This is a genomic window from Micromonospora palythoicola (assembly GCF_036689795.1).
GTDB lineage: Bacteria > Actinomycetota > Actinomycetes > Mycobacteriales > Micromonosporaceae > Micromonospora > Micromonospora palythoicola.
Window position 1 is genome coordinate 1 of the sequence record NZ_JBAGKI010000025.1, and the last position, 57,671, is coordinate 57,671.

General features: G+C 71.9%; 51 protein-coding genes. 29 read left to right on the forward strand and 22 right to left on the reverse strand.

Features of this window, described 5'->3' with window-relative positions:
* Positions 1-104: 104 nt before the first annotated feature.
* Positions 105-3,434 carry a S8 family serine peptidase gene (locus V5O40_RS13725; protein ID WP_332905780.1) on the reverse strand — a complete coding sequence of 1,110 codons (3,330 nt, stop codon included), beginning with the start codon at positions 3,432-3,434 and terminating at the stop codon, positions 105-107.
* 140 nt (positions 3,435-3,574) lie between these two features.
* Between V5O40_RS13725 and V5O40_RS13730 the strand changes: the two genes are divergently transcribed.
* On the forward strand, positions 3,575-4,129 hold the full coding sequence (locus tag V5O40_RS13730; protein WP_332905781.1) for a sugar O-acetyltransferase: 555 nt from the start codon (positions 3,575-3,577) through the stop codon (positions 4,127-4,129).
* Positions 4,130-4,232: 103 nt separating this feature from the next.
* Positions 4,233-6,860 carry a hypothetical protein gene (locus V5O40_RS13735; protein ID WP_332905782.1) on the forward strand — a complete coding sequence of 876 codons (2,628 nt, stop codon included), beginning with the start codon at positions 4,233-4,235 and terminating at the stop codon, positions 6,858-6,860.
* Here V5O40_RS13735 and V5O40_RS13740 read toward each other — a convergent pair.
* The 5 genes from V5O40_RS13740 to V5O40_RS13760 all read right to left on the reverse strand — a co-directional run bounded on the left by V5O40_RS13740 (position 6,837) and on the right by V5O40_RS13760 (position 9,848).
* Complete coding sequence (locus V5O40_RS13740) at positions 6,837-7,484, reverse strand: nucleoside/nucleotide kinase family protein (RefSeq protein WP_332905783.1); 648 nt, start codon at positions 7,482-7,484, stop codon at positions 6,837-6,839. The genes V5O40_RS13735 and V5O40_RS13740 overlap by 24 nt on opposite strands.
* Entirely contained in the window at positions 7,484-8,131 is a 648-nt protein-coding gene (locus tag V5O40_RS13745; protein WP_332905784.1) for an SIMPL domain-containing protein, read from the reverse strand. Before V5O40_RS13745 ends, V5O40_RS13740 begins: the two co-directional genes overlap by 1 nt.
* Before the next feature lie 51 nt (positions 8,132-8,182).
* Entirely contained in the window at positions 8,183-9,193 is a 1,011-nt protein-coding gene (locus tag V5O40_RS13750) for a prephenate dehydrogenase (RefSeq protein ID WP_332905785.1), read from the reverse strand.
* 161 nt (positions 9,194-9,354) lie between these two features.
* Positions 9,355-9,609 (reverse strand): hypothetical protein, encoded by a 255-nt coding sequence (locus V5O40_RS13755; protein ID WP_332905786.1) that lies wholly within the window; start codon positions 9,607-9,609, stop codon positions 9,355-9,357.
* Positions 9,606-9,848 (reverse strand): hypothetical protein, encoded by a 243-nt coding sequence (locus V5O40_RS13760; RefSeq protein ID WP_332905787.1) that lies wholly within the window; start codon positions 9,846-9,848, stop codon positions 9,606-9,608. Before V5O40_RS13760 ends, V5O40_RS13755 begins: the two co-directional genes overlap by 4 nt.
* A gap of 113 nt (positions 9,849-9,961) precedes the next feature.
* Between V5O40_RS13760 and V5O40_RS13765 the strand changes: the two genes are divergently transcribed.
* Complete coding sequence (locus tag V5O40_RS13765; protein ID WP_332905788.1) at positions 9,962-11,806, forward strand: M48 family metallopeptidase; 1,845 nt, start codon at positions 9,962-9,964, stop codon at positions 11,804-11,806.
* Positions 11,807-11,875: 69 nt separating this feature from the next.
* On the opposite strand, the gene dapC is transcribed toward V5O40_RS13765, so the two are convergent.
* Together dapC and fdxA are read right to left on the reverse strand one after the other, a co-directional pair.
* The gene (dapC, locus tag V5O40_RS13770; RefSeq protein WP_332905840.1) at positions 11,876-12,979 is read right to left on the reverse strand and encodes a succinyldiaminopimelate transaminase; all 1,104 of its coding nucleotides are present in this window, start codon (positions 12,977-12,979) and stop codon (positions 11,876-11,878) included.
* A complete protein-coding gene (fdxA, locus tag V5O40_RS13775; protein WP_030490464.1) occupies positions 12,976-13,302 on the reverse strand; it encodes a ferredoxin in 327 nt (108 codons plus the stop codon). The genes dapC and fdxA overlap by 4 nt, the downstream gene beginning before the upstream one ends.
* Positions 13,303-13,381: 79 nt before the next feature.
* Between fdxA and V5O40_RS13780 the strand changes: the two genes are divergently transcribed.
* A complete protein-coding gene (locus V5O40_RS13780) occupies positions 13,382-14,446 on the forward strand; it encodes a GNAT family N-acetyltransferase (RefSeq protein WP_332905789.1) in 1,065 nt (354 codons plus the stop codon).
* Between the two features lie 9 nt (positions 14,447-14,455).
* Here V5O40_RS13780 and V5O40_RS13785 read toward each other — a convergent pair whose 3' ends face one another.
* The 3 genes from V5O40_RS13785 to mshB all read right to left on the reverse strand — a co-directional run bounded on the left by V5O40_RS13785 (position 14,456) and on the right by mshB (position 16,410).
* Positions 14,456-14,920 (reverse strand): hypothetical protein, encoded by a 465-nt coding sequence (locus tag V5O40_RS13785; protein ID WP_332905790.1) that lies wholly within the window; start codon positions 14,918-14,920, stop codon positions 14,456-14,458.
* A gap of 78 nt (positions 14,921-14,998) precedes the next feature.
* Positions 14,999-15,436 carry a hypothetical protein gene (locus V5O40_RS13790; RefSeq protein ID WP_332905841.1) on the reverse strand — a complete coding sequence of 146 codons (438 nt, stop codon included), beginning with the start codon at positions 15,434-15,436 and terminating at the stop codon, positions 14,999-15,001.
* Positions 15,437-15,450: 14 nt separating this feature from the next.
* Entirely contained in the window at positions 15,451-16,410 is a 960-nt protein-coding gene (gene mshB, locus V5O40_RS13795) for an N-acetyl-1-D-myo-inositol-2-amino-2-deoxy-alpha-D-glucopyranoside deacetylase (RefSeq protein WP_332905791.1), read from the reverse strand.
* 86 nt (positions 16,411-16,496) lie between these two features.
* Here mshB and V5O40_RS13800 point away from each other — a divergent pair, with 86 nt between their 5' ends.
* From V5O40_RS13800 to V5O40_RS13835, 8 genes are all read left to right on the forward strand, one after another.
* A complete protein-coding gene (locus V5O40_RS13800; protein ID WP_332905792.1) occupies positions 16,497-18,644 on the forward strand; it encodes a S9 family peptidase in 2,148 nt (715 codons plus the stop codon).
* 97 nt (positions 18,645-18,741) lie between these two features.
* A complete protein-coding gene (locus V5O40_RS13805; protein ID WP_332905793.1) occupies positions 18,742-19,290 on the forward strand; it encodes a Uma2 family endonuclease in 549 nt (182 codons plus the stop codon).
* 32 nt (positions 19,291-19,322) lie between these two features.
* Positions 19,323-20,759 carry a TldD/PmbA family protein gene (locus V5O40_RS13810; protein ID WP_332905794.1) on the forward strand — a complete coding sequence of 479 codons (1,437 nt, stop codon included), beginning with the start codon at positions 19,323-19,325 and terminating at the stop codon, positions 20,757-20,759.
* A gap of 73 nt (positions 20,760-20,832) precedes the next feature.
* On the forward strand, positions 20,833-22,317 hold the full coding sequence (locus V5O40_RS13815; protein WP_332905795.1) for a TldD/PmbA family protein: 1,485 nt from the start codon (positions 20,833-20,835) through the stop codon (positions 22,315-22,317).
* 259 nt (positions 22,318-22,576) lie between these two features.
* Positions 22,577-23,383, forward strand: coding sequence for a hypothetical protein (locus V5O40_RS13820; RefSeq protein WP_332905796.1), 807 nt, complete (start codon positions 22,577-22,579; stop codon positions 23,381-23,383).
* An 11-nt stretch (positions 23,384-23,394) separates the two neighbouring features.
* Complete coding sequence (locus tag V5O40_RS13825) at positions 23,395-25,341, forward strand: fumarate reductase/succinate dehydrogenase flavoprotein subunit (protein ID WP_332905797.1); 1,947 nt, start codon at positions 23,395-23,397, stop codon at positions 25,339-25,341.
* Positions 25,341-26,411: a succinate dehydrogenase/fumarate reductase iron-sulfur subunit gene (locus V5O40_RS13830; protein ID WP_332905798.1), complete on the forward strand. Its 1,071-nt coding sequence runs from the start codon at positions 25,341-25,343 to the stop codon at positions 26,409-26,411. Before V5O40_RS13825 ends, V5O40_RS13830 begins: the two co-directional genes overlap by 1 nt.
* A gap of 131 nt (positions 26,412-26,542) precedes the next feature.
* Positions 26,543-27,472, forward strand: a complete 930-nt coding sequence (locus tag V5O40_RS13835) for a hypothetical protein (RefSeq protein WP_332905799.1) — start codon at positions 26,543-26,545, stop codon at positions 27,470-27,472.
* 79 nt (positions 27,473-27,551) lie between these two features.
* Here the strand turns inward: V5O40_RS13835 and V5O40_RS13840 are convergent, their stop codons facing one another.
* Positions 27,552-27,989, reverse strand: a complete 438-nt coding sequence (locus V5O40_RS13840) for a (deoxy)nucleoside triphosphate pyrophosphohydrolase (RefSeq protein WP_332905800.1) — start codon at positions 27,987-27,989, stop codon at positions 27,552-27,554.
* A 183-nt stretch (positions 27,990-28,172) separates the two neighbouring features.
* Between V5O40_RS13840 and V5O40_RS13845 the strand changes: the two genes are divergently transcribed.
* The 6 genes from V5O40_RS13845 to V5O40_RS13870 all read left to right on the forward strand — a co-directional run bounded on the left by V5O40_RS13845 (position 28,173) and on the right by V5O40_RS13870 (position 32,121).
* Positions 28,173-28,478, forward strand: coding sequence for a 4a-hydroxytetrahydrobiopterin dehydratase (locus V5O40_RS13845; RefSeq protein WP_164447772.1), 306 nt, complete (start codon positions 28,173-28,175; stop codon positions 28,476-28,478).
* A gap of 39 nt (positions 28,479-28,517) precedes the next feature.
* Positions 28,518-28,880, forward strand: a complete 363-nt coding sequence (locus tag V5O40_RS13850; protein ID WP_093405480.1) for a PH domain-containing protein — start codon at positions 28,518-28,520, stop codon at positions 28,878-28,880.
* A gap of 280 nt (positions 28,881-29,160) precedes the next feature.
* Positions 29,161-30,195 carry a hypothetical protein gene (locus V5O40_RS13855; RefSeq protein WP_332905801.1) on the forward strand — a complete coding sequence of 345 codons (1,035 nt, stop codon included), beginning with the start codon at positions 29,161-29,163 and terminating at the stop codon, positions 30,193-30,195.
* Complete coding sequence (locus V5O40_RS13860; RefSeq protein WP_332905802.1) at positions 30,155-30,328, forward strand: hypothetical protein; 174 nt, start codon at positions 30,155-30,157, stop codon at positions 30,326-30,328. Before V5O40_RS13855 ends, V5O40_RS13860 begins: the two co-directional genes overlap by 41 nt.
* A gap of 248 nt (positions 30,329-30,576) precedes the next feature.
* Positions 30,577-31,311, forward strand: a complete 735-nt coding sequence (locus tag V5O40_RS13865) for a class I SAM-dependent methyltransferase (protein ID WP_332905803.1) — start codon at positions 30,577-30,579, stop codon at positions 31,309-31,311.
* 87 nt (positions 31,312-31,398) lie between these two features.
* The gene (locus tag V5O40_RS13870) at positions 31,399-32,121 is read left to right on the forward strand and encodes a SanA/YdcF family protein (RefSeq protein ID WP_332905804.1); all 723 of its coding nucleotides are present in this window, start codon (positions 31,399-31,401) and stop codon (positions 32,119-32,121) included.
* Between the two features lie 89 nt (positions 32,122-32,210).
* On the opposite strand, the gene V5O40_RS13875 is transcribed toward V5O40_RS13870, so the two are convergent.
* From V5O40_RS13875 to V5O40_RS13890, 4 genes are all read right to left on the reverse strand, one after another.
* Positions 32,211-33,083, reverse strand: a complete 873-nt coding sequence (locus tag V5O40_RS13875; protein ID WP_332905805.1) for an LPXTG cell wall anchor domain-containing protein — start codon at positions 33,081-33,083, stop codon at positions 32,211-32,213.
* Positions 33,084-33,135: 52 nt separating this feature from the next.
* Entirely contained in the window at positions 33,136-33,258 is a 123-nt protein-coding gene (locus tag V5O40_RS13880; protein WP_332905806.1) for a hypothetical protein, read from the reverse strand.
* Positions 33,259-33,299: 41 nt separating this feature from the next.
* Complete coding sequence (gene ychF, locus V5O40_RS13885) at positions 33,300-34,385, reverse strand: redox-regulated ATPase YchF (RefSeq protein WP_332905807.1); 1,086 nt, start codon at positions 34,383-34,385, stop codon at positions 33,300-33,302.
* Positions 34,386-34,461: 76 nt separating this feature from the next.
* Positions 34,462-35,463, reverse strand: coding sequence for a hypothetical protein (locus V5O40_RS13890; RefSeq protein WP_332905808.1), 1,002 nt, complete (start codon positions 35,461-35,463; stop codon positions 34,462-34,464).
* A gap of 229 nt (positions 35,464-35,692) precedes the next feature.
* Between V5O40_RS13890 and V5O40_RS13895 the strand changes: the two genes are divergently transcribed.
* Positions 35,693-36,472: a hypothetical protein gene (locus V5O40_RS13895; protein WP_332905809.1), complete on the forward strand. Its 780-nt coding sequence runs from the start codon at positions 35,693-35,695 to the stop codon at positions 36,470-36,472.
* Between the two features lie 335 nt (positions 36,473-36,807).
* Here the strand turns inward: V5O40_RS13895 and V5O40_RS13900 are convergent, their stop codons facing one another.
* Entirely contained in the window at positions 36,808-37,293 is a 486-nt protein-coding gene (locus V5O40_RS13900) for a hypothetical protein (RefSeq protein ID WP_332905810.1), read from the reverse strand.
* 149 nt (positions 37,294-37,442) lie between these two features.
* On the opposite strand from V5O40_RS13900, the gene V5O40_RS13905 reads away from it, so the two are divergent.
* The 5 genes from V5O40_RS13905 (at position 37,443) to valS (ending at position 46,334) form a co-directional block, all read left to right on the forward strand.
* Positions 37,443-38,936: a DNA-3-methyladenine glycosylase 2 family protein gene (locus V5O40_RS13905; protein WP_332905811.1), complete on the forward strand. Its 1,494-nt coding sequence runs from the start codon at positions 37,443-37,445 to the stop codon at positions 38,934-38,936.
* A 68-nt stretch (positions 38,937-39,004) separates the two neighbouring features.
* Entirely contained in the window at positions 39,005-39,520 is a 516-nt protein-coding gene (locus V5O40_RS13910) for a methylated-DNA--[protein]-cysteine S-methyltransferase (protein ID WP_332905812.1), read from the forward strand.
* A gap of 466 nt (positions 39,521-39,986) precedes the next feature.
* Positions 39,987-41,837, forward strand: coding sequence for an ABC transporter ATP-binding protein (locus V5O40_RS13915; RefSeq protein ID WP_332905813.1), 1,851 nt, complete (start codon positions 39,987-39,989; stop codon positions 41,835-41,837).
* Complete coding sequence (locus V5O40_RS13920; RefSeq protein ID WP_332905814.1) at positions 41,834-43,711, forward strand: ABC transporter ATP-binding protein; 1,878 nt, start codon at positions 41,834-41,836, stop codon at positions 43,709-43,711. Before V5O40_RS13915 ends, V5O40_RS13920 begins: the two co-directional genes overlap by 4 nt.
* 58 nt (positions 43,712-43,769) lie before the next feature.
* Entirely contained in the window at positions 43,770-46,334 is a 2,565-nt protein-coding gene (gene valS, locus V5O40_RS13925) for a valine--tRNA ligase (protein WP_332905815.1), read from the forward strand.
* Positions 46,335-46,456: 122 nt separating this feature from the next.
* Here the strand turns inward: valS and V5O40_RS13930 are convergent, their stop codons facing one another.
* The 4 genes from V5O40_RS13930 to V5O40_RS13945 are packed head-to-tail and all read right to left on the reverse strand — an operon-like array spanning position 46,457 to position 49,902.
* On the reverse strand, positions 46,457-47,167 hold the full coding sequence (locus V5O40_RS13930; protein WP_332905816.1) for an ABC transporter permease: 711 nt from the start codon (positions 47,165-47,167) through the stop codon (positions 46,457-46,459).
* Positions 47,167-48,111 (reverse strand): ABC transporter ATP-binding protein, encoded by a 945-nt coding sequence (locus V5O40_RS13935; RefSeq protein WP_408631874.1) that lies wholly within the window; start codon positions 48,109-48,111, stop codon positions 47,167-47,169. Before V5O40_RS13935 ends, V5O40_RS13930 begins: the two co-directional genes overlap by 1 nt.
* Positions 48,112-48,113: 2 nt before the next feature.
* Positions 48,114-48,995, reverse strand: coding sequence for an ABC transporter permease (locus tag V5O40_RS13940; protein ID WP_269738209.1), 882 nt, complete (start codon positions 48,993-48,995; stop codon positions 48,114-48,116).
* The gene (locus V5O40_RS13945; RefSeq protein WP_281564658.1) at positions 48,988-49,902 is read right to left on the reverse strand and encodes an ABC transporter ATP-binding protein; all 915 of its coding nucleotides are present in this window, start codon (positions 49,900-49,902) and stop codon (positions 48,988-48,990) included. Before V5O40_RS13945 ends, V5O40_RS13940 begins: the two co-directional genes overlap by 8 nt.
* A gap of 220 nt (positions 49,903-50,122) precedes the next feature.
* Here V5O40_RS13945 and V5O40_RS13950 point away from each other — a divergent pair, with 220 nt between their 5' ends.
* From V5O40_RS13950 to galT, 5 genes are all read left to right on the forward strand, one after another.
* Complete coding sequence (locus tag V5O40_RS13950; protein ID WP_332905818.1) at positions 50,123-51,718, forward strand: glycosyltransferase family 2 protein; 1,596 nt, start codon at positions 50,123-50,125, stop codon at positions 51,716-51,718.
* A 46-nt stretch (positions 51,719-51,764) separates the two neighbouring features.
* Positions 51,765-52,319: a DM13 domain-containing protein gene (locus tag V5O40_RS13955; protein ID WP_332905819.1), complete on the forward strand. Its 555-nt coding sequence runs from the start codon at positions 51,765-51,767 to the stop codon at positions 52,317-52,319.
* 195 nt (positions 52,320-52,514) lie between these two features.
* Positions 52,515-54,044, forward strand: a complete 1,530-nt coding sequence (gene cysC, locus V5O40_RS13960) for an adenylyl-sulfate kinase (RefSeq protein WP_332905820.1) — start codon at positions 52,515-52,517, stop codon at positions 54,042-54,044.
* Between the two features lie 93 nt (positions 54,045-54,137).
* Entirely contained in the window at positions 54,138-54,926 is a 789-nt protein-coding gene (locus tag V5O40_RS13965; RefSeq protein WP_332905821.1) for a DeoR/GlpR family DNA-binding transcription regulator, read from the forward strand.
* Complete coding sequence (gene galT / locus V5O40_RS13970) at positions 54,923-55,999, forward strand: galactose-1-phosphate uridylyltransferase (RefSeq protein ID WP_332905822.1); 1,077 nt, start codon at positions 54,923-54,925, stop codon at positions 55,997-55,999. The genes V5O40_RS13965 and galT overlap by 4 nt, the downstream gene beginning before the upstream one ends.
* Positions 56,000-56,357: 358 nt before the next feature.
* On the opposite strand, the gene V5O40_RS13975 is transcribed toward galT, so the two are convergent.
* Complete coding sequence (locus tag V5O40_RS13975) at positions 56,358-57,575, reverse strand: NADP-dependent isocitrate dehydrogenase (RefSeq protein WP_164447792.1); 1,218 nt, start codon at positions 57,573-57,575, stop codon at positions 56,358-56,360.
* Positions 57,576-57,671: the final 96 nt, after the last annotated feature.

A 57,671-nucleotide genomic window follows, 5' to 3' on the forward strand; every position in this document is an offset into this window, starting at 1 on the left:
CCCCCCCCCCGGGGGGGGCACCGGCCCTCCCCCCCCCCCCCCCCCCAACCCCCCCCGCCCCCGGGTGGGGGGGCCCCGGCGGGCCCCCCCCCCCCCGGCCCGGCTCACCGCAGGCGGTACGCCTGGATGATCCGCTGGGTGACGGTGTTGCCGTCGGTGTCGCGGGCGGCGGCCCGCAGCGACACGTGGCCGGCACCACGCGGGTGCTGCACGGTGGCCTGCCAGCCGCTACCGACCTTGCGCAGTTTGGCGCGCTGCCAGCGCTTGCCGCCGTCGTAGGAGACCTCGACGGTCAACGACGCCGTCTTCGCCGCCGGTGCGCCCGGTTGGCGCTGCACCGCCACCGGGATCACGAAGGCCCGTCCGGCCGGGGCCGCGTTCCGCTCGTCCAGTCGCGGCGCGAACCGGATCGCGGAGGCGGGCAGCCGGACCGGGTCGTCGCCCCGCACGTGCCGGGACCGGAAGGTCCAGGCGGTGGCGACCTCCGTGCTCAGGTCGGAGACGCTGCGCTTCGCCGACATCTCCAACCGGTACCTGGCGGGCCCGGCTGGCACCTCGAACTGGCCCCAGCCGGGATCCTCGGACTCACCCACCAGTTTGCCGTTGCGGTACAGGGCGGTACGTCCGGCGTCCGTGAGCGAACTGCCCGGGTGTCCGGCCGCGTCGCTGTACAACGGCACGGACAGAATGATCAGGTCACCCTGCCGGGTCAGGCCGTCCTCCGGCCAGCGCGGCACCGGGAACGACGGTCCGTGGGGCGCACCGTTCCAGACCTCCCGGTAGGTCCGCCCGGCCCGGTACGCCGTCGGTTCCGAGAAGAGCACGGCCACCGGTTCGAGCCAGGGCACGTCATCGCTGCGCGTGCCGAACCACAGCTCGGTGCTCCAGCGCACCGCCCCGGTGTTGTAGTACTCGACCCGCTGGCCCGGCACCGCCGTCGGCAGCCCGACCGCCCAGCCGCCCAGGTCGGGCTCGAACAGGGCGAAGGACATCCGCTCGGCGAGCGTGCCCGGATAGCCGTCCCGGAACGTCTGCTTGACGGTGGCCAGGTCACTGCCGCGGTAGTTCCGGGTCAACCCGGCAGGCATCCGGCCCGGGACCATCTCGGCGAGGGCGTACAGATAGGGGCTGCTGGCCGCCTCCAGGTCGGCGAACTGGCTGCTGAACACGGCGAAGAAGTGGTCTGCCGCAGCCCGCCTGCCGACCTGTCCGGTGAACAGCCCGCCGAAGTCGTCGGCGACCGCACCGAACCCGGCCGACCCGTAGTCGAGCAGGAAGTTCGCGTCGACGGCGGCAAGTGCCGACGTCGCCGACCGGTCCGGCACGGTCATCCGCACCGGCTTCGCCGTGCGCGCGTCCACCACGACCTCGGCGTCCGACTCCACCACCAGTTCCGGCTGGGCCATCAGCACCAGCTCCTCGCTGGCCTCGTCGAACAGGAAGCTGGCCAGCCCGTACCGTCCCTTGGGCACCCGTACCTCGGCCGTGCCGTCCGGGTCGGACACGAAGATGTCGGTGAAGTCGTCCAGCCCGAGCAGGAAGGTCGCGTAGTCGTCCGGCACGGCACCCTCGCGGCTCAGGTGGCGCACGGTCAGCGGGTAGCTCTCCACCTCCTTGTTGACGGCCAACGGGGTGACCGCCACCTGGTCGCCGGAGCGGGCGAGCACCCGGCCGGTGTAGTGGCCGTCCGGGCTGTCGACGCTGGTGTCGACCGTGACCGTGGCGGACGCGGTGCCACCGGCCGGCACCTGGACCTGCCGGGTACCGAGCGTAAACACCCCGGCCGGCGCCGGTTCCCCGTCCGGGCCGGTGGCCTCGATGCCGAGGTCCAGGGTGAGCGGTGCCGCTCCCGTGTTGCGCCAGGTCACCTGGCGCTGGATCGGCTCGTCGTCGTCGTGCGGCCACAGCGTCCGGCCGAACGAGACGCTGGCCGGCTCGCTGACCACCGACTGGGTGACGGCTCGCGCCAGATCCACCCGGCCGGCGCCCTGCTGGTACGCGGTCAGCTCGGGATGCGGCCGGGCCGAGGCCATCAGGGTGGCCTTGAGCCGCTGGGCCGTCGCGTCGGTGTGCTGCTGGGCCAGCAGCGCCGCCGCACCGGCGACGTGCGGTGCGGACATCGAGGTGCCGGAGAGCGAGACGTACTGCTCGCCGACCGGTTCACCGAGCTGCGTGCCCTGCCCCCGGGCGGCCACGATGTCCACTCCCGGCGCGGTGATGTCCGGCTTGAGAGCGTCGTCACCGACCCGGGGGCCCCGGCTGGAGAAGTCGGCGAGCTGGTCGTCGCGGTCGACCGCGCCGACGGCGAGCGCGGCGTCGGCGCTGGCCGGCGAGCCGACCGTGCCGGTCCCTCCGGCGTTGCCTGCGGAGATCACGAAGAGGGCGCCCGTCTGCTCGGTGAGCGTGTTCACCGCCTCTTCCAACGGGTCCACCTCGGGGGTGTCCGTCCCGCCCAGGCTGATGTTGACCACGTCGGCCCCGGCCTCGGTGGTGGCCCACTGCATGCCGGCCAGGATCGCCGACTCGGTGCACCCGTACTCCTCGCAGACCTTGCCGGAGAGCAGGGTCGCATCGGGTGCCACACCCCGGTTCCGGCCCTCCGAGGCGGCACCGCTGCCCGCAATGATCGAGGCGACGTGGGTGCCGTGCCCGACGATGTCGCCCGGGTTCGCCTCCTCGGTGAAGTTCCTCGACTCGGCGACCCGGCCGGTGAGGTCGGGATGCGCGGCGTCGACCCCACTGTCGAGCACCGCGACGCGTACCCCCTGACCGGTGAAGCCGGCCTGGTGGGCGGCGGGCGCCCCGATCTGCGGCACGCTGTGTTCCAGCGTCAGCTGCCGTCGGCCGTCGAGCCAGATCCGCTCGACACCCCCCGCCGCGTCGACTCGGGCGCCACCGGCACCGGCGACCGTGGCCCAGAGCTGGCCCACCCGCTGCTTGTCCGCGGTGGCCGCGACGCCACCGATGGCCGTCAGGTCGCGGGTGACGGTCACCCCGTCGGGTGCGCCGGCCCGCCGGGCGGTCGCCCCGTAGGTCATGAGCAGGGGCAGTGAGTCACGGTGCGCGTCGTCGTACCCGGCGGCGATCAACCCGGCCACGTCGAACAGCCGGCGGTCGACCCGTCCGTCGCGGATCAGCGGCAACGCGTCCTGCGGCAGCACCCAGAGGTGGTCCCGCTGCCGCTGGGTGAGGAAACGGATGCCGTCGCGGCCCTCGGCCGGGCGTACGCTCGCCCCGGTCGCGGTGACGGTGACCTGGTCACCGGTGACCAGGGTGACGGTGGCTGGGGTGCGGCCGTTGTCCGGCCGGTCGGTCGGGACGGGGGTCGGTGGGGCCGCTGTCGGCGCCGCCGGTGCGGCCGTTGCCGCCGCCGGTACGCCGAGCACCAGACCCAGCACGAGTCCGGTGGCGGACAGTTTGCTCCTTCGTCGCAACTGAATCCTCCTCTGGAGCGTCTACATCGATGTAGGACACATCGACCTCCATCAGGGTTGCATACTGAGTATGCAAAAGGGAGTCAGGAATTCGACGAAGTTGAGTCCTCGTCGCGACGACGCCAGGCATGATCGGACGGATGACGTCCATGAAGGAGCGGATGCTCGCCGGCGAGCCGTACCTCGCCGACGACCCGGAACTGATCGCCGACCACCTCCGCGCCCTGCGCCTGATGGAACGGGTCAACGGCGGGGGCGTCGACCACGAGACACGTCGGGCGGCCCTGCACGAACTGCTCGGCGAGATCGGCGAGGAGACCGGCATCCGCCCACCGTTCTACTGCGACTACGGCTACCACATCCGGATCGGGCCGCGCAGCTTCGTCAACTACCACGCGGTCTTCCTCGACGTCGCACCGATCACCATCGGCGCCGACGTGCAGATCGGCCCGAACGTGCAACTGCTCACCCCCACCCATCCGGTGGAGCCGGCGCCGCGCCGGGCGAAGTGGGAGGCGGCCCAACCCATCACCATCGGTGACAACGCCTGGCTCGGCGGTGGCGCGATAGTCCTCGCCGGAGTCACCGTCGGTGAGAACACCGTCGTCGGCGCGGGCGCCGTGGTGACCCGGGACCTGCCCGCCAACGTCGTCGCGGTCGGTAATCCGGCTCGACCCGTGCGCCAGCTCGACTGACCCACAATCAGCCTTCTAGCTGCACAAACGTCTGCATGACGAGTGGCACCCGCCGCACCACATCGGGCACTGTAGGTGACAGGTGCGTCACCGGGAGGCCCGCATGGGAGGTCGGATCCTCGAACTACGCGTACACGGAGTGTCCAACACCCCGCCCGCCGATACCCTGGGCCTGACGGGCGGACCCGAGGGCGAGCCGCCCCAGCCACGGCTCGTCGCCGGCGGCCCGGTCACCGGCTTCTACCGCCTGCCGACCGCCGCGCCGCTCGACCCGATCGTCGTCGAGGCGTACAGCTGGGGGCAGCTGACCTCCGGCGCGCGGACCGCCCGCGACGTGGAGCGCGCCCTGTGGACGCTACTGCTGCCCTTCACCCTGGCCAACGTGGCGCTGCACGCCCGGCCGGGGATACCGGCGGACCCCACCACCGAACGGCTGGCCAGCCGATCCGGCGTGACGGCCTGGCTGATCAGGCTCTTCTGCCTGAGCCTGACCGCCACCCCGGTGCTCGCGATGACCGGTGTCGGCGTCGATCTCATCGGCTGGCAGTGCGTGGACGAGATCTGCCTGAGCCGGATTCCCGGCCCGTGGGAGTTCCTCGCCGGCGCCTGGTGGCAGCAGGGTGGCCGGGCCCTGGCCGTCGGCCTGACCGTGCCACTCGCCATGATCGGAATCCTCGGCCTGGTCACCTGGCGCACCTACCAGTACGAGGCGGTGATGCCGGCCGACCCCACCACGAATCCGCCGGGACGTCGTACCCCGGCGCCGGTCGACGTCGAGGTGCCGGTCGGTCAGCCGGTGCAGGAGCCGCCGCCCGTGCCCGAACCACCACCCGGCCCGCTGTCCAATCCGCTTCAGGACCCGACGTTCTGGTTGGGCGAGGGGCAGCTGCGCCGGGCGGCCGCACTGCATCTGTGCACCGGCACGGTGGTGGCGGCGGCGGTCCCGCTCGGCACGGTCTCGGTGCTCGACCCGCCACACGGCGCGCGGGCGGCGCTCACCTGGTCCGCCGTGCTCGCGTTCACCGCCGTCCTGGCGATCACGCTGGTCGCCATCGGCCGGCCCTTCCTGACCCGACGCGAGGGCGCCACCCCGCTCGGCGGGTGGAGCATCGCGGTCATCGTCCTCACCGGAATCGGCCTGGTCGGCACCCTCGCGGTGCTGCTCCTGCCGGACGGTGCCGCGAGCAGCCCGCTGGCCGGGCTGCGTCCGCCCGTCGACTGCGACCAGGACCCCACTCAACCCGGCTGCCTGGCGGACCGGTCGCTACCGGGCTTCGACCGGGTCTTCGCCTGGCTGGGCACGGGTCAACTGCTGCTGCTCATCGCGATCGGCGCGACCGCCCGCTCCGGCCGGCGTGGCGGTGCCACGCCGGCCGCCGCCGCCCTGCTGATCGCCCTCGGCGCCGCGTGGTGTCACGGGTGGCTGCCGGCCGCACCGCCGACCCGGGTGGCGCTGTGGCAGTTCGTCCTGCCGCTGCTCGCCCTCGCCGCGGTCGGCCTGTTACTGCCCAGAACCCGTCCCACAAGCGTCAAACAGCCGCTCGAACCGCACTCCGACCTGGCCTGGCGCGGTCGAGCACCCGCCGTCATCGCCGGCTTCGGCTGGCTGCTCTGCCTCGCGTACAGCGCCGGCGTGCTCTACTGGGTCACCAACCGGCTCAACGGCGGGGACGTGCCCGTCGGTCGACCCCTGCTGGTTCCGCCGGCCCCGGTGACCTGGGCCGGCCTGACCTTCGCCGCCGCGCTGCTGATGCTCGCCCTGGTCGCCGTCCGCGCGGTGGTGCTGTTCCACCGACTGCGACGCCAGGAGTACGCTCAGCTACGTGCCCGGGGCGGCCGCCTGTCCGCCCACGACCTGCGTCGCGCTCGGGACGTCAGTGCCCACCAGGCGCTGCACCGACTGGTCGGCGAACACGCGCTGCGGCTGATCGGCTGGTACGCGGGAGCGATGACCGTCCTCGCCGTGGTGGGCTGCGCGGCCGTCCTCGCGTGTCCGCTCCCGCACCACGAGGCGGGCGGAGCGGCCCCCGTGGTCAAGGCGGTGGCGGACGTCGGCGACGCGCTGCTCGGCTGGCTGCCGGTGGCGGTGGCCGCCGTCGGCCTGCTCGTCTACCGCAAGAACACCATCCGCCGCTCCGTCGGCGTGATCTGGGACGTGGGGACCTTCTGGCCGCGCGCCGCACACCCCCTGGCGCCACCGAGCTACGCCGAACGGGCGGTGCCCGAACTGCTCACCCGCACGGCCGGTCTGATCGCGCTGACCGAGCCCGACCCGCGCCGGGTGGACGGCATCATCCTCTCGGGGCACAGCCAGGGCACGGTGATCTGCACCGCGGTCATCCTCCAGATGCCGAGCCGGTGGCGGCACCGGATCTGGTTCTTCTCCTACGGCTGCCAGCTGACCCGCCTCTACGGCCGGATCTTCCCCGCCTACTTCGGCCCGGACCGGCTACCGGTGCTGGCCGAGGCGCTGACCCGCACCGGCGGCGGCACCCGGTGGACGAACTTCTGGCGGGACACCGACCCCCTCGGTTGGCCGGTCACCGCCGGGGAACGGGACATCGCGGTGACCGACCCGGAGGCCCTGCATCCGAGCGACGGCGAGGTCGCCGACCCGCCGATTCGCAGCCACAGTGGCTATCCGGAGGCCGCCGAGTTCCAACGGGAGAGATCCCGGGTGGCGTGGCTGCTGCGGCGGGCGGTCCCGTCACCCCGGCGGGGGCTCGGCTAGGCGTACCACCAGGTCGGCTCGGCCGGCGGTGCCGGCCACCAGCGCCGCGTTGGCCTCGTCGCTGCCCAGCGCCCAGGCCCGGGCGTCCTGCTCCGACCGGCCGTAGGCCATGTGCCGGGCGACCAGCCGCCGACGCCGCAGGTCGGCGTCGAGGTCCAGGAACCACGCCTCGTGCAGCAGGGCGCGTATCTCGTCCCAGGGCCAGTTCGGAATCAACAGGTAGTTGCCCTCGGTGACCACCAGCCGCACCTCCGGCGGCACCTCGACCGCACCGGCGATCGGCTCCTCCAGCTCCCGGCGGAACTGCGGCGCCCAGACCGACGTCGGCTCCTTGCGCCGCAGCCGACGCAGCAGCGAGACGTAACCGTTGGCGTCGAAGGTGTCGATCGAACCCTTCCGCAGTTCCCGGCCGAGCCGACGCAACTCGTCCTGAGCGAGGTGGAAGCCGTCCATCGGCACCAGCCGGGCGGCCGGACCGACCGCCTCGACCACCTGTGCGGCCAGTGTGGACTTGCCGGCACCGGGTGCGCCGGTGATGCCTAGCAGCTGCCGCGGCCCGGCATCGGCCAGCCTCCGGGCCCGCTCCAGCAGCGCCTCGACCGACTGCACCTCCGCGACGGTCATCAGGACAGGACCGGCCGGCTGATCGTGAACCTGGCCCGAACGGCCGCGTGCACGCCCTGCGGCTGCGGGTCGAGCTCCAGCTCCGGTGGGCCACCGGACTCCACCGCGCCGGCGTCGAACGCCATCCGGGCCATCATCGGCTGGGCGGCACCGCCCTCGTCGGACAGCTCGACCAGGTCGGTGACCTGGGCACCGAGCGCCTCGGCGTACTCGCGGGCCCGTTGCAACGCATCGCTGATCGCGGTGTGCCGGGCCTGCCGGTAGGCCGGACTGTCCGGGCGCAGCGACCACCACGGACCGGCCACCTCGACCTGGTCCTGGTCGGCCAGGCGCAGCATCAACTCACCGAGGCTGGTGAAGTCGCTCACCGTCACCGTGGTCAGCACCGAACCGTGCCAGGCCACCACCCGCTCCCCGGAGCGGCGGGTCTCGGGGCGCACCCGCAGTTCGCCGGTCTCGCGTCGGTCGATGGTCGGACCGTACGAGTCGAGCAGCACCCGGATCGCCGCCGCCCGCTCGGCCAGCCGGGTCAACGTCGGCTCCCGCTCCCGATCCCGGGCCAGTGCGGTGACGGTGAACCGGGCGAGTTCCGGCGCGACCTCACGGTACGCCTCGCCGCGCACCGTCACGACTGGTCCGTCCACCATGCCCTCACCCTACTGGCGGGCCCGTCGCCGCGCCCACCGATGAGCCGGGCTTCAGACCTGCGGAAGTCGAGCGACATAGGCGACGGTGTCGGCCCCGGCCCGGCATCCGCTCAGGTGGCCACCCGCCGCCCCCACCTGGTACAGCCAGGCCACCTCGGCCGCCGCCGCGCCCACCGGGAACGACTTGACCTGTTCGTCGTACGGGCGACCGGCCAACTCGACGCGGGCGGCGGCGGCCTCGGCGTACCGGGCGGTGAGGGCGTCCACGTCGTCGGCGCGCAGGGCGGCGGCCAACTCGTCGAGGAACCCGGTGACCTGGGTCAACGCGGCCAGCACCTGGTCGCGGTTGCCGAGCAGCATGTTGCCGGTGCGGTGCGCCGGGGTGCCGGCGACCCGGGTGCCGTCCCGGAAGCTCCCGGCGGCCAGCGCCAGGACCGCATCCCGCGACGGCGACCGGTGCGCCGCACCGGCCAACGCCCCGGCGAGCAGATGTGGCACGTGGGAGGCGAGCGCCACCACGGCGTCGTGCCGGTCCGCGGCCATCGGCACCACCCGGGCGGCGAAGACGTCGGTGACCAGGGTGACGAGGCGGCGGAACGCGACCAGCCCGTCCGGTGCGGGGCAGAGCACCCAGGCGGCACCGGTGAACAGCTCCGGCAGCGCCGCCGTGAGACCTGCCCGGTCGGTGCCCGCCATCGGGTGCCCGGGTACGAACCGGCTGGTCAACCCCTGTTCCGCGGCGAACGCCGCCAACTCGGCCTTGGTGCTGCCCACGTCGGTGACCAGGCAGTCGTCGGCGGTGGCGGCGGCAACCTCGACCAGGGTCGCGGGCAGCGTGGGCAGCGGTCCGCCGAGAAACACCACGTCCCGGTCGGCCACCGCGTCGACCAGCCGCTCCGCGGTCGGTACGCCGGCCAGCCGGGCCTGCCGGCGGGTCTGCTCGTCCGGATCCCAGCCGGTCACGTCGACGCCGGCGGCGTGCAGCCGGAGGAGCACCGAACCACCGATCAGGCCGGTGCCGACCACCGCCGCCCGCAGCCGTGCGTCAGTCCTGAGCACCATCCGCGTACCTCGGCGTTCCGTGTCGTCACGGAGCCGGCCGGCCCCGCGGCGTGCCTGCCGGCTCGGCGCGGAACCGCCACGACGCCCGCAGACACGCTCTACGTCCGCGCCGAGGATATCGCCGGCCGGATCGGCGGTCGGACCGGTACGCCGACCGACGGTCAGGTACGTGCGGCGTACGTGTTGTCCCGGAAGCGGCTGAACGCGCCGGCCGGATCCGCGCCGTCGAAGTACTGCCACGCCCAGGCGGTGACCTGGTCTCCGATCACGTCGAACCGCCCGGCGGCCGAGATCAGGTCCCCGGAGCAGGCGAACCCCATGGCGAACAGGTTGTGCACCGTCGGCCAGCCGGGCCGCCGCACGTACGACGGGTGGCGCACGGACTGGTCGGCGGCCGCGTTCAGCTCGTCGATCACCTCGTCGGCGCCTTGGCGAACGCTTCCCGGGCGAACTCGAACATCTGCTCGTGGCTGCCGGACCACTTGCGGCACAGGTACTGGAGCATGTGCTCGTGGGCGAGCCGGTGCCCGGGGTGCCGGGTCACCACCTCGTCGAACCGCCGCCGCGCCTCGGCCGGGTGAACCTCACGTCCGCGCGCCGAGACGACCAGGAAGGTCCGCGCCGTGGTGTCGTCCGGTTCCCGCTGGACCGGCAAGATCGTAAAGCCGACCGAACCGGACCGGAAGGGGGTTGTCCGGCAAAGATCCACGTCGTACGGTCCCCTGCGCCGCCCGCAGCCAGGCGGGCACGGAACGGGGAGGAACGGCCATGGCCGCGACGTACCGGGCACTCGCCTCGGTGGTCATGTTGATCGGGTTCTACGTGGTCGCGCTGCTTCAGTTGGCGGCCGTCGCCGCTCTCGGCGTCTGGCTGTACGGCCACACGAACGGACTGGTCACCGGGAAGCTGCTGCTGCCGCTGGTCGTCGCGCTGGGTGCGGTGGCGGTCGGGCTCTGGCGGGCGATCCGGACGAAGAACGAACCGGCACCCGGCCTGGTGCTCGACGAGCGGGAGGCGCCGCAGCTGTGGGCCACCGTCCGGGAGCTCGCCGACGCGGTCGGTACCCGGGCGCCGGACGAGATCCGGCTGGTGCCCGAGGTGAACGCGGCGGTCGGCGAGCAGAGCCGGCTGCTCGGGCTGATCGGCGGGCGACGCACCCTCTACGTGGGTCTGCCGCTGCTGCAGGCGATGCGGGTCGACCAGCTCCGCTCGGTGCTGGCACACGAGCTGGGTCACTACTCCGGCAAGCACACGCGGCTCGGCGGCGTCGCCTACCGGGGACGACTGGCGATCGAGGGCACCATCGAGCGGATCAAGCCCCGCAACCCCATCGGCCTGGTCTTCAAGGGGTACGCGAAGCTGTACCTGATGGTCGACAACGCCGCGTCGCGGCGGCAGGAGTTGGAGGCCGACCGGGCCTCCGTCCAACTCGCCGGTCACGAGGCGGCCACGTCCGCGCTGCGCAGCCTGCCGGCGCTCGACGCGGCCTGGAACTTCTTCACCGACCGCTACGTGGACTCGGGCTGGCAGGCCGGCCTCGCCCCGGACGACCTGTTCGGCGGCTTCGGGCAACTGCTGAACGCCCGCCGGGAGCAGATCGACAAGCTCCAGCAGGACGTACCGGACCGCGAGCCGTCCCGGTGGGACACCCACCCGCCGATCGGCATCCGGATCGAGGCGATGGCCCAGCTGCCGGCCGGTGCCGCCTTCGCCGACGACCGTCCCGCACACGTGCTGGTCAGCGACGTCCTGGACGCCGGCCGCCGGCTGCAGAGCCTGGTCCTGGACCTCGGCAACCGTCAGGTGCTGCCCTGGCCGGAGTTCACCCACGCGGCGATCGCCGCCGGGATGCAACGTCAGGCGGACGGCATCTACCGGGCGGCCGGCCGGTTCACCGGCAGTGCGGAACCGGGCCTGACGACCGTGCTCGACCTGGTCCGGGCGGGCCGTCTCGGCGAGTTCGCCGAGCAGTTCTTCAGCGACGCCACCCGGCGGGAGGCAGCGGCCCGCTTCGCCGGACCGATGGAGCTGCTGCTCGACAACGCGGCCGTCCGCGCCCAGCGGGCCCGCTGGCAGCTGTCCTGGAGCGGCCCGGCCCAGTTCGTCGGCACCGACGGTGAGCCGTTGGACCTCGCCGAGATCGCCAAGCTGGCGGTGTCGGCGGAGACCCTCGACGAGGCCCTGGTCCGGCTGGCCGAGCTGGGCGTCGACCCCGCCACCGCCACCGTCGTGCAGGGCCGGGCCACCGCCGACAACGCCGGCGTCATCGGCGCCATCGGCAACGTGAAGGTCGACGGCGTACAGCACGACCTGTTGATCCTCGACCGTGGTCTGATCCTGGTCGGCGGACCGGGCAAGGCCGGCGACGGCGAGAAGCGGCTCAAGAACCTGCTCGAGTCGACGCCGGTGGCCACGCTGGCCACCCGACACCAGTTCCTGCCGTACGAGGAACTGGTGTCGGTGAACGTGACCAGGCAGATCCCGCTGAAGGCCGAGCTGACGCTGCACGGTGGCCGGACGGTGGCCCTGCAGGAGTTGTACGGCAGCGAGCTGCTGGAGCGGCACAGCCGGGACAACCTGCTGCGGGTGTTCGAGCGGATCAACGAGGACTGAGCCGACGCGGCGAGGCGAGGTCGTGCCCGGCAGGTGTCCGGGCGCGGCCTCGGCAGCCCTCGGCGATGGTCAGGCCAGGCGGGCGGCGACCGCCGCGATCCGCTCGTCGGACTCGGTGAGCGCCGCCCGGACGTACTGCCGCGCGCCGGGGCCGTAGAAGACACCGGCGGCGACCAGGATCCCCCGCCGGGCCAGCCAGTCGACGGTGGCCCAGCAGTCCTCGCCACGGGTGAGCCACAGGTAGAGCCCCGCCTCGGAGTGCTCCACGGTGAAGCCCGCGCCGACGAACGCCGCCCGCAGCGTCTCGCGCCGCGCACGGTACCGCTCCCGCTGCTCGTCGGCGTGCCGCTCGTCGCGCAGGGCCGCCACCATGGCCGCCTGCACCGGCGCCGGCACGATCATCCCCGCATGCTTGCGGATCTTGAGCAGCTCGGCCACCAGCGCCGGGTCGCCGGCCACGAACCCGGCCCGGTAGCCGGCCAGGTTGGAACGCTTGGACAGCGAATGCACCGCCAGCACGGAGTCGTACGAGCCGCCGCACACCTCGGGTGCCAGCACCGACACCGGCTCGGCGTCCCAGCCCAGCGGCAGGTAGCACTCGTCGCTGGCCACCACCGCACCGCGCTCACGCGCCCAGTCCACCACCTTGCGCAGGTGCGTGGCGGGCAGCACCCGTCCGGTCGGATTGCCCGGTGAGTTGACCCAGACCAGACGCACCCGGGACGTCGGACCGACGGCGGTCAGCGAGTCGGCGCGTACGGTGGTGGCGCCGGCCAACCGGGCACCGTCCTCATAGGTCGGGTAGGCGATCGACGGGACGACCACGACGTCTCCCGGCCCCACCCCGAGCAGGGTGGGCAACCAGGCCACCAGCTCCTTCGAGCCGATCGTCGGCAGGACTCCGAACCCGTCCGCGCCCGCGCCACAAACCCGCGACACCCAACCCGTGATCGCGTCCCGCAGCACCCGGGTGCCGGCGGTCAACGGGTAGCCGGGCGCGTCCGAGGCGTCCGCGAGGGCCTGCCGGATCACCTGCGGCACCGGATCGACCGGCGTACCCATGGAGAGGTTGATCGGGCCGTCCGGATGCGCCGCGGCCAGCGCGGCCGCGGCGTCCAGGGTGTCCCAGGTGAACTCGGGCAGCCGCGACGAGACGGGGCCGGGCCGGTTCAGTGGCCCTCGCCGCGCGGCGGCTGGGCGGCGACGAAGGTGGCGTCCTTCTCCACCTTGCCGACCTTGGAGGCTCCACCGGGCGAACCGAGATCCTCGAAGAACTCGTAGTTGGCGCCGGTGTAGTCCTTCCACTGCTCCGGGACGTCGTCCTCGTAGAAGATCGCCTCCACCGGGCAGACAGGCTCACAGGCACCACAGTCGACGCACTCGTCGGGGTGGATGTAGAGCATCCGGTTGCCCTCGTAAATGCAGTCGACCGGGCATTCCTCGATGCATGCCTTGTCGAGCACATCCACGCACGGCTCGGCGATGATGTAGGTCACCGGTCTTCTCCTCCGCAAGACACGCCGCGATCACCCGCGACGGTAAGAGCCTAGTATCTCGCCGGGGAGGAGGTCGATCGTGCTCCGAGAGCAAGACGTGGGACACCGGATCGTGGTGCGGCGTCGCGTGGGCGTACGCGGTGGTCGTCCGGTCTACTCCGACGCGCTCGGTGAGCTGGTCGAGCTGAGCGAGACACATCTCACGCTCACCACCCGGCAGGGGCGGCTGCGGGTGCCGATCGCCGAGGTGCACCGGGCCAAGCGGGTTCCGCCCGCCCGGCGGCCGACCGCCGCCGCCATGATCGAGCTGGAACTCGCCGCCGACGAGGCGTGGCCGGCGCCCGTCCGGGCCCGGCTGGGCGACTGGCTGCTGCGGGCCGCCGACGGCTGGACCGGCCGGGCCAACTCGGCCCTGCCGGTGGGTGATCCGGACCGTCCGCTGCCGGCCGCGCTGGACGCGGTGCAGCGCTGGTACGCCGGACACGGCCGCCCGGCCATGGTCAACACCCCGCTGCCGCTGGCCGCACCGGTCGGCAGCGAACTCGACCGGCGCGGCTGGGGCAGCCGCCCACCGGTGCTGGTCCAGACCGCTCCACTCGCCGCCCTCGTCGCGGCCGCGTCCAAAGACGCGATCATCGCAGCGTCCGGCGTCCCCGAGCCGACCGGCGAGCCGGGTGACACCGCCGGCACGGGCCGCCGGGCCGGCGCGGAAGGCGCGGCCGGTGCGGGAGGCGCGGCCAGCGCGGTGGTGGAGTTGGCCGGCGCGCCGTCAGCGGACTGGCTCGCCGTCGCGGCCGGCCGCAAGGGCGGGCTACCCGACGCCGCCCGGCACGTGCTCACCGCCGTGGACCACATCCGCTTCGCCCACGTGTATCTCGACGGCGTGCTCGTCGCCGTCGGCCGTGGCACCGTGACCGGCCAGGGGCGCTGGCTCGGGCTGTGCCTGGTCGAGGTGCTGCCCGCCGCGCGCCGGCAGGGACTCGCCGTCCGGCTGATCCGGGCACTCGCCGACTGGGCCGCCGGGACCGGTGCGACGGACGCGTTCCTCCAGGTCGAGCAGAGCAACGCCGCAGCGGTCGCGCTCTACCGCAAGCTGGGCTTCACCACCCACCACACCTATCTGACCCGGATCGCGCCGCACTGACCCCGACGGTCAGCGGCGGACCACCCGGCGGGGCTTCGCCGCGGTGGTCTCGGCGTACCGTTGCAGGCTGCGCGAACGGTAATCGCGTCCGAGGGTGACCAGCAGCAGGTAGCCCAGCATCGCCCCGACGGTGGTCGCCACCAGGTAGAGCCCGATCTGCGCGAAGAACGTACCGCCGCCACCGGCGAACGGGTTGTCGCCCACCAGCAGCGGCCCGACCAGCACGGTCAACCCGACCGCGATGCCGATCGCGGCGGCCACCTCACCGGCCCAGCGGGCCAATGGACGCCGCGCACCCCAGACGAAGGCCACGCCGGCCAGCAGCAGACCGATCACCACGAACATGCCGAGCGACACCCGGTCGGCGACGCTGTCGTCGCTGTCGAAGCCGAACCGGATGACCAGCCGGGCGACCACGTTGACCGCGAACAGTGCGATCGCGAGCACCCCGACCGCACGCCACCGCTGTCCCATCACACGCCTCCCGCCGTACCGCCCGCCCGGATGGCGGGTCTCCTGGCAGGAATATCTACCACCCGTCGCTGAGCGACGTCAGTACCGTCCGGGAGCCGGAGCCGGCGCGAGGATCGACCGGAACGCCATCACCGTGAAGGTCATCGCACCGCCCACCACCAGCGTGAGCCCGACCCAGTTGCCGACGAGCAGGACGTCGCCCTCACTGGTCCGGTCGGCGGCGATCACCATGATCGCCACCCAGGGCAGCGCCGGCAGCGCCACCGCCCAGCGGCGGCCCACGGTCTCGACGGCCAACCAGCTCAACGCGATGTTCGCGGCCACGGCCACGAGTACCGTGACGCCGATCAGGTGCCCGCCGATCCGAAGCGGGGCGAGCAGCAACTCCAGCACCGCGCTCACCATCGCCGCCACGACGGCGAATCCGCCGCCGGCCACCCGCAGGCCGAGGTCCAGCGGACGTCGCCACCTCCGGGCCGGGCGGGGCGGCTGCTGTTCCTGCGGTGCGACCGACATCGCGGCGGGCAGCGTCACCGGTGACCGGCCGGGGTGACCGGTCTACGGCCGGGATCGCCGACGACACCCGGGCCGCCGCCGGCGTCCGACGCTGCGACGTCCACCCCGGCGAACAGATCCGACTCCCAGCCGTACGGGCCGCTGCCCGCCCCCTTCTCCCCAACCGCCAGGGTGAAGTACTCCACCCCCATGAACTCGGCACCGAAATTGCCGGCGATCGAGTACAGCCAGGAGGTGGCCGGGATCTGGGTGGCGTGGGCGCGCATCGCCGCCTCCTTCGCGGCATGCTGCTCGGTGGCGTCGATGCGGGCCGCGATCTGCGCGTCCGGCGTGCAGAACGGCAGCTCGGTGGCGTCGGCGATGCCGGCGAACGGGTTGTCCGACGCCTCCGCGAAGTGCGTCATGCCGGCCTCCAGCACGCTCTGCGGCATCGCCGTCCAGTAGACCTTCGCCGGCGCGAGCCCCTCGGCGGCGGCCAGTTCCACGGCCCGCATGGTCACCCGGTGCGCCTGGATGTGGTCGGGGTGGCCGTAGAAGCCGTTGTCGTCGTACGTGACCACCACCTGCGGGCGGATCTCCCGGATGATCTCCAACAACTGGCCGGCGGCCTCGTCCAGGTCAGCCCCCCAGAAGGCCCGGGGGTGCTCGTTGGTCGACAGGCCCATCATGCCGGAGTCGCGGTAGCGGCCGGCCCCGCCGAGGAAGCGGTGGTCGGTGACGCCGAGCTCGGCGCACGCGGCCGCCAGCTCGGCGATCCGGTACCCGCCGAGCTGGTCGGCCTCGGCGGCGGCGAGCCCGGCCAGCTCCGGTACGTGGATCTCACCCTCCTCGCCGAGCGTGCAGGTCACCAGGGTGACGTGGGCACCCGTGGCCGCGTAGTGGGCCATCGTCGAGCCGGTGCCGATGGACTCGTCGTCGGGATGCGCGTGGACCAGCAGCAGGCGGCGGTCAGGCAGCGTCGTCACGACGGTCACTCTAACCGGCGGTTCTCGCCCACCGGCCCAGACGCGTCCGCGCAGGTCGCTCACATCCGGCCCGGTACCGGCCTACGATCTGGCCTGTGGACTTTCCCGAGCTGGCCGCCCGCACCCGCAGGTTCAGCCACGGGGCGCCGCGTGCCGTCTCCGTGGCCGAAGACGGTGCCCGGGTGGTCTTCCTACGCTCGGCCGGGCCGGAGGATCCGGCCGACGCGCTGTGGCTGCTGGACGTGGCGACCGGCACCGAACGGCTGGTCGCCGATCCGGGCGCGCTGCTCGGCACCGACGCCGACCCCGACGCGCTGAGCCCGGGGGAACGGGCCCGGCGGGAGCGGCTGCGGTTGAGTGCCTCCGGCATCGGCTCGTACGCCCTCGACGCCACCGGTCGGGTGGCGGTGTTCTCGCTGGCCGGCCGGCTCTTCCGGGCCGACCTTGTGCACGGCGACGTGATCGAGGTGCCCACCGTCGGGCCGGTGCTCGACCCCCGGCCGGACCCGAGCGGACAGCGGCTGGCCTACGTGACCGACGCGGCCGAGGGCGTCCGCCGCGGCGAGCTACGGGTGATCGACAGCGACGGCGCCGACACCATCCTGGCCGGCGAGGACTCCGGCGTGCTCTGGGGGCTGGCCGAGCACATCGCGGCCGAGGAGTTCGGGCGGCACCGCGGCTACTGGTGGGCTCCCGACGGTCGCTCGGTGCTCGCCGCCCGGGTCGACGAGACTCGGCTGCCCCGCTGGCACCTGCACGATCCGGCGCAGCCTGGCAGCCCGCCGACAAGCGTCGCGTACCCGGTGGCGGGCGGCCCGAACGCCGAGGTCAGCCTGCACCTGCTCGACCTCGACGGCGGGTGGGTCGACGTGCACTGGGACCGGGAGACCTACCCGTACCTGACCGCGGTGCACTGGGGCGAGGGCGCCCCGCTGATCACCGTGCTGCGCCGCGCCCAGCAGCACGGTCTGGTGCTCGCCGTCGATCCGCGTACCGGAGAGACCCAGGTGCACGCCGAGCTGGCCGACCCACGCTGGGTCGAACCGATCCCGGGCACCCCCGCGCACCTGCCCGACGGGCGGGTGCTGGTCGGTGGCGAGCTGGCCCACGACGGGTACGACGCCCGCTGCCTGTTCGCCGACGGCACCCTGCTCACCCCGCCCTCGCTGTACGTGCGCCGGGTGGTCGGCCGGCTGGCCGGCGGCGGCGGTCCGGCGGACCTGCTGGTCGAGGCGAGCGACGGCGAACCGAGCGAACAGCACCTGTTCCGGGTCCGGACCAGCATCGGCGGCGGGGTGGACGCCCGCCGGCTGACCAGCGACGCCGGCTGGCACGTCGGCGCGGTCGGTGGTGGCGTGCTGGTCATCGGCAGCGCCTCGCTGGATCACGCGGGCGTGCGGTGGACGGTGCTCCAGGGAGATCGGGAGGTGGGCACGCTGCGGTCGCTGGCCGCCACGCCCAGCTACTCCCCGCTGCCGCTGCTGGAGCGGGTGACCGACCGGCGGCTCCCCGCCGCGGTGCTCTACCCGGACAACCACGTCACCGGCCGCCGGCTGCCGGTCCTGCTGGACGTCTACGGCGGGCCGGGCCACCAGGAGGTGGTGGCCGCCCGCTCGGCCTGGCTGGAGCGGCAGTGGTGGGCCGACGCCGGTTTCGCGGTGGTGGTCACCGACAACCGGGGCACGCCGGGCATCGCCCCGTCGTACGAGAAGGCCATCCACCGACGGGTCGCCGACGTGGTCCTGCTCGACCAGGTGGAGGCGCTCACCGCGCTCGCCGACAAGCACCCGGACCTGGACCTGGACCGGGTCGCGGTGCGTGGCTGGTCGTTCGGCGGCTGGCTGGCCGGCCTGGCGGTGCTGCGGCATCCGGAGCTGTTCCGGTGCGGCATCGCCGGCGCGCCGGTCACCGACTGGGCCCTGTACGACACCGCGTACACCGAGCGGTACCTGGGTCTGCCCGCCGACGGGGAGGACGTCTACGCGCACCACTCACTCGTGGAACTGGCCGCCGAGCCGGTCACCGACCCGGCACACGCCCGCCCGCTGCTGCTGGTGCACGGCATGGTCGACGACAACGTGGTGGCGGCGCACACGCTGCGGCTGTCGGCGGCGTTGCTGGCCACCGGCCGGCCGCACTCGGTGCTGCCGCTGACCGGCGCCACCCACATGGCCACCGGCGGCCTCGCCGAACGCCTCCTCCGCCTCGAACTCGACTTCCTCCGCACCCACCTCGGCACGTGAGCCGCGGCTACGTTCGACGCCGTGCCACTCGCACGAAGGGTGCGACGATGGAGACGACCTGGCAGGCAGGATCCCGGCGAGACGAGCGGAGGTGACCATGACCGTGGCGGTGTTCGACCACGAGGGCCCGTGGACCGAGGAGGAGTACCTCGCCCTCGGCGAGACCTCCCAGCGCGTCGAACTCTTCGACGGGAGCCTGCACGTGACCCCCGCCCCCACCCCACGCCACCAGCGGATATCACGAAAGCTGGGCAACATCCTGGAAGCGGCGGCCGAAGCCGTCGGTTTGGAACTGCTGGAAGCGGTGAACGTTCGGCTGCGACCAGGGCGCATTCCGATCCCGGATCTGGTGCTCATCAGACCGGTCAACCTGGACGACCCGTACATCGAGGCAGCCGACGTTCGACTTGTCTGCGAGATCATCTCGCCCGGCAATGCGGCAACGGACAACGTCCTCGAGATGCACTACTACGCCTCCGCCGGCATCGAGTGGTATCTGCTGGTCGAGCAGTCGACCGGCGGGCTCCGCCTCTATCAGCGGCATGGTTGTCACTACGTCGAGCATCAGGCGGCCGGGCGGGGCGCAGTGCTCGAGCTGAACGCACCCGTCAAGGCGAAGGTCCGCCCCGAGGATCTCGTACCCTGACGGTTGTCAGTCGGCTGGCCTAGGGTCGGGCCATGAGTGAGTTCGGGGTGGCCGAGGTGGCCGTGCAGGCGGCGCTGGACGCGGGCGCCCGCTACGCCGACGTCCGGGTGATGCATCGGCGCTACGAATCGATGTCCGCCCGCAACGGCGAGATCGAGTCACTGACCCAGGACGAGAGCGTCGGCCTGGGTGTCCGCGCGCTCGTCGGTTCGAGTTGGGGCTTCCACGCCGTACCGGAGCTGTCGGACCGGGCCGCGCGCGACGCCGGCCACCGGGCCGCGCGGACCGCGGCGGCCAGCGCGCTGGTTCCGGGCCCGCCCGTCGACCTGGTCGCGGTCGACCCGGTCACGGCGAGCTGGTCCGCACCCTGCGAGGTGGATCCGCTCCGCGTCTCCCTCGCCGTCAAGGGTGACCTGCTGGTGGCGGCCACCCGCACCATGGCCGAGCACGGTGCCGACCTCGCCGAGGGGCTCTACCAGGTCTGGGACACCGCGAAGTGGTTCGTCTCCAGCGAGGGGCACCGCATCGACCAGCGCATCCGCGAGTGCGGCGGTGGCATCTCGGCCACCTCCGTCGGCGCCGGTGAGACCCAACGCCGGTCCTGGCCGAGCTACCGCGGCCAGTACGGCACCACCGGCTGGGAGCTCGTCGACTCGCTGGAGTTGGGCGCGCACGCGGCGCGGATCGCCGAGGAGTCCCGGGCGCTGCTGACCGCGCCGCTCTGCCCCACCGGCGAGACCGACCTGATCCTCGGGGGCGAGCAGCTGGCCCTGCAGATCCACGAGTCGGTCGGGCACGCCATCGAGCTGGACCGGATCCTCGGCTGGGAGGCGGCCTTCGCCGGCACCTCGTGGTTGGATCTCGCGCAGCTCGGCTCGCTGCGTTACGGCTCCGAGCTGATGACCGTCACCATCGACCCGACCATTCCCGGCGCGCTGGGCAGCTTCGGCTACGACGACGAGGGCTCACCGGCGGTCAAGCGCGACGCGGTGCGGGACGGTCGTTGGGTGGGCGTGCTGGCGGGCCGGGACTCGGCGGCCGTCGCGGGCCTGGACCACGGCGGCAGCGTACGCGCCGACGGCTGGGCGCGGCTGCCGATGGTGCGGATGACGAACGTGGGCCTGGAGCCCGGTCCGCACACCCTGGAGGAGATCGTCGCCGCGACCGACAACGGGGTGCTGATGGACGTCAACCGGTCCTGGTCCATCGACGACAAACGGCTGAACTTCCAGTTCGGCTGCGAGATCGGCTGGGAGATCCGCAACGGCCGGCGGGGGCGGATGGTGCGTAACCCGACCTACACCGGCATCGGCCCGCTGTTCTGGCGCTCGATGGACATGCTCTCCTCGGAGACGATCCCGTGGGGCACCCCGAACTGTGGCAAGGGTCAGCCCGGCCAGATCGGGCACACCGGGCACCCGTCGGCCCCGGCGCGTTTCCGCAACGTCCGGGTGGGGGTACGCGCATGACCGGCCGCCGACGGACGACCCGTCGATGCGCGGTGGTGCCGCCGGGCGGTGTCGCCAACCGCGAGGAGACAGCGTGAGTGGCACGCCGGTGCGGGCCGGTGACGCCGTGTTGGACCTCGCCGGCCGGGTGGTGGATCTGGTCAGCCGGCTCGCCGGGACGGCCGCCCAGGCGGAGGTGACGGTGGTCCGGGCCGAGTCTGCGTTGACCCGGTTCGCCAACTCGGCGATCCACCAGAACGTGGCCGCGTCCTCCGTGAACGTCCGGCTGCGGGTCCACCTGGCCGGGCGTACCGCCGCCGGCAGCGGGAACGCGGTCACCGCCGACGGCTTGCGCGCGTTGGTGGAGCGGGTGCTGACGGCGGCCCGGTTCACCCCGCCGGATCCGGCCTGGCCGGGACTCACCCCCGCGGCACCGGTGGCGTCCGCGCCGGAATGGGATCCGGCGACCGCCCACGCGGGGCCGGACCAGCGGGCCGCCCTGGTCCGGGCGTTCGTGGACGCGGCGGGCGGGTTGGTGACCGCCGGTTACTGCCGCACGGGTCACCGGGTCACGGCCTTCGCCAACTCGGCTGGTCACTCGGCGCAGGGGCAGGCGGCCGAGGCGGCGATGGACGGGATCGCCCGGGCCGGCGGTGCGGACGGCACCGCCCGACAGCACGCCGACCGGGTCGCCGACCTCGACGGGGCCGGCCTGGGCCGGCGGGCCGCGGCGAAGGCCCGGGCGGCGGCCCACCCGGTCGAGCTGCCACCCGGACGCTATCCGGTGGTGCTGGAGCCGGCTGCCGTCGCGGACCTGCTGCAGAATCTGGCCTGGTACGGCTTCAACGGCCGGCGGTACGCCGAACGTCAGTCCTTCGCCGTCCCCGGTACGGCCCAGTTCGATCGCGCGGTGACCCTGGTCGACGATCCGTTGGCGGTCTCGGGGCTGCCGTTCGACCTGGAGGGCACTCCGACCCGGGCACTGACCCTGGTGGACGCGGGCACCACCAGGGCCGTCGCCCACGATCGGCGCAGCGCCGCCGAGCTGGGGGTCGCCTCGACCGGGCACGCCTGGGCCGGCGGCGCCACCTTCGGCCCGATTCCGCGCAACCTACGCCTCACCCCGGCCGGCACGGCGGGCGCAACCGACTCGTCGGGTGCCCCGCTGGCCGGGGGGCATGGGGTCGTCGATCCGGAACCGCCGGCCGCCGCCCTGGTCACCGGCGGCCCGGCGACGGACGGCGCGATCGGGGATCCGGACACCGCCGCCCTGGTCTCCCGGATGGAGCGCGGCCTGCTGGTCAGCGACCTCTGGTACACCCGGGTCCTGGATCCGTTGAGTCTGGTCGTCACCGGCCTGACCCGCAACGGGTTGTGGCTGGTCGAGGACGGCCGGGTGACCCGGGCGGTCCGCGATCTGCGCTTCACCGAGTCGTACCCGCGGGCGCTCGCCCCCGGGTCGGTGCTGGAGTTGGGCCGGCGCTCGGTACGCCTGCCGGACCGGACGGACGGCGTCTGGTGGGAGGGGCCGTCGTTGCGGCTGGCCTCGTGGAACTTCACCGGCGGGGCGTCCGGCTGACCGTTTGTCGATCTTTTCCGCACGCTCGTATATCGATCTTGACGAGAGGCTTTCCAAAGTGCGGGACACACGGGACACTGCCTTGCGCGGACGGCCCGCCTAGATCGGCGTAACGTGTGTCACTTAGCTGCTCCGGTACGCCGGCGCGGTCGTTGGTGTGCGCATGACGCGACAGGCGGGTGCGGGTTCGCCCGGGTCCGCGTGCCGCCCGTAAGTGTTCCGCCGCCCGTGACAGGGCCCCGTCAGGGAGACGACGCGAATGACATCATCGGCAACGAAACCGCGGGGTGTGCGCGCACGCGCCGCCATCGCGGCGAAGACGTTGCGGACGGACCGTTGGTGGTTTGCCCCGCTGATCACGGTCATCGGGCTCAGCGCGTGGGTAGCGTACGCGACGGTCCGGGTCTTCATGCACGACTTCTACTGGGTCGAGGATTACCACTACCTGACCCCGTTCTACTCGCCGTGCGTGACGGACCGGTGCCTGCCGGAGGCCGCCCACTTCGGGCGGTACCTGCCCGGCTGGTGGATCATCCCGGACGCCGCGTTCACCCTGCCGTTCCTGCTGCTGTTCCGGCTCACCTGCTACTACTACCGCAAGGCGTACTACCGGTCGTTCTGGCTGTCGCCGCCGGCCTGCGCGGTGCCCGACGGCCACGCCTCCTACGGGGGTGAGACCCGGTTCCCGCTGATCGTGCAGAACTCGCACCGGTACTTCTTCTACTTCGCCGCGATCATCTCGCTGATCAACACCTGGGACGCGATCCTGGCCTTCCACAGCCCCGAGGGCTTCGGCTTCGGGCTGGGCAACCTGATCCTGCTCGGCAACGTGGTCATGCTCTGGGCGTACACGATCTCCTGCCACTCCTGCCGGCACATCATCGGCGGGCGACTGAAGAACTTCTCCAAGCATCCCGTCCGCTACCGGGCCTGGGGATACGTCTCCTGGCTGAACGTCCGGCACATGCAGCTCGCCTGGATCACGCTCGGCACGCTGGCCCTGACCGACTTCTACGTCATGGCCGTCTCCGCCGAGTGGATCTCCGACCTGCGGTTCATCAACTGAGGGCCCCTGACATGACGACCACTACCACTCGCATCGAACGACACCACTACGACGTCGTCGTGATCGGGGCCGGCGGCGCCGGCCTGCGCGCGGCGATCGAGGCGCGGCTGGCCGGCAAGAAGACCGCCATCATCTCCAAGTCGCTGTTCGGCAAGGCGCACACGGTGATGGCCGAGGGCGGCGCCGCCGCGGCCATGGGCAACGTGAACAGCCGGGACAGCTGGCAGGTGCACTTCCGGGACACCATGCGTGGGGGCAAGTTCCTCAACAACTTCCGGATGGCGGAACTGCACGCCAAGGAGTCGCCGCAGCGGATCTGGGAGCTGGAGACCTACGGTGCGCTGTTCGACCGCACCAAGGACGGCAGGATCTCGCAGCGCAACTTCGGTGGCCACGAGTACCCCCGACTGGCCCATGTCGGCGACCGGACCGGTCTGGAGCTGATCCGCACCCTCCAGCAGAAGATCGTCTCGCTGCAGCAGGAGGACAAGCGCGAGCACGGTTCGTACGACGCTCGGATCAAGGTCTTCTCCGAGACCACCATCACCGAGCTGCTGCTCGACGGCGACCGCGTCGCCGGCGCCTTCGGCTACTACCGCGAGTCCGGCGAGTTCGTCCTCTTCGAGGCCCCCGCCGTGGTGCTCGCCACCGGCGGCGTCGGCCGGTCCTACAAGGTCACCTCCAACTCCTGGGAGTACACCGGGGACGGTCACGCGTTGGCGCTGCGGGCCGGGGCGACCCTGATCAACATGGAGTTCCTCCAGTTCCATCCGACCGGCATGGTCTGGCCGCCGTCGGTGAAGGGCATCCTGGTCACCGAGTCGGTACGCGGTGACGGTGGCGTCCTGAAGAACTCCGAGGGCAAGCGGTTCATGTTCGACTATGTCCCCGACGTCTTCCGCAAGCAGTACGCGGAGACCGAGGAGGAGGCGGACCGCTGGTACGACGACCCGGACAACAACCGGCGCCCGCCGGAGCTGCTGCCCCGCGACGAGGTCGCCCGGGCGATCAACAGCGAGGTCAAGGCCGGTCGGGGTACGCCGGCCGGCGGCGTCTACCTGGACATCGCCTCCCGGTTGCCGGCCGAGGAGATCCGTCGTCGCCTGCCGTCGATGCACCACCAGTTCAAGGGGCTGGCCGACGTCGACATCACCAAGGAGCCGATGGAGGTCGGCCCGACCTGCCACTACGTGATGGGCGGAGTGGAGGTCGACCCGGACAGCGGTGCCGCGTACGGCGCGGTGCGGGGGCTGTTCGCCGCCGGTGAGGTCTCCGGCGGCATGCACGGCTCCAACCGGCTCGGCGGCAACTCCCTGTCCGACCTGCTGGTCTTCGGCAAGCGGGCGGGGGGCCACGCGGCCACCTACGTCGACCAGCTCACCGGTCGGCCCCGGGTGACGGTGGCGGCGGTGGAGACCGCGGTGGAGACGGCCCTGGCGCCGTTGCAGCGGGACACCGGCGAGAACCCGTACACCCTCCAGCAGGACCTCCAGGCGGTGATGGGGGATCTGGTCGGCATCATCCGACGGGAGGCCGAGTTGGCCGACGCGCTGTCCCGCCTGGCGGAGCTGCGCGAGCGGGTGGCGAAGGTCAGCGCCTCCGGCGGTCGGCGGTACAACCCGGGCTGGCATCTGGCGCTGGACCTGCGCAACATGCTCGTCGTCTCGGAGTGCACCGCGAAGGCGGCGCTGGAGCGTCGCGAGTCGCGCGGCGGGCACACCCGCGAGGACTTCCCCACCATGGATCCGCAGTGGCGGCGGGTCAACCTGGTCTGCTCGCTGGTGGGCGACACCGTCCGGCTGGAGCGCAAGCCGCTGCCGAAGATGCGCTCCGAGCTGATCGGCCTGTTCGACCGCGCCGAGCTGGCCAAGTACCTCACCGACGAGGAGCTCACCGAGTTCGACGCCCTCGTCGCCGCCGATGCCGCCGCCGCTGACGTCGAGAAGGAGAACCGCTGATGGGGACGAAGCGCCAGTTCCGGATCTGGCGGGGTGACGCCGAGGGTGGCGACCTGCGGGACTACACGGTCGAGGTCAACGAGGGCGAGGTGGTCCTCGACGTGATCCACCGGTTGCAGGCCACCGACGCGCCCGACCTGGCCTGCCGGTGGAACTGCAAGGCCGGCAAGTGCGGCTCCTGCTCCATGGAGATCAACGGGATGCCCAAGCTCGGCTGCATGACCCGGATGTCGACGTTCGAGGAGAACGAGACGATCACGGTGACCCCGCTGCGGACGTTTCCGATCATCCGGGACCTGGTCACCGACGTGTCGTTCAACTACGAGAAGGCGCGGGAGACGCCCGCCTTCGCTCCCCCGGCCGATCTGGCTCCCGGCGACTACCGGATGCAGCAGGTCGACGTGGAGCGCTCGCAGGAGTTCCGCAAGTGCATCGAGTGCTTCCTGTGCCAGAACGTCTGCCACGTGATCCGTGACCACGACGAGAACAAGCAGGCGTTCTCCGGACCCCGGTACTTCATCCGGGCCGCGGAACTGGACATGCACCCGCTGGACACCAGGACCGACCGCAAGGACTACGCGCAGACCGAGCAGGGTCTGGGTTTCTGCAACATCACCAAGTGCTGCACCGAGGTCTGCCCCGAGCACATCAAGATCACCGACAACGGGATCATCCCCATGAAGGAACGGGTCGTCGACCGCAGGTACGATCCACTTGTGTGGCTCGGTAGCAAGATCTTCCGGAGGGGTCAGGTGCCTCAGACCAGCGTGACCAGCGGACACTCCCCGGGCGCGGTGCGCTCCAGCGCCGCGGGCGGCGGTGTGCACTCACACGCCGGCGGCTCCCACGACGCCCAGGCCGAGGTGCAGGCCCAGCAGGGCGTCAACTGGCACCGCGAGGTGCCCCACCCGACCGCCCCCGCGGTCGACGCCAGCGGCAAGCTCCCCCTCACGGAGCTGACCTTCGACCGCGCCGCGGCTCCGTCGCCCTTCGGCGACGACGTCACCTTCCCCCTCCCGCCCGAGCACCTGAACTTCGCCCACCCCGACCAGGACAAACCCCACCACTAACCCCTGCACCCTTCCGCGTTGATCATGAGGTTAGCGGCAGTAGTCGATCTCCACGATGCCGCTAACCTCATGATCAACAGGGTTGTCCACAGGGGCTGCGGTAGGGCGGGGAGGTTCGCCAGCCTGGGGGGATGGTTCGTGAGGGGTGGATTCGGCAGGTTGCGGCGGGGCAGGACGGGCTCGTGTGCCGGGAGCAGGCACTGGGGTACGGGTACACCCGGCATGAGGTCGACAATCTGGTCACCTCGGGGCGGTGGCAGTCGCCGGCTCGGGCGATCTATCTCCCGCAGCCGGTCTGGGCGGTCAAGCCGTCCCGGCGCCAACAGGTCCGGGCCGCCCTCATGTCGCTGGGACCGGCCGCCTACGCGGTCCACGGCACCGCTGCCGAACTCCACGGAATAGCCGGCCTGCCGAGGTCCGACGAGATCCACGTCGGTCTGCCGGGGACGGCCGCCAAGCGGGCGCGGGTCGGGCAGCCCGACGTCGTACTGCACCAACTGGGGCACCCGGCGGGTTCCCTGGTCAGCCTGGACGGGCTGCCCGCCACAGACGCCATCGCCACGGTCGGCGACGTGATCCTGCGGGTGGGGCGGTATCCGGCCGTATCGGTGCTGGACTCGGCTCTGAACCGGGGACTGCTGGTCGAAGACGACCTGGCGTCGATCGCCCACCAGATCAGGCGTCGACGGGGTGCGATCGCGGCCCGCGGATACCTCGCGGAGGCCGACGGGCGAGCCCAGTCCCCGCTGGAGACCCGCACCAGGCTGCGCTGTGTCGACGGCCGGGTGCCACCCGACGCGCTGCAACTGGAGATACGCGACGATGACGGATACCTGCTCGGCATCGGCGACCTCGGCTGGCGCGCGCCTCAGGTGATCGCGGAGGCCGACGGCCAGGCCCCGCACACCCTCCCGGACGCAATCTTCACCGATCGCCGCCGCCAGAACCGCCTGGCCAACGCCGGCTGGACAATCCTCCGCTTCACCTGGCAGGACACCCTCGACCCCGCCTACATCCCCTGGATCGTGCGCCAGGCCTTGGCCACGTCCCGCCACCGTTGATCATGAGGTTAGCGGCATCGTGGAGATCGACAACTGCCGCTAACCTCATGATCAACGCGGAACGGTCAACGCGGAGTGGTCAGGGGGTCAGGAGGGGGCGGAGGGCGGCGACTATGGGGGCGTCGGCGGGGAGCCAGGTGACGGTGTCCAGGTCGGTGGCGGAGAGCCAGCGCAGGGCGGAGTGTTCGAGGGCCTGAGGCTCGTCGTCGTGCAAGAGGCGGGCGGCGTACACCTTCAGCACCGACCGGCCGTGTGCCATCCGGACGTCACGGCCGATGCGCGCACCGATCTCCACGCGTACGGCCAGTTCCTCGACGCACTCGCGGGCCAGCGCCGCCGTCTCGGTCTCACCCGGCTCCACCTTGCCGCCGGGAAACTCCCACATGCCCGCCACCTCGGGCGGGGCGGATCTGGCACAGGCCAGCACCCGTCCGTCCCTGATGATGGCCGCGCCGACGATCACCTTCGGATCGCGCCGTACGGCGTTTCCGCCGCCGTTCGCCCGTTCGGTCCGCACGGCCGTCCAGGGTGCCAGATCAATCGGCGGTTTGGGTAGCGTGGTCGTCCGTCAGGCCAGGAATACCCGGAAGTGTGGGCGTGGACACACCCTCCGTGCGACGTAAGACTAGGAGCACCGACAAAGACACGGGGCGGCGACGATTTGGCCACAAGCCGGCAACGAAGCCTGGGAGGAGCGGTGATGCGTGCGCTGTTCGGCGGTCGGACGAAGCACGACTACCTCAGCGACGCCCTCACCCTACTGTCCGGTTGGACGCGTGAGGGCGAGCAGATCCGACGGACTCTCGTCATCGACGACACGCAACACGCGGCGCTCACCGAGCGGGTGAAGGTGGTCGCCGACGCACTGCATCTGCGACCGGAGATCAGCCGGCGCGCCGATCACACCCAGATCCGGGTCGGGCACGGCAACGAGCCCCTCTCCGAGGGCGAGGTCCTCCTGGCCGCCCGCATCGAGGACGCCTACCGCGCGGTCACCGAGAGCTGACGGTGCGTCCGCTGGCGGACGCTGCCTACCGTGGGCTTCATGGCCAACGCGACCTATGACCGCAAGGAACAGTTCCAGCAGATCCAGAGCGGCCTGCTCGACGGTGAACAGATCATCGCCGTCTACGACGCCGTCGGCACCGGCACCGGGTTCATCGGGCTGACCGACCGGCGCGTCATCATCCAGGACCGCTCGTTCGTCGGCAAGAAGTACGCGATCACCAGCATCCCGTACTCGAAGATCACCAGCGTGAGCGTGGTCAGCAACAAGTCCTGGGGTGGCTCGTTCTTCTCCACCGGCGCGATCGCCATCCACGTCGGCACGCACACCTACGAGGTGGAGTTCCGGGGCGACCAGAAGAGCCACCACGTCCACAACGTCATCCTGCACTACATCAGCTGACCGACCCCGCAGGCGCAGCGCCTCCTGCAGCGTCGCGGCCCGAGCGGTCAGCCGCCATCCACGTCGGCCCTCGCGGGTGCGGACGGCAGCCACCTTCCCGCCGGGGCAGCCACTGAATCACCACTGCCAGGGAGGACGCCCCCTCCTCCGGGGGAGGTGGCCCGGCGCTGCTCGTTCCTACCGTGAGCGCATGAAGAGGCACGGACGGCGCGACGACGTCGCTGTCACTCGCGATGACCGCGACAAACGGTACGGGGACCGCGACCATGGTGGCCGAGCCGTGACGATCAACAGGCACCTTCGAATCGTCGCTGCGGTGTGGCAGATCGCATACACCCTGGTCCACATGTCGTTCACCACCAACGGTGGGCCACGCTTCCTGAACGGTCGGGAATCCTACTTTCCCGGCGGATGGGTTCCCGTGGTGCTCGGCGCCCTCGCGGCGGTCGGATGCCTCAGCGCAGCAGTGACCGCCCGCAGCGAGCTGAGCGACGCCAACCGCTACGTGCTCGCCGGGTTCAACGCGGTCGCGGGCGCCGCCCTGTGCGGGTACTCGTTCCTGTTCCCGGTGGTCGTGGTATCGCTGCTGTTCGAGGGCGCCCGACCCGGCAGTCTCGCCAGCCTGCTGGTGACGGGCAGCGGCATCATCGGCGGAATTCTCTGCCTGATCATCGCCGCGGGCGAGCGGCGGCTGGCCGCACAGCCTTGCGCGGCCTGCGGACGCGCCCACGGAAGGTCACCGGAAAGCCGGTTGGAGCCGGCGCCCACCTGGGCCTTCACCGGCGCCTACCTCGCCGTCGCCGGTTTCCTGGCTCGGATGAGCGTGTGGCTCAGCGACACGATCGTCGGCCGCTGGCCGTCCGCAGCGAGCCGGGCGAGCGGCATGTCGTGGACCGCGATGGCGGTGTTCATGGTGCTGATGGGCCTGGCCGGCACGCTGTTGCCGCTGGCCCTGGCGCACCGCTGGGGTCGAGTCTGGCCGGCCTGGTCGGGGCCGCTGCGCGGTCGGGCGGTGCCTCGGTGGCTGGTGCTCGGTCCTGGCCTGTTCACAGGGGCGAGCCTGACCGCGTACTTCGGCATCGCTGGGATGACCGCCTGGATCCGAGGCGATCTCGGCGGCCCGTTTCCCCGCTTGGCATTGGAGATGGGCGGCTACACGCTCTGGGGTGCTGGGCTGCTGGTGGCCGCCGCGTCGTACTTCGCGCTGACCCGGCCCCCGTGCCCGCGGCTGGACACCCAGAGCACCGGTCAACCCGTCGCACGCGATGCTCCCGGTGTCGAACCATGTCGGTATCGCCGAGGCGAGCCCCGCTGATCCATTCACGATCACCGGCGCCCTGGTCGGCCTGCCCATCTTCCTGGCGTGGGCGGTGGCGCTCCCCGTCGCCGGCTGGTCGTACTTCCGGCGTACCCGCCGAGCGGCCCAGCCCTTCTCGAAGAAGCCGTGACCACGGCCTGACCCGCCAGCGTTCCGCCCTCCCGAGGCGGCGGTGCCCATCAAACCCGGTTGCCGTCGGCCATCGATGCCGATTGACTCACCAGCGAACCGCACGAAGGGAGCGACGACATGAGGCACATCAGGACGCCCAGGCAGCGCGTAGACATCGTCAACCCCATCGAATCGAGGCTTCGTGCGTACGTGGGAATCATCGAACAAGGCGCCGTGCGGCGCCGGTAGCAACGACGGAGGCCGCTGATGTCGGTCTTCGACGATCCGGGACACTTCGGCCGGCTCTGGGCCGACACCTATGACCTGCCGGGCGGCGTACCCGACCCGGCACCGGCGGTGGAGTTCCTCGCCGAGCTGGCCGGCGACGGCCCCGCGCTGGAACTGGCCATCGGCACCGGACGGGTCGCCCTTCCGCTGGCCGAACGCGGGATCAGAGTGGAGGGGGTCGAGGCGTCACCGGAGATGGTCGCGAAGATTCGGGCCAAGCCCGGTGGCGGCGACATCCCGGTGGCCATCGGCGACATGGCGGATGTGCCGGTGACCGGCCCATACACAATGGTGTTCCTGGTCTTCAACACCCTGTTCAACCTGGTACGCGCCCAGCGGCAGGCGGACTGCTTCCGTAACGTGGCCCGCGTGCTCGCTCCCGGCGGCGCGTTCGTCATCGAGACGTTCGTGCCCGACCCGGCGGACTTCGACCGGGACGAGCAGGTCCAGATACGGGAGGTGACCGAGGACTCGGCCACCATCCGCCTGCACCGGTACGACCGGGAGGCGCAGACGTTCCTCCGGCAGACCATCACGTTCCACTCCGCCGGGGTGCACCTGCACCCGTTCGCGATGCGTTACCTGTGGCCGGAGCAGATCGACGAGCTGGCGGAGCAGGCCGGTCTCCGGCTCGCCGCGCGGTACGCCGACTGGGACCGGTCACCCTTCGGCCCGGACCGCACCTCACACGTCTCCGTGTACCGGCTCGGGTGATCCACTGCGCGGGTACGGCGGTCCGGCCGTCGTACCCGCGCCACAGCGCGCACTGATCGGCTCGCGCCGGGCTGGGATACTGGCCGCATGCCGATCCGTGCGTCACTGACGGCCAGACTTCGACAGATCCGGGACCGAGGCCGTGGGCGTTGGCTACGCCGGGCGGTGCTGGCCGGAGTGTTCGGTGTGGTGCTGCTGACCGCCGGCGTGTGGGCGAGCGCGAGTTGGATCCGCTCCGGCGCGCAGGGGCGCACCCACCCGGTCGCGACGGTGCCCGAGGCCCCGGTCGCCCTGGTCCTGGGCACCCGGGTCCGGCCCGACGGCACACCGGCACCGTTCCTCGCCGCCCGGCTGGAGATCGCTCGCGAGCTGTACGTCACCGGCAAGGTCCGGGCGATCCTGGTCTCCGGCGACAACATGCGCCACGAGTACAACGAGCCTGAGGCGATGCAGCGCTGGCTGGTCGAGCAGGGTGTGCCGGCCGACAAGGTGGTGCTCGACCATGCCGGCTTCGACACGTACGACTCGTGCGCCCGGGCGAAGCGGATCTTCGGGGTGGAGCGGGCGACGGTGGTGACCCAGCAGTTCCACCTGGCCCGCGCCGTCACGGTCTGCCGGCACCTCGGCATCGACGCCAACGGCGTCGGCGACGAGACCGCCCGGGAGCTGAGCCACCGCACCTGGCGGATCAGCTCCGCCCGGGAGTACGGTGCCGGTCTCAAGGCCGCACTGGACGTGCTCTCCCGCCGCGACCCGGTGCATCTCGGCGACCGGGAGACCGGCATCGACGACGCCCTGCGCGCCGGCTGACACCGCCGCGACGGCCGGTCCGTCACTTCCCACACAGCAGGGCCGGCGCCTCGACCGTCCGACGCGCTCGGACGGTCGAGGCGGCGCGCCTACGCCACGAAGCGGGTACGGCGGCGACGGGCGATCAGGTAGGCGGCACCGCCGAGGAGCAACAGCAGTCCACCCACCGCAGCCACCGTCCCGGTCCGGGTGCCGGTAACCGGCAACCCGCCACCCTGACCGTCATCGTCGCCGGGTGCGCCCGGGCTGGCCGGAGGGGCGTCCGTCGGCGTAGCGGTGGGCGTGGCCGTCGGGGTCGCGGTGGGCGTGGCGGTCGGGGTCGGCGTCGGGGTGGTCTTGAGTACGACGCCGACGAAGCCGAGCGGGTTCGGCGGCTCCAGACCCACCAGCGGTGCCGTCGGGGCGGCCAGCGTCAGCGGGCCACCGGTGCCCCGGACCGCGCTGGTGCCCTGCCCGGCCCAGTCGTCGGCCAGCTTCTGGATGCCGCCGAGCCGGTCGACGTACTCCTTGCTGCGCCAGAAGTGGATGATCGACGAGATGTTCTCCGGGCGGGCGTCCGGCTTGGTGGCGATGCCGGCGCCCAGCGCCGCCAGGCTCGCGCCCGGGGCGAGCTCGACGTCGAACTCGCACCAGGCCGACTCCTGGTTGCTGTCGACGCCGTACCAGCAGTTCTCGTACGTCCTGGTGAAGTCCAGGTCGTTGAGGATCCGGATGTGCACGACCAGACCGTCGACCGGCGCGTCCCCCTTGTTGGTGACGCCGATCAGGGCGGGCACGTCCTCACCCTGACCAACCAGGTAGCCGCGGCGGCCGTCGGTCGGCGGGTGCTGCTCGGTGCCGGCCGCGAGCCTCGCCGAGTCGGGTGCCGGCCGGGCCGGAGCGGCAGCGGCGGGCGCGGCGGCGAGACCGGCCGCGAGGAGTGCGGCGCTGACAGCGCACAGGGCAGAACGAGGCGTGGTCAAGGGAACCCCCGTGGATCTCCGTCGATGACCGCGTCACGCTACCCGAGCCGGGTTACGCCGCGCAGAACGCCAGCCGTCTATTCGGGTGGGCCGCGGCCGCGTACCACACGATCAGGTGCAGCAGGGCCAGGGCGGGGTTGGTCTTCCAGGGCTCCTGCGGCGTGAACATCGGCACCTGCCGAGTGTCCCGCCTCGCTGCGGCGCCCGCTGCCCGCCTCAGACGTTGAAGCGGAACTCGACCACGTCGCCGTCCTGCATCACGTACTCCTTGCCCTCGATGCGGACCTTGCCCGCCGCCTTCGCCGCAGTCATCGAACCGGCCTCGACCAGGTCGGCGTAGGAGACCACCTCGGCCTTGATGAAGCCACGCTGGAAGTCGGAGTGGATCACCCCGGCGGCCTCCGGGGCGGTCGCGCCGACCGGCACGGTCCAGGCCCGCGCCTCCTTGGGGCCGGCGGTGAGGTACGTCTGGAGGCCGAGCGTGCGGAATCCCACCCGAACCAGCTGGTCCAGCCCGGGCTCGGACTGCCCGATCGACTCCAGCAGTTCCCGGGCCTCCTCCTCGGGCAGGTCCACCAACTCGGACTCGATCTTGGCATCCATGAAGACCGCCTCGGCCGGTGCCACCAGCGCCCGGAGTTCGTCGAGGAACTGGGCGTTGTTCAGCTCGGCCTCGTCGACGTTGAAGACGTAGAGGAACGGCTTGGTGGTGAGCAGGTGCAGCTCACGCAGGTGCTCCAGCTCGATGTTGGCCGCCGCCGCACCGGCGTAGAGGGTGGTGCCGTTGTCCAGCACCTCGACCGCGGCCTTCGCGGCGGCCACCGCGGCCGCCCGGTCCTTACGGAGCTTGGCCTCCTTCTCCAGCCTGGGCAGCGCCTTCTCCAGCGTCTGCAGGTCGGCGAGGATCAGCTCGGTGTTGATCGTCTCGATGTCGTCGGCCGGTGAGACCTTGCCGTCGACGTGCACCACGTTCGGGTCGGAGAAGGCCCGCACCACCTGGCAGATCGCGGCGGCGTCCCGGATGTTGGCCAGGAAGGCGTTGCCCCGTCCCTGGCCCTTCGAGGCGCCGCGCACCAGGCCGGCGATGTCGACGAACGACACCGGGGCGGGGATCACCTTCTGCGAGCTGAAGATCTCGGCGAGCTTCTGCAGCCGCTCGTCCGGCAGCCCGACCACGCCGACGTTGGGCTCGATGGTCGCGAACGGGTAGTTCGCGGCGAGCACGTCGTTCTTGGTCAACGCGTTGAACAGGGTGCTCTTGCCGACGTTGGGCAGGCCGACGATGCCGATGGTGAGACTCACGACGAGCCAGCTTACGCGCTCCACCGCCGAACCTGGGCAGGCAGCCCCGGCGCGGCCGACGCAGCGGGCGCCACGGTCAAGAGCCGGTCCTGACCAGCCGGAGTTGATCTATCACCGTGGTGGCCAGCCTCCCGTCGCCGGCGGAAAGGGGCAGGTGCCGCAGCGTCAGTCGGTGGGCGCCGGCGGTGAGCCGGACCGTGCCGTGCGACGTCCAGCCGGTCAGCCGGTACCGGGCTGCCGACTCGGCGAACTCGCCAACCGGTCGATCATCGACGAGGTACGTCGTTCTCCCCGCATTCGGCCCGAGCAGGCGAACGTCGAACAGCTCGTAGTCACCGCCCTCGGGAACGGTGACCGTGACGGTGAATGAATCGTACGGTCGGGCGAAGAAACCCAGTGCGTACCCTTCGGTGTAGCCGTAGTGGCAGCAGTCGTTGGTGACCCACAGCTCGCAGGCCCGCCCGTCACATGCCGGGCGGGCCGGCGCCCCGCCGACCGTCACCGTCGTCGCGGGCTCATGGACCAACGCCTCCATGTTGAGAGTCACCACGACGCTGGTGGACGGGCTGACCGACGGGGTTGCCGGCGAGGCAGCCGGCGGGCCGACCGGCTGCGCGGCCGCGGGCACGCGGCCCGGGCGAAACAGGGACACTCCGACGGCCAGCAACGCGACCGCGAGAACCGCCGCTCCGACCGTGGCGAGAAGCCACCGCCGTCGGCGCGGCCGCTCGGCCGGCCGGCGCACCTCGACAACCACCCGGCCACTGAACCGGGAACTCTCCTCCGGCGGCGAACCGGCCGAGGAAACCAGCGCACGCACCTCGTACCTGCCGGCCGGCACCTCGGCCGGCACGTTCACCGTCACCAGGTACGAGACGGTGCTGTTGGCAGGGACGGCGCGCTGTGGTCGGTCGATGGTGAACCACGACGGTGGCACACCGTCGTCGGGGGCGAGGCGCAGCACTGCGGTGTCCGACGTCGCACTGGGATTGGAAACCGTGAAGACGATCTCGCCGTGCCCGGCCTGATCGAGAGTGAGGTGTGCGACGACCGCGTCGACCGTCCAGGCTGTGGTCATGAATCGACTCCGAGGAAGTCCGACAATCGTGGGTTTTTGAACTGTAGAAGAACGAGTCACCAGAGTGACGGTCAGAGTCACATGAACGACCGTCAATTCGACTCCGAGGGCCCCACCTCGACATTTCTGCAACTGACCGGGAGCGGACAACCAGCCTGTCGGATCAACTACCTGTTTCGTACCGCCGGGCCCGCTAGACATCAAATACAAGCGACCGGCGGGAGCTCGGATGAAGATTGTGACGGAAACCGCGACACACGAGATCGTCGCGTACGAGCAGGGTGAGCAGGCCCCGCTCGGCTACCAGCAGGGTGACGGGAAGTGCTACCGGGTGACGGAGGGCAGCGATCCGGGCCTCCGGTACCGGCTGCGGGTGCCGCTGTTGCCGAACACCCAACTGAAGGTGTGGCAGGGCCTGATTGAACCCCAGGTGGTGGCGGACCTGCTGGCCGACGACCCGGTGACGACGTCCGTGCCGCTGAACGGCACCGTCCGGGACGCCGCCAAGGTGACGCTCGCCTGCGGACTCGTCGGCGTGCACAAACCGGCGGCGTCGGACGACGAGTGGACCGGTTTGCACTGGGCGGAGATCGCCGCGTACCAGGTGGACCGCGCGATCGGCCTCGACTGCGTACCGGTGACCGTGCTCCGCCAGCAGCCGGTGGCCGGCTCCATCCAGCTCTGGGTCGACGGGTTGACCCACCTGGCGACAGCCCCACCCGAGGTGCTTCTCTTCGACCGGCTGATCGCGAACTCCGATCGCGGCAACGAGAACTCACCGAACTTCAAGGCGCACCCGCACGCCCCTCGGCACTGTGTCGCCTTCGACAACGGCTGCTCGTTCACCGCGACCGTCCTCGACGGCAAGCAAGGCGTCGAGGCGCCGGACCCGACGCTGGTCGCCCGGCTCACCACGCTGAAGGTCGATGATTTGTACGGTCTTCCCCCACAGAGCCGGGTCGACCTGGCCGACCGGGTCAAAAAGCTGCATGTCCTGTTCACCGCGTAGGCCACTCCACGGATCGGCATCGACGAGGAGGGACTCATGCTCACCGAGACCGAAATGAGTTACCCCGGCACGTCCTGGTTCGTGTTGCGGGCCGACGACGGACGACTGGTACGACCTTTCGATCTGTTCGTGCTCGATCACGATTTGCGGCCCACCGGCAAGAAGTACGTCCTCGAACAACGGGAGCCGGACCAATTCGAGGCGATGCATCGGCGACTATTGGAAGAGGTAATCGTCCAGCTTCCGGTCGGGACAGACCGCTGCGCCGGTCAACTGGCTGGGCACCCCATCCCCGCGGTCGGCGCTGCCGTTCCCGTCGGGAGCCGGTGGCGGCGTCAGTCCCGCTCGGCCGGTGCAGGCTGGCGCGGTGGCCCGTTACCCGCCCAGGGCGACACCCGCGGCGCGAGTTCGCCCGCTGCGGCGAGCGGCAGCGAGAACCGGTCGGCGGCCACCGGGCTGGCCGCGTACGACTCACGCAGCATCCAGTGGATCTCATCGGCCGTCCAGCCCAGCGTCGGCCGGGCCGCGATCTCCCGCAGCAGCCGCCGTGCGGCACGGGTGTCGTCGTCGTAGAAGCGCATGCACCAGTGGTGCACCCACATCCCGAGGGCGCGCACCCCGTCCGGTTCGAGCGAGCCGACCAGCCGGCCGCAGGCGGTGTCGCCGAAGGCGCGACCGGGGTCGTCGGCGCGGTCCCGCTCGATGGCACCGACCGCGGCCGGAGCCACGGCGCGCATCCGCCGATAGAAGCGCTGGACCACTGTCGGGTCGGGTGCCGGGTGCTCGTGTCCCGACGCCGCCCGACCCGCCACGCTCACCATTGCCGCACCCTTCTGAAGTTGGTGGCCGCACGCTACCCACCACAACCGACAGTTCTCCTCCCCCTGCCCGTCCCGCCCAGCCGAGCGACGGAGGGTGTGGTCCGAATTCCGCGAGCCGGGTGGGTGTCGGCAGGCGCATCATCGGTGACGTGGAACTTGACTTCGAGCGGTGCTACCGGGCCGTCGACAGCCGTGACCAGCGGTTCGACGGTTGGTTCTACACCGGCGTGACCTCGACCGGGATCTACTGCCGGCCGTCCTGTCCGGCGATGACCCCGAAGCGGCGTAACGTGCGCTTCTTCCCGTCGTCGGCGGCGGCCCAGCGGGCCGGGCTGCGCGCCTGCCGTCGCTGCCGACCGGACGCCTCCCCCGGCTCACCCCAGTGGGACGTACGGGCCGACGTGGTGGGTCGGGCGATGCGACTGATCGCCGACGGCGTGGTCGACCGTGACGGGGTACCCGGGCTGGCCGCCCGGCTCGGCTACACCGAACGGCACCTGCACCGGATGCTGCGGGCGGAACTCGGCGCGGGGCCGTTGGCACTGGCCAGGGCGCAGCGCGCGCAGACCGCCCGGACCCTGATCGAGACGACCGGGCTGGGGCTGGCCGAGATCGCGTTCGCCGCCGGCTTCGGCAGCGTCCGGCAGTTCAACGACACCGTACGCGCGGTGTACGGCACACCGCCGTCGCAGTTGCGCACCGGAAACGGCGCGTCGGTCGGCGGCGCGGGCACGGTCACCCTACGGCTGGCGTACCGGCCGCCGCTGCACGCCGTCGCGCTGCTGGACTTTCTCGCCCGGCGCACGCTGCCCGGGGTCGACGAGGTGGTCGACGGGGCGTACCGGCGGGGGCTGCGGTTGCCGCACGGCCCCGGCGAAGCCACCCTGATTCCGGCGACCGACCACGTGGCGGCGACGCTACGGCTGGCCGATCTGCGCGATCTGGCTCCCGCCGTGGCCCGGTGCCGGCGCCTGTTCGACCTGGACGCGGATCCGGTCGCCGTCGACCAGACGCTCGCCGCCGACCCCGCGCTGGCCGCGCCGGTGGCGGCCGAGCCAGGGGTACGCGTGCCCCGCGCGGCGGACGGCTTCGAGATGGCCGTTCGCGCCATCGCCACCCAGCAGGTCTCCCTGGTCTCCGCCCGCACCACCCTCACCCACCTCCTCGACCACACCGGCACCGTTGATCAAGAAGTTCTGGTCTCGGAGAGCGCTTCCGGCCGGCGCAATGCTCTTGGTCAACGGGATGGGGCGCAGAGTGGGGCGCTGCGCGGGTTCGCCACCGCGGAGGAGGTGCTGGGGGTGCCGGATTCGGGCTTCCGGATGCCGGGCGGGCGGCGCGAGACGATCCGGGCGGTGGCGCGGGCGGTTGCGGCCGGTGAGCTTGACCTGGAGCCGGGGGGCGACCGGGAGGAGACGGTGCGTCGGCTGACCGCGATCCCGGGCGTCGGCGCCTGGACCGCCGGCTACCTGGCCATGCGCGCGCTCGGCGACCCAGACACGTTCCTCCCCACCGACCTCGCGGTACGTCGCGGGGCCGCCGCCCTCGGCCTCACCGACAGTCCCGCAACCCTCGACGGGCACGCCGGCCGCTGGCGTCCCTGGCGGTCGTACGCCGTCATCCGCCTCTGGCGATCGGCGTAAGCCCGGCCGACCGGCCGCGCCTCGACCCGATCGTGCAGAGCAGCATCGACGAAACCCTGGAGAGCGACATGAGCAGTGCCACCAACATGATCGACAGCACCGTCGTCGACACCCCCGCCGGGCCGTTCACCATTCTCGTCGGTCCCGACGGCGCGGTGCGGGCGTCGGGCTTCGCCGCGGACCCGGCGAACCTGCTGCCGCTGGTACACCCGAGCCTGCGCGGTGAGCCGCGACATCGGCCGGACCTCGGCCCGGTCAGCGCGGCCGTCGCCCACTACCTCGCCGGCGACCTGGCCGCGATCGACGACATCCCGGTCGAACAGCACACCGGCGGGGTGTTCATGGCACACGCCTGGCAGGTGTTGCGCGACGTCAAACCGGGCGCACCGGTCACCTACACCGGGTACGCCGCCCTGGCCGGCCGTCCCACCGCGGTACGCGCCGCCGCCGCGGCCTGCGCCCGCAACGCCGCCGCCCTCTTCGTCCCCTGCCACCGGGTGCTGCGCACCGACGGCACGCTCGGCGGCTACCGCTGGGGGCTCCCGGTGAAACGCTGGCTCTTCGACCACGAACGCCTCAGCTGACGCGGCGTCCAGCCCGACTCCGCCGAACTCGAACGCCGCCCAGACCTCGCCGTGGCACCGCCAACGCCTCTTGCCAACGCGCAGAAAGCCCAGCACTCACCCACTGTGACTGTCGCGCTGAGTGATAGCCACCACGAGATCGCCGCCAGGTCACCGTGTCCCCTCCACACGCTTTGCTCTGCTTCAACCCACGCAATAGTCGACGACCAGCGCCGCGGCAGAGCGGCGGTCCGATCGCCGCCACGCGACACAGCACGGAGAGTAACCGTTGCGTGGGTTGAAGCAGAGCAAAGGAGCCCGATGGCACTTGGTGGACGAGGGCGGCAGCAACGCATTGTCACGGCCCTGACGAGCTGACAGGCCCGACAGGGGTGACGTGCCAACGGAACTGACGCACCGGCGAACTGGGCGTCTCTGACAACAAGCCGACAGGAGCGTCGCTGCCAGATACGGCTACCGTCGGGTAGTGGCTGCGGGGAGCGGCGGCGGCCCGGCCGACCGGGGCGAGATCCGTCGACATCCCCTGCGCAACCTCTGGCGGCTGCGCCGCTACCTGCGTCCGCACGCGGTCGAGTTCGGTTGGCTGCTGCTGGCCGGGCTGGCCGCCACGGCCGCCGGGATCGCCGTACCTTTGGTCGCGCAGAAGGTGGTCGACGGGCCGGTGGCCCGCCGTGACCTGACCGGCCTGTTCCTGCTGGCCGGGCTGGCCCTGCTGCTCGGCCTGGCGGAGGCCCTGCTGATCTTCATCCGTCGGTGGGTGCAGTCGTCGTCCTCGGTGGCGATGGAGGCGGCCATCCGCACCGACGTCTACGCCCACCTGCAACGGCTGTCGGCCAGTTTCCACGACCGGTGGCCGTCCGGGCAGTTGCTCTCCCGGATCACCAGCGACCTGTCGGTGCTGCGCCGGTTCCTCTCCTTCGGCCTGTTCTTCCTCGTGCTCAACCTGGTCACCTACCTGGTCGTGGTGGTGCTCCTGATCCGGTTGCACCCCGCGCTGGGCCTGCTGGTGGCGGCCAGCGCGGTGCCGCTGTTCCTGATCGCCCGCCGGTTCGGCCGGCACTACCACGTCGCCTCCCGCCGGATGCAGGACCAGCAGGGCGACGTGGCCACGCTCGTCGAGGAGACCGCGCAGGGCCTGCGCACGATGAAGGCGTACGGGCGCGGGCCGCAGCTGGCCGAGCGGTTCGCCGTCGGCACCAAGGCGTTGCACGACACCGGGGTCGGCAAGGGCCGGCTGCTCGCCCGCACCTCCGCGCTGCTCGACCTGGTGCCGAACCTGACCCTGGGCACGGTCCTGGTGGCCGGTGCCGCGGCGGTCGCCGGCGGACGACTCACCATCGGTCAGCTCGTCGCCTTCGTCAGCCTCCAGCTCATGCTGATCTGGCCGGTGCAGTCGCTGGGCTGGATCATCGCCAACGGGCAGGAGGCGGCCACCGCCGCCGACCGGATCCAGGAGGTGCTGGACACCCGGCCGGCCATCGTCGACCCCCCGATCGCCGTCGCCCTGGCCCGCTCGACGGTCCGCGGCCGGCTCCGCTTCGAGGCAGTGACCTTCCGCTATCCGGGCAGCGCCGCCCCGGTGCTGCGCGGCCTCGACCTGACCGTCGAGCCCGGCGAGACCATGGCCGTGGTCGGTGCCACCGGCAGCGGCAAGAGCACCCTGTTGTCCCTGGTGCCCCGGCTTCACGAGGTGAGCGCCGGCCGCATCACCCTCGACGGGCACGACCTGCGCGAACTGCGGCTGGACTCGCTGCGCGGCCTGGTCGGGGTCGCCTTCGAGGAGCCGACACTGTTCTCCATGTCGGTGTGGGAGAACCTCACCCTGGGTCGACCCGACGCCGACGAGGACGAGGTCCGGGCCGCCCTGGCACTGGCTCAGGCCGAGTTCGCCCACGACCTGCCGTGGGGGCTGCGTACCCGGCTCGGAGAGCAGGGCCTGTCGCTCTCCGGCGGCCAGCGGCAACGACTCGCCCTGGCCCGCGCGGTGCTGATCCGACCGGCTGTGCTCGTGCTCGACGATCCGCTCTCCGCGCTCGACGTGCACACCGAGGCGCTGGTGGAGTCGGCGCTCAGGCGGGTGCTGCGCGACACCACCGCGCTGCTGGTGGTGCACCGCCCCTCCACCATCGCCCTGGCCGACCGGGTCGCACTGCTGGAACACGGCCGGATCACCGCCGTCGGCACCCACACCGAACTGCTCGACAGCGTGCCCACCTACCGCGGGCTGCTCTCCGCCGAGCCGGCCGCGACGTCGATCACCGGGACACCCACCTCGGCCGATCCGGCACCCGGCATCTCTCCCCTGGTGCTCTCGTGACCGCCGCGTCAGCCGTGCCGGAGCCACCGCCCGAGGCGGACCCGGCCCACTGGCGCGGGGTGGCACCGGATCCGCACGCCGACCGCAGCCTCGCCGAGGACACCGACCCGGCGGCGGTGGCGCGGCTGCGGGCCCGCAGCCGCGCACTGCTGGCGGACGTGCTGCGCCCGCACCGGGCCCGGCTGGGCACGGCGGTCGCACTGCTGTTGACCCAGAACGCGGCGGCCATGTCCGGGCCGTACCTGGTCATGCTCGGCATCGACCGGGCGATCGAGCCGCTGCGGGCCGGCGAGCCCGGCCCGCTGATCACCGTGGCCGTCTCGTTCGCCGCCGCCGCCGGCATCGAGTACGCGGCCCGGCGCGGCTTCCTCGCCATCTCCGCCCGCATCGGCCAGGCCGTCCTGCTCGACCTGCGCCGCCGGGTGTACGCGCACTTCCTGCACCTGCCGGTGGCGTTCCACGAGCGGTACACGTCAGGGCGGATGATCTCGCGCCTGACCAGTGACATCGACTCGATAGCCGAGCTGGTGGACGGGGGTGTGGAGAGCCTGGTGATGGCCGCCCTGACGATCGTCTCGGTGGCCGGCATCCTGCTCTGGCTGGACCTGCCCCTGGCGTCGGTGACCCTGCTCGCGTTCCCGCTGCTGTTCTGGCTGTCCCGCTGGTTCGCTCGGGCCTCGGCCTCCGCGTACCGGCGTACCCGGGAGGCGATGGCCCTCGTCATCGTCCACTTCGTCGAGTCGATGCGCGGTATCCGGGCGGTGCAGGCGTACCGCCGCCAGGCCCGCAACCAGCACATCTTCGACGCGGTGAGCGACGACTACCGGCAATCCAGCCGGCACGCCTTCCACCTGATCGCGACCTACTCGCCGGGCATCAAGCTGATCGGCAACGTCACCGTCGCGGTGGTGCTCTGCTATGGCGGCGCCCGGGTGCTGGGCGGCGAGACCGGGGTCGGTGTGCTCGCCGCCTTCCTGCTCTACCTGCGTCGGTTCTTCGAGCCGATGCAGGAGCTGAGCCAGTTCTACAACTCGCTGCAGTCGGCGACGGCGGCGCTGGAGAAGCTCGCCGGGGTGCTCGACGAGCGGCCCTCGGTCGCCGAACCGACCCGACCCGTGCCGCTGCCCGACGGCCCCACCCGTGGCGCGGTCCGCTTCCACGCGGTGTCGTTCGGGTACCGCCCGGAGTCGCCGATCCTCACCGGGCTGGACCTCACCGTCCCCGCCGGGCAGACCGTGGCCCTGATCGGGCCGACCGGCGCCGGCAAGTCCACGGTGGCCAAGCTGCTCGCCCGGTTCCACGACCCGGACACCGGCACCGTCACGCTCGGCGGTGTGGATCTGCGTGAGGTGGCCGACGCGGACCTGCGCCGGGCGATGGTGCTGGTCACCCAGGAGACCCACCTGTACGACGGCACCATCGCGGACAACATCCGGTTCGGTCGTCCGGACGCCGACGACGACGCCGTCGAGGCCGCCGCCCGGGCGATCGGCGCGCACGACTTCATCTCGGCGCTGCCCGACGGGTACGCCACCGAGGTGCACCGGCGCGGTGGCCGACTCTCCGCCGGGCAGCGGCAGTTGGTCGCCTTCGCCCGGGCGTTCCTGGCCGACCCGGCGGTGTTGATCCTCGACGAGGCCACCTCGTCGCTTGACGTGCCGACCGAACGTCTGGTGCAGCGCGCGCTCGGCAGCATCCTGCGGGACCGGACCGCGCTGGTGATCGCGCACCGGCTCTCCACGGTGGAGACCGCCGACCGGGTGCTGGTCCTCGACCGGGGCCGGATCGTCGAGGACGGGCCGCCGGCCGAGCTGATCGCGGGTGGGGGCCGGTACGCCGACCTGCACCGCCAGTGGCGTGACTCACTGCTCTGACCCGTTCGTGATCAGGTAATGGCGTGCCCGCCACGGTCGCGGTGCCTACGATCGGCGAATGACTGATACGGCGAGGACGGCCCGCACCGGCGTCCCCGAGCGTCCGACTCTGGACGGGCTCGAGGAGACCTGGTCGCGCCGCTGGCAGGAGGAGGGCACGTACGCGTTCGACCGCACCAGGCAGCGGTCGGACGTATACGCGATCGACACCCCGCCGCCGACCGTATCGGGCGAGCTGCACATGGGGCACGTCTTCTCGTACACGCACACCGACCTGATCGCCCGGTTCCAACGGATGCGCGGCCGGACGGTCTTCTACCCGATCGGCTGGGACGACAACGGGCTGCCCACCGAACGCCGGGTGCAGAACGTGTACGGGGTGCGCTGTTACCCGTCGCTGCCGTACGACCCGGACTGGGCACCGCCGAGTGAGCCGGTCGACGACGCCGCCCGGAAGAACCCGACCCCGATCTCCCGGCGTAACTTCATCGAGCTGTGCGAGCGGCTGACCGTCGCCGACGAGCAGGTCTTCGAGGCGCTGTGGCGGCGGCTCGGCCTGTCGGTGGACTGGTCGCTGATGTACACCACGATCGGACCGGTGGCCCGGGCCACCTCCCAGCGGGCGTTCCTGCGCAACCTGTCCCGGGGCGAGGCCTACCAGGCCGAGGCGCCGACGCTGTGGGACGTCGGTTTCGCCACCGCCGTGGCGCAGGCCGAACTGGAGGACCGGGAACGCCCCGGCGCGTACCACCGGTTGCGCTTCCACGCGCCCGGCGGGCGGGAGGTGCTGATCGACACCACCCGGCCGGAGCTGTTGCCGGCCTGCGTCGCGCTGGTCTGCCACCCCGACGACGAGCGGTACGCGGACCTGGTCGGCACGACCGTGCGTACCCCGGTTTTCGGGGTGGAGGTGCCGGTGCGCGCGCACCCGCTGGCGGACCCGGCCAAGGGCACCGGCATCGCGATGGTCTGCACCTTCGGCGACCTGACCGACGTGACCTGGTGGCGGGACCTGGACCTGGACACCCGGGTGGTGATCGGCCGGGACGGCCGGCTGGCGCCGGAGCCACCGGCCGGGGTGCCCCCGCGGCCGTACGCGGCGCTGGCCGGGCAGCCGGTCAACGGTGCCCGACGGACCATCGTCGAGCAGCTGACCGAGGCGGATGACCTGGTCGGCGAGCCGCGCCCGATCAGTCACCCGGTGAAGTTCTACGAGCGGGGCGACCGGCCACTGGAGATCGTCTCGACCCGGCAGTGGTACCTGCGCAACGGCGGCCGCGACACCGACCTGCGGGAGGAACTGCTGGCCCGCGGCCGGGAGCTGCGTTGGGTGCCGGCGCACATGCGGCACCGCTACGAGCACTGGGTGGGCGGCTTGACCGGCGACTGGCTGGTAAGCCGGCAACGCTACTTCGGGGTGCCGGTGCCGGTGTGGTACCGGCTCGACGACGCTGGCGAACCGGACTGGACACAGCCTCTCACGCCGGCGGAGTCCGCGCTGCCGATCGACCCGTCCGAGGATACCCCGCCCGGGTACGACGAGTCGCAGCGCGGGGTGCCGGGCGGCTTCGTCGGCGACCCGGACGTGCTGGACACCTGGGCCACCTCGTCGCTGACCCCGCAGATCGTCGGCGGCTGGGAACGGGACCCGGACCTGTACCGGCGGGTCTTCCCGATGGACCTGCGCCCGCAGGGGCACGACATCATCCGCACCTGGCTGTTCGCCACCGTGGTCCGGTCGCATCTGGAGCACGGCGAGCTGCCCTGGCGGACGGCGGAGTTGTCCGGCTGGATCCTCGACCCGGACCGCAAGAAGATGTCGAAGTCCAAGGGGAACGTGGTCACCCCGATGGCGCTGCTGGAACAGCACGGCTCGGACGCGGTGCGGTACTGGTCGGCCAGTGGTAAGCCCGGCACCGACCTGGCCTACGACCCGGCCCAGATCCGGATCGGCCGGCGGTTGGCCACCAAGCTGCTCAACGCGTCGAAGTTCGCGCTCGGCCTGGGCGCGGCCGACGCGCTGCGCGCCCCGGCGACCGAACCACTCGACCGGGCCATGCTCGCCGAACTGTCCGAGGTGGTGGCGACCGCGACGACGGCGTTCGAGGGGTACGACCACACGGCCGCGCTCCAGGCCACCGAGTCGTTCTTCTGGCGGTTCTGCGACGACTACATCGAGTTGGTGAAGGAACGCGCCTACGGCAGCGGGGCCGGGGCGGACTCGGCCCGGGCGGCGCTGGCCACCGCGCTGTCGGTGCAGTTGCGGCTGTTCGCGCCGGTGCTGCCGTACGCGACCGAGGAGGTCTGGTCGTGGTGGCGGTACGGTTCGGTGCACCGCGCGCCGTGGCCGACCACGTACGAGGTGGGCCGGGCGATCCAGGGTGACGGTGACCCGCACCTGCTCCGGCTCGCCGCCGACGCGCTGGGGCAGGTCCGCCGGGCCAAGTCGGAACGGAAGTTGTCGATGAAGGCGGAGGTGCCGCTGGCCGAGGCGCTCGGCCCGGCCGCCCTGCTCGACCAGCTCACGCTGGTCATCGACGACCTGCGCGCCGCCGGCCGGATCGGCAAGCTCGACCTGCTCCCGGACCGCACCCCCGAACTGGTCATCGCCTGCGCCTTCTGACCCCGCCCTGACCCGCACGCCGCTGGCACCCGAGCAACATCGGGGAAGGTGCTGCCCCGACGGCGCGGGAGGCAGCACTTCCTCCGAAAGTGCTGCCTCCCCGCGCCCGCCCCGAAAGTGGGTCAGCTGGTTTCGCCGGCTACCGAGAAGGAGCGTAGGCGGTCGATGGAGAGGAAGGTGGCGGCGACGATGATGAGTACGGTCATCACCGCCGCCACCGGCACGGAGACCGTGGTGGCGAGCAGGTCGGTCGGGGCGAGCCGGTCGGCCAGGGCGATCACGTAGTGCTGGATCGACAGCACCCGGGTGCCGGTGACCACGTTGCTGAGCAGCCCCTCCCAGATCAGCACGTAGACCAGACCGAGCAGCACCGGTCGCCGGGTGAGCAGGCTGGCCGCCACGAACAGCGCCGTGTAGGCCAGCGCACCGACCGACGCGGCGGCGGCGAGCGCCACGCCGAGGCGTACCGAATCGGCCAGCAGGCCCGCCGCGAACAGCGGGACCGCGACGGTGACCGCGGTGACCCCGGCCGCGACGGCCAGCTTCGGCAGTACGATCTGCGAGCGCGGCAGTGGCGTGGTGAGCACGTGCACCACCGTGCCGTCGTCGATCTCGGCGCCGAGCACGCCGGTGCCGACGATCAGGGCGACCACCGGCAGCACCACGGCCAACCCGAGGCCGACCAGCACCGGCGGACCCCAGTCCGTGGGTTCGACCCCGAGCCCCCGGGAGAGCACGGCGAGCCCCACCAGGAGCACCGGAAGCGGAAGCAGCAGCAGGAACCGACGACGCCCGAACAGGCCGCGCACGGTGATCCAGGAGACAGTGGACATCAGGCCTCCACCAGGTAGGAGAAGACGCTCTCCAGGGACTCGTCCTCGGGTACCAGTTGCTGGACCCGGATGCCCCGGGTCAACGCGACCTTCGGCAGCATCCGGGTGAAGGCGCCGTAGTCACCGGCGCGTACGGTCAGGCCGTCGCGCCCCAACTCGACCCCGCTCACCGACGTCTCGGCCATCAACGCGACGGCCAGCGCCCGGTCGTCGGTGGACCGGATGGCGAAGACGTGCGGCCGGTTGGTCATCAGCCGCCGGATGGTCCGGAAGTCGCCGGAGGCGGCGAGCCGGCCGGCGACCATCACCTGGACCGTGCCGGAGACCTGCTCGACCTCCTCCAGGATGTGTGAGCTGAACAGGATCGTCCGACCCGCGTCGCCGAGGGAGTGCAGCAGTTCCATCATGTGCAACCGCTGGCGCGGGTCCATGCCGTTGAACGGCTCGTCCAGCAGCAGCACCTGCGGGTCGTGCACCAGCGCCGCCGCCACCCGGGTGCGCTGCCGCATGCCCTTGGAGTAGGTGCCGATGCGGCGGTCCTGGGCGTCGGCCATCTCCACCAGGTCGATGGCGCGGCGGGCCGCAGCCTGCGGATCCGGCAGCTTGTGCAGCTTCGCGGTGGCCAGCACGAACTCGTACGCGGTGAGGAAGCTGTGCACCGCCTCCCGCTCGCTGACCAGACCGAGTCGCCGGTAGACCTCCGGGTTGCGCCAGGTGGGCCGCCCGTCCAGGGTCACCGCGCCCCGGGACGGGGTGAGGAAGCCGGCCATCATGTGCAGCAGGGTGGTCTTGCCCGCCCCGTTGGGGCCGAGCAGCCCGGTCACCCCGGGCCCGAGGCTCATGCTCACGTTGTTCACCGCGACCACGTTGCCGTACCAGCGGGATACGCCGGCCAGGTCGAGGGTGCTGCTGGTGGTGGCCGCCGGTGCGGCGGTGTTCGTCATGGTCATCGTGCGGCCACCTTCTTGTAGCGGGCCAGCAGCAGGGCGACGCAGCCCGCCACGAGCGCGACGGCGGCCAGCGCGTACACCGGGCCGAACGGTCCGAGGTCGAGGTCGGCGGTGTTGGCCTCGGTGACCAGCAGGTCGCGCATCGTCCAGAGGCCGACGCCCTGCACCAGGGTGGGCGGCGAGGCGATGCCGGCGAGCTGGTTCGCCGTCTGCGAGGGCAGGACCGTCAGGATGCCGACGATCGGCGTGGTCATCAGGAACACGGCCACGATCCCGCCGGCGGCGAAGGCCCGCTTGCCGGTCAGCGAGGCGATCAGCAGACCGACCGAGGAGAAGACCACCGCCCACAGCCCGGCGTAGAGCAGCCCGGGCAGCAGGTCCAGCAGTTCGTCCCAGACCGCGCCCATGCCGTCGGCGGTGAAGGCACCGCCGAGGAACATCAGCAGTTGCGGCGCGCCGAGCAGCAGGAACAGTGCGGTGGCGAGCGCGAGCAGCTTGGCCAGCGGGTAGTCGGCGTGCGGCAGGGGCCGGGAGAAGTACAGCGGCAGCACCCCGCTACGCATGTCCCGGGAGACCAGTTCGGGCGCGGCCACCGCGACGAAGAAGATGACGAGCCAGCTCATCGCGTCGGCGAACTGGGCGTACGTCATGATCACTTCGCCGATCTGGCTGCGGATCGCGGTCACCGCGGCGGCCACCAGCAGCACGATGCCGACCACCAGCCAGGGGAAGATCTTGGCCTTGGCGCTGCGACCCAGCCCGAAGGCGGTCCGCACCCCGTGCAGGTACAGCGCCCCGAAGACGTGACGGCGACCGAGCCGGGGACCGGTGTAGCGCTGGTAGCCGATGTCGTGGATGACCCCGGTCGGCTCAGACATGGCTGTTCTCCCTCCGGGCGAAGAGTTCGGCCACCCGGTGCCGGCGCTGGTCCAGCCGGTGCAACGGCAGGTCCAGCTCGGCCACCGCACCGAGGATCAGGTCGTAGGTGCCCTGGTCGGCCAGCGGCACCAGCAGCAGCCTGCCTTCCCGGCCGACCGGCAGGTCGAGCGCGGCCAGCCGGGTGGCCAGCGCCTCGGTGCCCTCGCTGACCTCGACCGCGAGCACGTCGGTGGCCGAGGTCATGGCGGCGATGTGGTCGGCCCGCAGCAGCCGCCCGCCCTCGATGGCGACCAGGGTGTCGCAGATCCGCTCGACCTCGCCGAGCAGGTGCGAGCAGACAAGTACGGAGATGCCGAACTCGGTGCCGATCCGCTGTACCAGCGCGAGCATCGCGTCCCGCCCGGCCGGGTCGAGGCCGTTGGTGGGCTCGTCCAGCAGCAGCAGGTCGGGATCGTGCACCAGCGCCTGAGCCAGCTTGACCCGCTGCTTCATGCCGGTGGAGTAGCCGCCCACCGGCCGGTGGCGCTCCTCGTGCAGACCCACGTGGCGCAGCGCCTCGGAGGCCCGTTCCCGGGCGACGGTGCGCGGTAGCCCGCTGATCCGCCCCAGGTGGGTGACCAGTTCGGCGGCGGAGAGATCGGGCGGCAGGCAGTCGTGCTCGGGCATGTAGCCGACCCGGGCCCGCACCGCCGCCGTGTCGGCGGTCGGGTCCAGGCCCAGCACCTGGATCCGGCCGCGGGTGGGAGTGAGCAGGCCGAGCAGCAGCTTGATCAGGGTCGACTTGCCGGCGCCGTTGGCGCCGACCAGACCGACGATCCCTGGTTCCACCGCGACCGTCAGATCGGACAGTGCGGTGACCCCGCCGCCGTAGACCTTCGTCAACGACTCGGTTGCGATCAGTGTCACGTCGCCAGCCTAGAGGTGTCGGACAATGCGCCGCGCTCCGGAAGCAACCCCCGTTTCCCCTGATACCGGCCCACTGCCACCCCTAGGGAGATCGACCACGTCACGTGCCGGGCTCGACATGATCGGCGGACATCCTGTCCCGCCGCGACGGGTGGTCTGTTACACAATGGACCCCCGCCGTCCGCCCGGCGCGGCGGCCATACCGGGTGACGGGAGGACCATGACCGCTGGGGTGCTCAGGGTGAGCGTGGTGGTGCCGACGTACAACCCGGGCGAATGTCTGGACCGGCTCGTCGCGTCGTTGCTGCGTCAGTCACTGCCGACGAGCGAGTTCGAAGTGATCTTCGTCGACGACGGTTCCACCGACGCCACCCCGGCTCGACTGGACGCGCTGGCCGCCGCCCACCCGCACTTCCACGTGCTGCACGCCGAGCACTCCGGCTGGCCCTCACGCCCCCGCAACCTGGGTGTGGCGCGCGCCAAGGGTGAGTACGTCCAGTTCGTCGACGATGACGACTGGCTCGCCGACGAGGCCCTGGCCCGGTTGTCCGGGTACGCGGCGGAGAACGGGGCGGACATCGCCATCGGCAGGATCGCCGGCCACGGTCGTTCGGTGCCGCGGGAACTGTTCCGGGTCAACCGGCCCGATGCCAGGCTTGTCGACGCGCCGCTGATGGCGAGCCTGACCTGTCACAAGATGTTCCGCCGGGCGTTCCTGTCCCAGCACGAGCTGCGGTTCCCGGAGGAGGGCCGGAAACGGCTGGAGGATCATCACCTGGTCACCCGGGCCTACCTGCTCTCCCGTCGCACCTGCGTGCTGGCCGACTACACCTGCTACCACCACTCCCGGCGGCCGGGCGGCGACAACCTCACCGCCGTCCGGATGGAACCGGAGGATTACTTCCGGAGCCTGCGCGAGGTCCTCGACATCGTCGAGGCACACACCGAGCCGGGTCCGCTGCGTGACCGGCTGCACCAGCGCTGGCTGCGGATCGAGATGCTCCGCCGGCTGCGTGGCAGCCGGCTGCGCAACGCGCCCCGTGACTGGGTCGACCAGGTGGCGGCGGAGGCGCGGCGGACCATCCGGGAACGCTTCGCGCCGGGGGTGGCCGCCGGGCTGCCGGCGTTGGAGCGAACCATCGCCGGCCTGGTCGAACGGGGCCGGGTCGAGGATCTGTTCCACATCGCCGAGTGGGAGACCGGCGTCGAGGCGAAGGTCCGACTCAAGACGTACGAGCTGACGGGACACACGCTCGACGTCACCGTCTCCGGTCGGCTCCGCAGCGGCGACCGACCCGTCTCGTACGACCGCACCCCGGACGGTCGGGAGCTGCTGGACCTGCCGGTCGAGGAGGTGCCCGCGGACCTGCTCGACTGCTCGGACGAGCTGCTGGCGGCCACCGACGAGCTGCGCCGACCCCGGCTCGACGTGGTCGCCCGACGGGTCGTCGACGGCGACGAGTTCTACCTGCCGGTGAGTTTCGACGTGGATCGCGTACCGCATCGCTGGGGCGGGCTACGCCTGATGTGGCGGGGGCGGGCGAGCATCGACTTCCGTACCCTCGACGGCGGCCGCACCCAGGGCGACTGGATCCTCAAGGCGCGGCTCACCGGTTCCGGGTGCGAGGTCGACGCGACGTTGCCGCTGGCCGTGTCGTGTGCCGCCGACGGTGCCCGACCGGTGGTGCTCGACACGCGGCAGCCGCCGCCCCGCCCGGCTCCCCCGCCGGTCAGGACCGGCCCGTGGCAGCGGCTGAAGCGGGCCGTTCGCCGCCGTCTCTCCCGCGGTACCGGGCGATCGGTTCGCAGTTCGTAAGGTTTGCCGGCTGACACGCCGCGACCAGCCGCGAAAGACTGGGAACATGCTCAGTCGCCTGTTCCGTACCCCGTTGACGTGGATCGCGCTCACCGTTCTGGCCGCCGGTTCGGCCTTCGGCCTGTACTGGTTCCAGCCCTGGAAGCTGCTGACCGACGCCGAGGTGTCCGAGCGACTGACGACGGTAGCCACCCCGGCGAGTTCCCCCGCGCCTACCGGTTCCGCCGCGCCCGCCTCCCCCGACGCCGGGGCGGCGACGCTGGTCAGCTCCGGTGATTTCATCAGTCACGAGCACGACACCTCCGGCAGCGCGCGCATCGTGCGCACCGCCGACGGGCGGCACCGGCTGGAGTTGGTCGGTCTGAACACCTCCAACGGCCCGGACCTGCGGGTCTGGTTGACCGACCAGCCGGTGATCGAGGGCCGGGACGGGTGGCACGTGTTCGACGACGGCCGCTGGGTCGAGTTGGGGCGGCTCAAGGGCAACCGCGGCGACCAGGGTTACGCGATCCCGGACGACGTCAAGCTGACCGACCTGACGAGCGTCTCCATCTGGTGCAAGCGTTTCTCGGTCTCGTTCGGGGCGGCCACCCTGGGCTGAGGTCGCGCGGGTACGACGTCGCACGGAGCGGCCGGCGACCGGGCACCGCCAGCCCGGTTGCCGGCTGCGGTGAGCAGTCGATCGCGGGACGACGGGCACCCGTCGGCACGGGTGGCCCGGCGGACGTGGTGGCGCTCTCGACCGATCGGCGGCCGGCTGCGAAACTGTGTGCCGGTCGCCGGAGTTGGGGGTCTGATGAGCAACGGGTGGGTGCTGCCCGACGAGGTGCTGCGGGAGGCACCGACGTACACGCCGCGTCCCGGTGAGCTCGCGGATCTCGAGCTGCTGCTGATCGGTGCGTACGCGCCGCTGACCGGCTTCATGACCCGGGCCGATCTGGTCTCGGTCAGCCGCCGGGGCCGGTTGGTCGACGGCACCCCGTGGCCGGTCGCCGTCACCCTGCAGGTGCCCGCGACGCTGGCGCAGCAGCTCGACCTCACCGACCCGGCCCGTCGGGCCCTGGTGCTCACCGACAGCGAGGGCGCACCGATGGCGGCCCTGGAGGTGGCCGACGTCTGGCCGATCCGCGACGCGGTGGCCGGGGTCGGCGGCACCGTGCGCCGGCTGGGCGACGGCGCTCACGGCCCGTTCCAGCGGTTGCGGCGTACGCCCGAGGAGATCCGCGCGTTGCTGCCGCCGGGTCGGGTGCTCGGGGTGGTCGCCGACCGCCCGTTGCACCGGCCGCAACTGGCCCAGATCGCGCACGCGGTACGCACCCTGAGCGCCCACCTGTTGATCATGATTCCGGTGGGCGAGGACGGCACCGGCGGACTGCCGCCGGAGGCGCTGGTGCGCAGCGTGTTCGCCGCCCGGGACCGGATGCCTCCGGCGACCCTGGTCGCCGTGCCGTTCTCCCGGCGACGCGACGAGATCAGTGACGCCCTGCTGCTGGCCCGGGTCTCCGCCGCGTACGGCGTCACCCACCTGCTCTCCACCGGCGAGATGCTCTCCGGGGCCGGGCTGCGGGTGCTGGTCCCCCGTGAGCTGGCCTACGACAACCGGGACGGCCAGTGGCGCTGGCGCGACGACATCCCGCCGCGCAACCGGCGACTGGCGCTCAGCCAGGCGGAGATCGAGGACCTGCTGGACCGGGGTTTCCCGCTGCCCGAGTGGCACACCCCTCCGGCGGTGGCCAAGGAGTTGAGTCGGGCCCGGCCGCCCCGGCGGCACCGTGGCCTGGTGGTGTTCCTGACCGGGCTCTCCGGTTCCGGCAAGTCGACGGTCGCCCGGGGGCTCGCCGACGCGCTGCGCGAGGAGGGCGAGCGTACGGTCACGCTGCTCGACGGCGACGTGGTTCGTCGCGAGCTGACCGCCGGGCTGGGCTTCAGCCGGGCCGACCGGGACACGAACGTGCGACGGATCGGGTGGGTCGCCGCCGAGATCGCCCGGCACCACGGGATCGGCATCTGCTGCCCGATCGCCCCGTACGCCCAGGCCCGGGCGACCGCCCGGGAGATGGCGATGGCGGCGGGCGCCGGGTTCGTGCTGGTGCACGTCGCCACGCCACTGGAGGTCTGCGAGAAGCGCGACCGCAAGGGCCTGTACGCCCGGGCCAGGGCGGGACTGCTCACCGGGATGACCGGCATCGACGACCCGTACGAGGAGCCGACCGACGCGGATCTGGTGCTGGATACCACCGATCTGACCGTCGACGAGGCGGTGCAGCGGGTCCTGCACCACCTGACCGAGACCGGTTGGGTGGAGCCGCGCCTGCCCGCGCTCTGACACCGGGGATCGCCCCTTCCGGTGATCGACTCCGCACGTTAGTGTTTGTTTCTGTTCGGCTGCGTTCGATCATGTGACTTCGGGAAGGGGCCGATGCTCGCGCGGCAACGCCATGCGGCGATCCTCGACCGGGTCCGGGTGACCGGCGGCGTACGCGTCGGCGAGCTGGCCGCCGAGTTCGGCGTCTCCGAGATGACCGTCCGCCGCGACCTGGAGCTGCTGCACGAACGTGGGCTGCTCGCCAAGGTGCACGGTGGCGCCACCGTCGCCGGTGCCACCGACGAGCCGGGCTTCCAGGCCAAGTCGGTACGCCAGCAGGCCGAGAAGACGGCGATCGCGGCGCGGGCCGCCCAGCTGGTCCGCCCCGGCGCGGCGATCGCGCTCTCCGCCGGTACCACCACCGCCGAGCTGGCCCGGCATCTGGTCGACGTGCCGGCGCTGACCGTGGTGACCAACTCGCTGCCGGTGGCCGACATCCTGCACGAGCGGGGCCGCGCCGACCAGACGGTGGTGCTGACCGGTGGGGTACGCACTCCCTCCGACGCCCTGGTCGGGCCACTTGCCGTCGGCGCCGTCCGCACCCTGCACCTCGACCTGCTCTTCCTCGGCGTGCACGGGATAACCGAGCGGACCGGTTTCACCACCCCGAACCTGACCGAGGCCGAGACGAACCGGGCGCTCGTCGCGGCGGCGGACCGGTTGGTGGTGCTCGCCGACCACACCAAGTGGCAGACGGTGGGCATCTCCGCCATCGCCGACCTGGGCACGGCGGATGTGCTGGTCACCGACGACCGGTTGACGCCGCAGGCCCGACGACTGCTCAGCGACCGGGTCGGCGAGCTGATCGTCGTGCCGGTCCCCGACGGCGGGACACCCCGATGAAACGTACGGCGATCAGCCTGGCCGACGGCCGCGAGCTGATCTACTTCGACGAGCGCGACGACGCCGTCCGGGACCAGCCGGACCGACGCCCGTTGCCGCCTCCCCCACCCGCCTCCCAACTGCGCTACGACCCGCTCACCGACGAGTGGGTGGCGCTGGCGGTGCACCGGCAAACCCGGACCTTCCTGCCGCCGGCCGACCAGTGCCCGCTGTGCCCCTCGACGGCGGACCGGCTCAGCGAGATCCCGGCCCCGGAGTACGCGGTCGCGGTCTTCGAGAACCGGTTCCCGGCGCTGAGCGAGCGGGTGGTGGCGGAGCCGGCGGCGATCACCCCGTTCACCGCGGCCCGACCGGGGCAGGGGCGCTGCGAGGTGGTCTGCTTCACCGACGACCACAACGCCTCCTTCACCGCGCTGCCGCCGAGCCGGGTGCGTACCGTGCTGGACGCGCTGGCCGACCGCACCACGGTGCTCGGCGGGCTCCCCGGCGTCGAGCAGGTCTTCTGCTTCGAGAACCGGGGCGTGGAGATCGGGGTGACGCTGCATCACCCGCACGGGCAGATCTATGCGTACCCGTTCATCACCCCCCGGACGCGGTCGCTGCTGGACGCGGCCCGCCGACACGCCGAGCGCACCGGTGGCGGCAATCTCTACGCCGACGTGCTGGCCGCCGAACGCGCCACCGGCGAGCGGGTGGTGGCGGCGAACCAGCACTGGACGGCGTACGTCCCGGCGGCCGCCCGGTGGCCGTTCGAGGTGCACCTCGCGCCACACCGGGCGGTGCCCGACCTGCCGGCGCTCAGCGACGCGGAACGCGACGCGTTCGGGCCGCTCTACCTGGACCTGCTGCGTCGCTTCGACGGGCTGTTCGACACGCCCATGCCCTACATCGCCGCCTGGCACCAGGCACCGGTACGCGTCGGGCGGGAGCTGGGGCATCTGCACCTGCAACTGTTCAGCGTCCGGCGGGCCGCCGACAAGCTGAAGTACCTGGCCGGCTCGGAGTCGGCCATGGGGGTCTTCATCAACGACATCGCCCCGGAACGGGCCGCCGAGCTGCTGCGCGCGGTGTGACGGACAGTCGTCGCGGGACACCGCGCCGGGCCGCGCCCGGCTCCCGCGCCCGCCGGGCTCGCGACGGCAGGGCTGGGGACGGCAGGGCGCGGGGGGCCCGGGACAGGGCCCCCCGCAGGGAAGGGACGGCTGGCTGTACTCGACAGCCGGGAAGGCTGGCTGCTGGGCACGCGCGTCGCGCGGTGGCGACGGTCAACCTTCCTGGACGGGACTGGCATCTCGTCCACCCAGGTCAACGAGGCGCGCCGGAACGAAGTGACGCCGGTTGGCGCGTCCGGTCGCGACACGCCGCCGTTTCCGGGATACGCCGAGCCCGCCGGCGCTCGGGCCGGCGGGCTCGGCGTACCGCGGGTGAGCCTCAGGCGGCCAGGCGACGCGCCAGGTTCTCGTCGAGCGTGTTCATGAACTCGTCGGTGGTCTGCCACGGAGCGTCGCGCGAGATCAGCAGCGCGAGGTCCTTGGTCATCTGGCCGCCCTCGACGGTGTCGACGATGACCTGCTCCAGGGTGTTGGCGAACTCGGTGACCGCCGGGGTGTCGTCCAGCTTGCCCCGGTGGGCCAGGCCCCGGGTCCAGGCGTAGATCGACGCGATCGGGTTGGTCGAGGTCTTCTCACCCTTCTGCCACTGCCGGTAGTGCCGGGTGACGGTGCCGTGGGCGGCCTCGGCCTCGACGGTGCGACCGTCGGGCGAGAGCAGGACGGAGGTCATCAGGCCGAGCGAGCCGAAGCCCTGCGCGACGGTGTCGGACTGCACGTCACCGTCGTAGTTCTTGCAGGCCCAGACGTAGCCGCCCTCCCACTTGAGCGCGGCGGCGACCATGTCGTCGATCAGCCGGTGCTCGTAGGTGAGCCCGGCGGCGTCGAACTCGGCCTTGAACTCGTTCTCGAACACCTCGGCGAAGATGTCCTTGAACCGGCCGTCGTACGCCTTGAGGATGGTGTTCTTGGTGGACATGTAGACCGGGTAGTTGCGGTCCAGGCCGTAGCGGAACGAGGCGCGGGCGAAGTCCCGGATCGAGTCGTCGTAGTTGTACATGCCCATCGCGATGCCGCCGCCGGGGAAGTTGGCGACCTCCATCTCGACCGGCTCCGAGCCGTCGGCGGGGGTGTAGGTGATGGTCACCGTGCCCGGGCCGGGGACCACGAAGTCGGTGGCCTTGTACTGGTCGCCGTGGGCGTGCCGGCCGATGATGATCGGCTTGGTCCAGCCCGGCACCAGCCGCGGCACGTTGGACATGATGATCGGCTCGCGGAAGACCACGCCGCCGAGGATGTTGCGGATGGTGCCGTTCGGCGACCGCCACATCTTCTTCAGCCCGAATTCCTCCACCCGGGCCTCGTCCGGGGTGATGGTGGCGCACTTGACGCCGACGCCGTGCTCGGCGATGGCGTTGGCGGCGTCGACGGTCACCTGGTCGTCGGTGGCGTCGCGGTGCTGGATCGACAGGTCGTAGTAGTGCAGGTCGACGTCGAGGTAGGGCAGGATCAGCTGCTCGCGGATCTGCTTCCAGATGATCCGGGTCATCTCGTCGCCGTCGAGCTCCACGACCGGGTTGTTTACCTTGATCTTCGCCATCGGCCGGCGCTCCTCTCGGGTGACATGCTCAAGCAGTACGAGCGTACTGGATCGGCTCGGACGAGGAACGCCGCGCCCGCCGGTCGGTCCGCGCCG

Excerpts from the sequence above, each read along its gene's own strand:
- V5O40_RS13865 (WP_332905803.1), top strand. The coding sequence starts at position 30,577 with ATGTCGGTCTTCGACGATCCGGGACACTTCGGCCGGCTCTGGGCCGAC.
- V5O40_RS13910 (WP_332905812.1), top strand. The coding sequence starts at position 39,005 with ATGAGCAGTGCCACCAACATGATCGACAGCACCGTCGTCGACACCCCC.
- V5O40_RS13805 (WP_332905793.1), top strand. The coding sequence starts at position 18,742 with ATGACCGTGGCGGTGTTCGACCACGAGGGCCCGTGGACCGAGGAGGAG.
- V5O40_RS13790 (WP_332905841.1), bottom strand. The coding sequence starts at position 15,436 with ATGTCGGTCGCACCGCAGGAACAGCAGCCGCCCCGCCCGGCCCGGAGG.
- galT (WP_332905822.1), top strand. The coding sequence starts at position 54,923 with ATGAAACGTACGGCGATCAGCCTGGCCGACGGCCGCGAGCTGATCTAC.
- V5O40_RS13785 (WP_332905790.1), bottom strand. The coding sequence starts at position 14,920 with ATGGGACAGCGGTGGCGTGCGGTCGGGGTGCTCGCGATCGCACTGTTC.
- V5O40_RS13900 (WP_332905810.1), bottom strand. The coding sequence starts at position 37,293 with ATGGTGAGCGTGGCGGGTCGGGCGGCGTCGGGACACGAGCACCCGGCA.
- V5O40_RS13820 (WP_332905796.1), top strand. The coding sequence starts at position 22,577 with ATGACATCATCGGCAACGAAACCGCGGGGTGTGCGCGCACGCGCCGCC.
- V5O40_RS13740 (WP_332905783.1), bottom strand. The coding sequence starts at position 7,484 with ATGACCGTCGCGGAGGTGCAGTCGGTCGAGGCGCTGCTGGAGCGGGCC.
- V5O40_RS13825 (WP_332905797.1), top strand. The coding sequence starts at position 23,395 with ATGACGACCACTACCACTCGCATCGAACGACACCACTACGACGTCGTC.
- V5O40_RS13850 (WP_093405480.1), top strand. The coding sequence starts at position 28,518 with ATGGCCAACGCGACCTATGACCGCAAGGAACAGTTCCAGCAGATCCAG.
- cysC (WP_332905820.1), top strand. The coding sequence starts at position 52,515 with ATGAGCAACGGGTGGGTGCTGCCCGACGAGGTGCTGCGGGAGGCACCG.
- V5O40_RS13765 (WP_332905788.1), top strand. The coding sequence starts at position 9,962 with ATGGCCGCGACGTACCGGGCACTCGCCTCGGTGGTCATGTTGATCGGG.
- V5O40_RS13735 (WP_332905782.1), top strand. The coding sequence starts at position 4,233 with ATGGGAGGTCGGATCCTCGAACTACGCGTACACGGAGTGTCCAACACC.
- V5O40_RS13955 (WP_332905819.1), top strand. The coding sequence starts at position 51,765 with ATGCTCAGTCGCCTGTTCCGTACCCCGTTGACGTGGATCGCGCTCACC.
- V5O40_RS13935 (WP_408631874.1), bottom strand. The coding sequence starts at position 48,111 with ATGACGAACACCGCCGCACCGGCGGCCACCACCAGCAGCACCCTCGAC.
- V5O40_RS13940 (WP_269738209.1), bottom strand. The coding sequence starts at position 48,995 with ATGTCTGAGCCGACCGGGGTCATCCACGACATCGGCTACCAGCGCTAC.
- V5O40_RS13950 (WP_332905818.1), top strand. The coding sequence starts at position 50,123 with ATGACCGCTGGGGTGCTCAGGGTGAGCGTGGTGGTGCCGACGTACAAC.
- V5O40_RS13810 (WP_332905794.1), top strand. The coding sequence starts at position 19,323 with ATGAGTGAGTTCGGGGTGGCCGAGGTGGCCGTGCAGGCGGCGCTGGAC.
- V5O40_RS13835 (WP_332905799.1), top strand. The coding sequence starts at position 26,543 with ATGGTTCGTGAGGGGTGGATTCGGCAGGTTGCGGCGGGGCAGGACGGG.
- V5O40_RS13750 (WP_332905785.1), bottom strand. The coding sequence starts at position 9,193 with ATGGTGCTCAGGACTGACGCACGGCTGCGGGCGGCGGTGGTCGGCACC.
- valS (WP_332905815.1), top strand. The coding sequence starts at position 43,770 with ATGACTGATACGGCGAGGACGGCCCGCACCGGCGTCCCCGAGCGTCCG.
- V5O40_RS13930 (WP_332905816.1), bottom strand. The coding sequence starts at position 47,167 with ATGTCCACTGTCTCCTGGATCACCGTGCGCGGCCTGTTCGGGCGTCGT.
- V5O40_RS13975 (WP_164447792.1), bottom strand. The coding sequence starts at position 57,575 with ATGGCGAAGATCAAGGTAAACAACCCGGTCGTGGAGCTCGACGGCGAC.
- V5O40_RS13830 (WP_332905798.1), top strand. The coding sequence starts at position 25,341 with ATGGGGACGAAGCGCCAGTTCCGGATCTGGCGGGGTGACGCCGAGGGT.
- V5O40_RS13965 (WP_332905821.1), top strand. The coding sequence starts at position 54,138 with ATGCTCGCGCGGCAACGCCATGCGGCGATCCTCGACCGGGTCCGGGTG.
- V5O40_RS13845 (WP_164447772.1), top strand. The coding sequence starts at position 28,173 with ATGCGTGCGCTGTTCGGCGGTCGGACGAAGCACGACTACCTCAGCGAC.
- V5O40_RS13895 (WP_332905809.1), top strand. The coding sequence starts at position 35,693 with ATGAAGATTGTGACGGAAACCGCGACACACGAGATCGTCGCGTACGAG.
- V5O40_RS13870 (WP_332905804.1), top strand. The coding sequence starts at position 31,399 with ATGCCGATCCGTGCGTCACTGACGGCCAGACTTCGACAGATCCGGGAC.
- V5O40_RS13745 (WP_332905784.1), bottom strand. The coding sequence starts at position 8,131 with ATGGTGGACGGACCAGTCGTGACGGTGCGCGGCGAGGCGTACCGTGAG.
- V5O40_RS13890 (WP_332905808.1), bottom strand. The coding sequence starts at position 35,463 with ATGACCACAGCCTGGACGGTCGACGCGGTCGTCGCACACCTCACTCTC.
- V5O40_RS13730 (WP_332905781.1), top strand. The coding sequence starts at position 3,575 with ATGACGTCCATGAAGGAGCGGATGCTCGCCGGCGAGCCGTACCTCGCC.